This window comes from Paracoccus sp. NSM (assembly GCF_052379855.1).
Classification (GTDB): domain Bacteria; phylum Pseudomonadota; class Alphaproteobacteria; order Rhodobacterales; family Rhodobacteraceae; genus Paracoccus.
The window spans coordinates 1-54150 of record NZ_JBQTCG010000001.1 but is presented as its reverse complement, the minus strand read 5'-3'; the positions used below and the strand labels follow the sequence as shown (position 1 = coordinate 54150).

Below are 54150 nucleotides of genomic sequence, written 5' to 3'. Positions count from 1 at the left end.
CGCCGTGCCGGGCGCGATCGTGCGCCGTTCGGCCTATGTGGCCAAGGGCGCGGTGCTGATGCCATCCTTCGTGAACCTGGGCGCCCATGTGGGCGAAGGCACGATGGTGGACACCTGGGCCACGGTCGGTTCCTGCGCGCAGATCGGCCGCAACGTCCACCTGTCGGGCGGCGTGGGCATCGGCGGCGTGCTGGAGCCTCTGCAGGCCGGGCCGACGATCATCGAGGATGATTGCTTCATCGGCGCCCGTTCCGAGGTGGTCGAGGGATGCATCGTGCGCGAGGGCTCGGTTCTGGGGATGGGCGTCTATATCGGCCAATCGACCAAGATCGTGGACCGCGAAACGGGCGAGGTCATGTATGGCGAGGTTCCTGCCGGGTCGGTCGTCGTCTCGGGCTCGATGCCGTCGAAGAACGGCGTGAACCTTTATTGCGCGGTGATCGTCAAGCGGGTGGACGCCAAGACGCGGTCCAAGACCTCGGTCAACGAGCTGCTGCGCGACTGATGACCACGCTTTACGTCGATGCGGATGCCTGCCCGGTCAAGGCCGAGGCCGAACGGGTGGCCGTCCGCATGGGCGTTGAGATGGTGCTGGTCTGCAATGGCGGGCTGCGCCTGCCGACGCATCCGCTGGTGCGGTTGCAGATCGTCCCCGAGGGGCCGGACCTGGCCGATATCTGGATCGCCGACGCTTGCGGGCCGGGCGATGTGGTGGTGACGGGCGACCTGCCGCTGGCGGATCGCTGCATCAAGGCGGGCGCGCGGGTCGTCACCCATGCTGGCGAAGAATTGAGCGCCTCGAACATCGGTCCCCGCCTTGCCGCCCGCGACCTGATGGCCGATATCCGGGCGGCGAACCCGTTTCATCAGGGCAGTGGCAGCGCCTTCGGCAAGGCCGAGCGTGCGCGCTTTCTGGCCACGCTGGACCGTGTTCTGGGCGCGGCGCGCCGGACGGGGTGAACCTTCGGGGTGAACCTTTCGACCGGGGCCGCGTTCGCTGCATGGCCTTGGCGGAGGGATGATGGACGGCGACGAGACGATCACCGGGCTGATGGGCCGGGTTCAGGCCGTGGCGGAACGCGGCGATAGCACGCGCCTGCGCGACGTCATCGGCGCGCTTGGCCGCGACAGCTTCATCCCGCAGCTGATGATCCCGGCGCTGGCGGTGGTGTCGCCTCTGTCGGGCGTGCCGCTGTTCTCGTCGATCTGCGGGATCACCATCGCGCTGGTCTCGGCGCAGATGCTGGCGCAGCGCCATCGGATCTGGCTGCCGCGCTGGTTGCTGGACAAGCAGATCGACAGCAAGCGCCTGCTGTCGGCGACCGCCCGGATGAAGCGGCCTGCGGGCTGGCTGGACCGGATCACGCGCAACCGGATGCGGGTTCTGGTCTGGCCGCCGGTCCTGTGGGTCGCGCAGGCCCTGTGCCTGATCTGCGGGCTGATGATGCCGTTTCTGGAACTGGTGCCGTTCACCTCGTCCATCCTGGGCGCTGTCGTGCTGCTTTTGTCCTTCGGGATGCTGGCGCGGGACGGGCTGTTCACGCTGCTGGGTTTCACCACGATCGGGGGTCTGGCCATCGCGGTGACGATGTTCGTCAGCGGTGGCACGGTCTAGCGGCGTCGCGCCAAGCCGCGCCCGGTCGGGCCATCGAGGCCCGCCCGGCCGCCGCCCCTGCGCCTTGCGGCACAGGCGCGCGGCGCGTCCCGGAAATCAGGCGCCCGGTTTGATGCGCGGCCCGGTCCCGTCGGCAAAGGCGGCGAGGCGACCCTTGGCGGCCTCTTGCGTGTTCACGACGCCCGCAATCGCGGCCTCGGCATAGGCAGCGTCGAGCGCGCTCATGTTCTGCATGTGGCTGATGGCCGAGCAGATGGCGAAGTTCGACAGAGGCGGGTTCGCCGCCGCTGCCAGCGCGATCTGGCGCGCCTTGGCCGCCGGGTCATCGACCAGATATTGGCAGAGACCGACCGACACGGCCTCGTCCCCGCGATAGAGGCGGCCGGTCAGCATCATGTCGATCATGCGCGCCTTGCCGATCAGATCGCCCACGCGGATCGTCGCGCCGCCCCCGGTGAACAGGCCCCGCTGTCCCTCGGGCAGGCCGAAATAGGTATCGGGCCCCGCCACGCGGATATGCGCGGCCGAGGCCAGTTCCAGCCCGCCGCCCACGACCGCGCCCTGAAGCACCGCGATCACCGGGACGCCGCCATATTCCATCTTGTTGAAGGCCTCGTGCCAGCGCAGGCAGACATGCATGAAATCCGCCGCCGTCCGTTCGGCCTGATGATGTTCCACCAGATCCAGCCCCGCGCAGAAATGCGGCCCTGCGCCTGACAGGATCGCCGCCCGCGCGCCCGAGCGGGGCAGCGCCTGAAAGACGTCGATCAGCTCCTCGATCGTGGCCAGGTCCAGCGCGTTGCGCTTGGCCGGGCGGTTCAGCGTGACGCTGGCGATGCCGTCCGCGTCTAGATCGACGATGAGGTTGGTCAGGTCCAGCCGGTCGAGGGTTCTCATGGCGCTCCTTTCGGTCAGGGGGTCGTGATCAGCAGCATCACGACGGGAATGGTCAGGATCGAGGCTGCGGTCGAAATCAGGATCGCGGCCGAGACGCGCTGCGGCGCGATGCGGAAATGTTCGGCCAGCATGAAGACGTTGCCCGCGACGGGCAGGGCCGAGGCCGCGACCATCACCGCCGCCGCGACGGGCGGCACGCCGAAGGCCCAGGCGGTCAGCGCGACGGCCAGCGGATGCAGGACCAGCTTGGCCGCCGACAGCCAGCCCGCCGCCGCCACCCGGACCAGCCGCCGCCCGGCCAGCCCCGCGCCGATGGCGAAAAGCGCCCCCGGCGTCGCCGCCGCGCCCAGCAGCGTCAGGAATTCGTCCAGCGGGCGCGGCATGGTCCAGCCCGATTGCGCCCAGGCCAGACCGGCCAGCATCGACAGGATCATCGGATTGCCCGCCAGCCCCCGCAGCACCGGCAGGATCGCGGCCAGCCGCAGCCCGCCCTGCCGCGCGCCGTGGACGATCAGCGTGATCAGCGCCGAAAAGACCAGCATGTCGATGGTCAGCACCATCAACAGCGGCCCGACCGCCACCGGACCCATCAGCGCGACCAGCATCGGCACGCCCAGAAAGCCGGTATTGCCGGTCATGCAGCAATGCGCCTCCATCGCGGCCTCGGGCAGGGGCAGGCCGCGCGCGCGTGCGACCGCCATGCCGATGGCCCAGACCGCAAGCGAGCCGGTCAGGTAGGCCAGCACGAAGCGCGGATCGAAGATCGCCGCCAGATCCAGCCCCGCGGCAAAGCGGAACAGCATCGCCGAGAGTGCGAAATAGAAGACGAAGCGGGTCAGCCAGGCTGCGCCCTCGGGCGGAAAGATGCGGGATATGGCGGCCAGCCAGCCCAGACCGATCAATCCGAAAAAGGGCAGGGTCCGCAGAAAGACCTCAGCCATGGCGCGCGCTGGAATGGCTCATGCTGCCCCCGTGGGGCCTCAGCCGGACCCGATCAATATGCCTACGGCCAGCACCAAACCACCGCCGACCACGACTTGCAAGGTGGCCCGCCAGAAGGGGGTCTGCATCCAGCGGTTCTGGATCCAGGCAATGGCCCAGAGTTCCAGGAACACGACGAGGATGGCGATGGTGGTCGCGGTCCAGAAATCGGGGATCAGATAGGGCAGGGCATGGCCCAGACCGCCGATCGTGGTCATCACCCCCGCCGCGATGCCGCGCTTGATGGGCGAGCCGCGCCCCGAGACGACCCCGTCATCGGATGCGGCCTCGGTGAAGCCCATGCTGATCCCGGCGCCCAGGCTGGCGGCAAGCCCCACGATGAAGGTCGTCCAGGGGTCCTGCGTGGCGAAGGCCACCGCGAAGATCGGCGCAAGGGTCGAGACGGAACCGTCCATCAGCCCTGCCAGACCGGGCTGGACCCAGGTCAGCACGAAATTGCGATGCGCCACGGCGTCCTCGGCGGCGCGGGCGTCGCTGTCGAGATGCGCGCCCGTCAGCTCGTCGGCGCGGGTCTCGTGGTCGCGCTCGGCTGCGGCCAGATCGCCCAGCAGGGCGCGGATGCCGGCATCCTGGCTGAGTTGCGCGGCGCGGGCGTAGAAATTCGCGGCGTCACGCTCCATCCCGGCGGCCTCGTTGCGGATCTGGTCCAGCGAGAGATTCTGCATCATCCAGGCCGGGCGGCGCATCGGATAGCCCGCCACATGCTCGCGCCGGATCACCGGGATCGCATCGCCCCACCTTTCGCGATGCAGGTCCAGAAGCGCGCGGCGGTGGCCATCCTCTTCCAGCGCCATCGCGTCGAAGACGGCGGCGGTGGCCGGATAATCCCCGCGCAGGAAGCTGGCCCAGTTGCGGTAGATGCGGGCGTCGTCCTCTTCCGAGGCGATGGCCAGCGCGACGACCTCCTGTTGGGTCAGGTCGTCGAACCGCTTGCGATTGGACAGGAACGCCATGGTCATCTTGGGTCTTCAACCATTCCCGGGGGCGAGGCCCGTGGCGGTCTGGGCCGCCAGCGGCCCCCGTTCCACGATGAATTCATGCGCGCCGTCCCCGATCGGGCGCACTTGCACCATGACATGACCGGCCTGTCCGCAGAAATGCGGCACATCGACCACCGCCATCGGGTCGCTGGCCAGAAGCACCAGCCTTTCGCCCGGTGCGCGAGCCTCGAGCGCCTTGCGCAGCCGCAGCACCGGCAGGGGGCAGAGAAGCCCGCGCGCATCGACCCCCATCATCGGCGCAGCCCTGCGCACCATGCGGCCAGCCCGTCAGGCGGCAGGCATTCGCCCATCCCGCCCGCGAATGCTGCAAAAGCCGCGCGCTGCTGGCGGGGCACATGCATCAGGGCCGGGATACCGTCGGCCAGGGCCTGCCCGATGACATCGCGAAAGCCTGCGCCCGCGGCCTCTTGCCGGCCGAATTTGGGCAGGATCAGCAACTCGGCCCCGGAAAGCGTCGCCGCGACCCGGCCCGCGGCCCAGGCCAGCGCGTCCGTATCGAGGCGGCAGCCCGACGAGCCCGTTCCGAGCGATTGCGAGATGCGCAGCGGGCTGGCCGATCGGTCGAGGAGGTGCAACTCCATCTCGCAGGCGCAATCGGGGCCCTGGTCCAGGTTGCGCTGGACCGCCCCCGCCAGCCGCCAACCCTGCGCGGTCAGGTCATGGGCCAGCGTTTCGAGCATCCGGTCCGCCTGACCGGGCGAGGCTGTGTCATCCAGTTCGAACCATGCCAGCATGGGGTGCCTGTCCCCTGTTTCTGCGTGCCTGCGCGGGTTCGGGCGTCGCCGCGCGGGGTTTCTTTTGCCATGGTCGGCGCGCTTGTGCCAGAGCGGGCAGGGGGGCGCTGCCCCCCGTCCCCTTGCGGGGACTCCCCCCGGGATATTTTCGCCAAGGCAAAGCGGCGGGCTTTTCTGTTTCCGCGGCCGGGCGTATGCAATGGGAATGAGCGATTACGACGAGATCCGCGCCCGCATCCGGGCGCTTTGCGAGGGCGAGACCGATGAGGTCGCGCTGATGGCGACCGTGGCCTGCGAATTGCATCATTCGGACGCGCGATTCGACTGGACGGGTTTTTACCGCGTGGTGGCGCCGGATCTGCTGAAGATCGGGCCCTATCAGGGCGGGCATGGCTGTCTGGTCATTCCGTTCTCGCGCGGGGTCTGCGGCGCCTGTGCGCGGACGGGCGATGTGCAGCTGGTCGATGACGTCGATGCGTTTCCGGGGCATATCGCCTGTTCATCGTCCACCCGGTCCGAGATTGTCCTGCCGGTTTTCGGCGCGGGCGCGCGGCTGATCGGGGTTCTGGATATCGACAGCGACCGGCCCGCCGCCTTTGATGCGGGCGACGCCGAGGCGCTGACGGCCATTCTGGCCGACGTCTTCGGTCATCTTTGAAGCAGGAGTCCCGATGATCTGGGAAACGATCGCCGCCATCCCCTCGGCCCAGTTGCTGGCTTTCGTGCTGGGCGGGCTGGTCCTGAACTTCGCGCCGGGTCAGGACGTGTTCTTCGCCAGCGCCTGTGGCATCCAGGGCGGGCCGCGCGCCGGGGCCTGGGCCGGGTTCGGGGTGGGGCTGGGCGTGCTGATGCATGTGACGCTGGCCACGGTCGGTCTGGGCGCGCTGGTCGCAGCCCATCCCGAGGCCCTGCGCGCGATCAAGTATCTGGGCGCGGCCTACCTGCTGTGGCTGGCCTGGAAGAGCTGGAATGCGGGCGATGTCGATCCTGCGGCGCGGGGCAGCGTGCGAGTCTGGTCGATCATCCGGCGCGGGTTCCTGTCGAACGCGCTGAACCCCAAGCCCGTCCTGTTCATGCTGGCCTTTCTGCCGCAATTCACCAATCCGGCGTGGGGGCCGATCTGGCAGCAGATCCTGGGCCTGGGGCTGATCTTTGCGTTCACCGGCACGCTGGTGACGATGGGTTACGGCATTGTCGGCGGGGTGGCCGGGCAGGTCATCGGCAAGCGGCTGGGTCTGGTCAACCGGATCGCCGCCGTGATGTTCGCGGGGCTGGCGCTGCGCCTTGTCGCGCGATGAGCGATTTCGTCTATGCGCCTCCCGAGGGGGGCGTCACCGTGCTGCATGCCGATCACGAGATCCTGGTCGTGGACAAGCCCTCGGGGCTTTTGTCGGTGCCGGGGCGTGGCGAGGATCGGGCCGATTGCCTGATCGCGCGGCTGCGCGGCGCCTTTCCGACGGTTCTGCTGGTGCATCGGCTGGATCTGGACACGTCGGGGGTGATGGTTTTCGCGCTGACCCCTCATGCGCAGCGCCATCTGGGCCGCCAGTTCGAGGCGCGGCAGGTCAAGAAGGTCTATGTCGCGCGGCTGGCCGGGCGGCTTGAGCCGAAGACCGGGCGGGTGGATCTGCCGCTGATCGTGGATTGGCCGAACCGTCCGCGCCAGAAGGTCGATCACGATGCGGGGCGCCCCGCGCAGACCGATTGGCGCGTGATCCGGGCCGATGACCGCGAAACCCGCGTGCGGCTGATGCCGGTGACGGGCCGAAGTCACCAGTTGCGCGTCCACATGGCCGAGACGGGGCATCCGATCCTGGGCGATCCGCTTTACGCCAGCGGCGCGGCCGCCGATCACCCGCGCCTGATGCTGCACGCCGAGACCCTGCGCTTGCGCCATCCTGACAGCGGCGAGGTGATGGGCTTTTCCAGCCCCTCGCCTTTTTAGCGCGTCGATGCGCTGCGTCTGGCTTGTCGTAGCAGCCAGCGCGATCAGGGCGGCGATCAGCCGGGGGCGAAAATGTCCGAGACGTCCTCGATTTCGGACAGGCTGGTCCCGGCCGTCACTACCGGCAAGGGCAGCGTGCCCGCCGCCTGCCGGGTTGTGAGCCGCGCCGGGCTGACCTAAAGCTTGCAGAGCAATCGGGGAGTGACGGGATGACGCATCTGTGGGTCAGGGCCGAAAGCAGGCCGAACGAGGATCGCGTGGGCATCACGCCGGACGGCGTGCGCCGTCTGATCGCGCAGGGCTTCACCGTCACGGTCGAGGACAGCCCCCGCCGCGTGATTGCCGCGGATGCCTATGCCAAGGCGGGCGCGACCATCGCTCCCGAGGGCAGCTGGCCCGACGCGCCCGCCGATGCGATCATCTTTGGCCTGAAGGAACTGCCCGAGGACGGCACCCCCCTGCGTCACCGCCACATCATGTTTGGCCATGCCTACAAGGGCCAGCCCGCCGGACAGGTCCTGCTGCGCCGCTTTGCCGAGGGCGGCGGGATGCTTCTGGATCTGGAATACCTGACCGACGAGGACGGGCGCAGGCTGGCGGCCTTCGGCTATTGGGCGGGCTATGCGGGCGCGGCGGTGTCGCTGTCGGCCTGGGTGGCGCAGCAGGCGGGCGGGATCTGTCCGCCCGTGCAGGCCTGGCCGGGGCGCGACGCGCTGCTGGCCGATCTGCGGGCGCGGATGGATGCGACCGGGCGGCCCCGGCCGCGCGCCATCGTGATCGGCGCCAGGGGCCGGGTGGGCAGCGGCGCCTGCGATTTGCTGACCGCGATGGGCGTCACCGTCACAAGATGGGACTTGGCCGAGACCGCGCATGGCGGCCCTTTCCCCGAGGTGCTGATGCACGACATCTTCGTCAACGCGATCCTGGCCCAGCCCGGCGCGCCGGTCTTCGTGCCGCAATCCGCCCTGACGGCCCCGCGCGCGCTGTCGGTGATCGGCGATGTGGCCTGCGACCCGAGCAGCGCCTTTTCCCCGATCAAGGTCTATGACCGCGCGACCAGCTGGGACGAACCGGTCCTGCGTGTCGCGGACAGCCCGGTTCTGGACGTGATGGCGATCGACAACCTGCCCTCGATGCTGCCGCTGGAAAGCTCTGACGATTATGCCGCCCAGCTTCTGCCTGTGCTGGAAGGGCTGGACGCCTTCACCGCCCCCTGGGCGCGGGCCGAGGCGCTGTTCGTGCAGCACTCCGGTTCCCGCCCCTGACGCCATCGTGAAGCCATCGTCAGGCCTTGCGCGGAACGCAATCCGCGCAGGGTTGTTCGGTCCCCGACACAGCCAGACGGAATGGAGGACCATGATGACGACGAATGCGCGCCCCAAGGCTCCGGGCCTGATGATCAGCACGCTGGCACTTGCCGCAGGGACGGGGCTTTTGGCCGGCGCCGCCTTCGCGCAGGACTTCAACGATTCTCCGCCGCATGGCGCCCAGTTCGGCCAGACCCCCGCCTTCGAGGGCCAGACCCGCGCCCCGGTGATCGAGGACGACCTGACCCTGGCGCAAGAGGTGATCGCCGACGGGCTGGAACATCCCTGGGGTCTGGTCGAGATGCCCGACGGCAACTGGCTGGTGACCGAGCGTCCGGGCCGGATGCGCGTCATCACCCCCGATGGCGATGTCTCGGACCCGATCAAGGGCATGCCCGAGGTCGATGCCCGGGATCAGGGCGGCCTGCATGACGTCGCCATCGCCGACGACTTCGCGGAAACCCGCCGCGTCTGGTGGACCTATGCCGAACCGATGGAGGACGGCAAGAACAACACCGCCATCGCGACCGGCATCCTGTCCGAGGACGCCACCGCGCTGGAAGATGTGCAGCGCATCTGGCAGCAGGTGCCCGCCTGGGAATCGACCAAGCATTTCGGCGCCCGCATCCTGTTCGACTCCGAGGGCTATCTGGTCGTCGGTCTGGGCGAGCGTTCCGACCCCGAGCCGCGCGAATATGCGCAGGACCCGCAATCGACGCTTGGCAAGGTGATCCGCATCAATGGCGAGGATGGCAGCCCCGCCGGCGCCGAGATCGACGGCGCCCTGCCCGAGATCTGGTCGATGGGCCACCGCAACATCCAAGGCGGCGCCGTGGATGCCGAGGGCAACATCTGGTTCAACGAACACGGGCCCCGCGGCGGGGACGAGCTGAACCTGATCCAGCCCGGGGTGAATTACGGCTGGCCCACCGTCACCTATGGCGTCGAATATGCCGGCGGAGAGGTGAATGCGGGCGTCACCGAGATGGAGGGGACCGAGCAGCCCGTCTATTACTGGGACCCCTCGCCCGCGATCAGCGGCATGGCCTTCTATGACGGCGAGATGTTCGCGGACTGGCAGGGCGATGCCCTGATCGGCGGCCTGCAAAGCCGGGACGTCATCCGCCTGACGATCGAGGATGGCCGCGTCACCGGCGAACAGCGTTACGCCGAGGGCATCGGCCGCGTGCGCGAGATCGAGGTCGCCAGCGACGGTGCGCTGATGGTCATCACCGACCACGAGAACGGCGCCCTGATCCGCTTGACGCCCGAAGGCTGACCTGCTCGACAATGCCGGACCCCGCGCCCTCAGGGCGCGGGGTTTTCGCATCAGACGGGCTTTTGCAGCGCGTCCTCGGCATCTTCGGGCGAGATGCCAAGCGCCTCCAGCCCGGCCTCCAGCAGATCGGCCAGACGCGGCTCGCCCATCAGGTAATCGGCGGTCGGGGTGGTGCGCTCGGCGCGGGCGGTGGCGATGGCCTCGGCCAGTTCCTCGGGCTCGAAGCTGTCGCGTCCGATCCACATGACCGCGACCAGACTGGCCTGTTCGTCATCGTTCATCGAATCGATGAAATCGTGCAATTCGGTGCGGGTGCCGTGCTGGCGACGGCTGCCCTGATGGGCCCAGGCGTTGACCCCGCTGTCATAGTCGCGGGCGCGGATGATCACATGGGCGATCTTGTCGGTGGCGATTTGCAGCATGTCGCACCTCCCTTCGCGCCAGTGTCGCGCCGGGGGCGGCGCGGGTCAATCCTTCCGGCCGAAAAGACGCTCGATATCCGACAGGCCCAGCCTGACCCAGGTGGGGCGGCCATGGTTGCACTGGCCTGACCGGGGCGTTCGCTCCATCTCGCGCAGCAGGGCGTTCATCTCGTCCGCGCTCATCCGGCGGCCCGACCGCACCGAGCCGTGGCACGCCATCGAGGACAGGACCGCGTCGATCCGCCCCCGCAGCCGGTCGGACACGCCCTGATCGGCCAGATCATCCAGGATGTCGCGGATCAGCGCCGCCCCGTCCAGACGGCCCAGCAGCGCGGGCATTTCGCGGATGGCAATGGCGCCGGGGCCGAAAGGCTCGATAGCCAGCCCCAGTTCGGCCAGATCGGGGGCCAGCGACAGGATCAGGGTCGCGTCGGCCTCGGACAGGGTGACGATCTCGGGGATCAGCAGGGCCTGCGTGGTGATGCTGCGGCTGGCGGCCTGGGCCTTCAGGCGCTCATAGACCAGCCGTTCATGCGCGGCGTGCTGATCGACGATGATCATCCCGTCGGCGGTCTGGGCGATGATGTAATTCTCGTGGATCTGCGCACGCGCCGCACCCAGTGGCGCATCCGCCGGGGCCTCGCTGACCGGCTCCAGCCGGGCCGAGGCGCTGGCCTCGGCAAAGCCCGATGCCAGCAGCGGCGCCTGCGCCTCTTGCGCAGCCCGGATCGCCGGGGCCGAGGGCAGCGGCGCCTGCCATGTCGGGGGGGTGTGGGTCGCGGGCGTCTCGGGGCGGAACGCATCCGCCACCGCAGTCCCCAAGGTGGCCGAGGCGCGATGCCCCGCCCCCGCCATCGCATGCCGCAGCGCGCTGACCACCAGCCCGCGCGCGGCCTGTGGATCGCGGAACCGGACCTCGGCCTTGGCGGGGTGGACGTTCACATCGACCAGTTGCGGATCGCAGGCCAGATACAGCACCGCCGCCGGATGGCGCCCGGGCGCCAGAACATCCATGTAGCCCGCGCGCAAGGCCCCGGTCAGCATCTTGTCGCGGACCGGGCGGCCGTTCACATAGACATGCTGCGCCACCGCCGCGCCGCGTGAGTAGGTCGGCAGCGCGGCAAAGCCGGTCAGCGTGATCTCGTCCCGCGTGGCGTCCAGCGGCAGCGCGTTGTCGATGAAATCCGCGCCCATGATCCGGGTCAGCCGGGTGGTCAGCGCGCCGAACAGCTCGCCCTGTTCGGCATCGGCGCGAAAGACCTCGCGCCCGTCGGCGGTCAGGGTGAAGCCGACAAAGGGCTCGGCCATGGCCAAGCGGCGCACGGTCTCGGCCACGGCCTGCGTCTCGGCGCGGTCCGAACGCAGGAATTTCAGCCGTGCGGGCGTGGCAAAGAACAGGTCGCGCAATTCGACCACCGTGCCGGGATTGCCCGCCGCGGGCCGCACCGGCGCGACGCGCCCCCCGGTGACGGCGATCTGGGCCGCATCCGCCCCCCGCGCGCGCGAGGTGATGACCAGCCGCCCCACCGCGCCAAGCGAGGGCAGCGCCTCGCCGCGAAAGCCGAAGCTGTTGATCGCCAGAAGGTCGCTGCCGTCGATCTTGCTGGTCGCATGGCGCGACAGGGCCAGAGGCAGGTCGTCCGCCGTCATGCCGCAACCGTCATCGACGACGCGGATCAGGCGGCGCCCGCCTTCCTCGATGGTGATGTCGATGCGTGCAGCCCCGGCATCCAGCGCGTTCTCGACCAGTTCCTTGACAGCCGAGGCCGGACGTTCGACCACCTCGCCCGCCGCAATGCGGTTCGCCGTGGCCTCGTCCAGTTGACGGATGACGGGCCGGATATGGGGGGTGTGGGTGTTCATGCCCCCATATCTAGCATTTCCCCCGCCAGCCTGCCAGAGATTCGCCCCGCCCCCCGGGCGCAACCGCGCCGCGGTCGGCCGGCGTGCCGGCCGCGGCGCCACCGCCGGCCCGGAGGGCCGGCTATTCCGCCGCCAGCGGCAGGTCGTCGCCCTCGATCCCCTCGGGGCGCCCGACCAGCACGAAGCGCAGCCGGTCAGGGTCCAGCAATTCGCCCCCCACACGGCGCACATCCTCGGCAGTCACGGCCTCGACGCGGTCATTGCGGGTCTCGATGTAATCGACCGGCAGCCCGATCAGCTGCATCCCCGCCAGAATCGAGGCGATCCGCCCGTTCCCGTCGAAGCGCAGCGCGTATTCGCCCGTCAGATAGGTCTTGGCATTGGTCAGCTCGTCCTCGGTCACGCCCTCGGCCATGCGCGCCCATTCGGCGCGGATCAGCTCGACCGCCTCGGCCACGGTGGTATTGGCGCTGGCCATGCCGCCGCGCCAGGTCTGGCCGTAAAGCCCCGTCGAAAGCCCGGTGCCGACGCCATAGGTCAGGCCGCGCTTCTCGCGGATCTCCTCCATCAGGCGCGAGCTGAACCCGCCGCCGCCCAGGATGTGGTTGGCCAGAAAGGCCGCGAAGTAATCCGGGTCGTCAATGGCGATGCCCGGCCCGGCGAAACTGACGACCGTCTGCGGGCTGTCCCAATCGATCACGGTCACGCCGCTGGTCAGCGCCGGCTCGACCGGGTCGGGCAGGGGGGCGGTCGCCTGTTCGGGCAGGCCGGCCAGGATCTTGTCGATCAGCAGGCCCAGATCCTCGGACGAGATGTCGCCCGCCGCAGCCACGACCACCCGGTCGCGTGCCAGAACCCGGTTCTTGGCCGCCACCAGATCGGGCCGGGTCAGCGCCTGAACGCTGGAGGCCGTGCCATTGGCCGAACTGCCATAGGGATGATCGCCCCAGGCCTGCCGCGCCAGCTCCTGCGCTGCAAGGGCGTTGGGGTTGCTGGCCTCGGACCGGATCACCGCCAGAACCTGCGCGCGCACGCGTTCCACCGCGGCATCGTCGAAACGCGGCTGGCTCAGCGCCTCGGCCAGAAGCGAGGCCGCCTCGTCCCGCGTCTCGGTCAGGGCGCGCAGGCTGACATTCACCGTGTCGTCGCCCGCCGAAAAGGACAGGCTCGCGCCCAGATCCTCGACCGCCTGGGCAAAGGCCGTGGCGTCGCGGGGGCCGGCGCCCTCTTCCAGCAGCGCCGTCATCAGGTTGACCGCGCCGCGTTTGCCGGGCGCATCCATGCTGGCCCCGCCGCGAAACTGGAACTCGACCGCGACAAAGGGGATGCTGTCATCCTGCACCAGCCAGGCGTCGATCCCCTTGGGCGAGGTGACTTCCTGGATTTCGATCGCCTGGACGGGCAGGGCAAAGGCCGCGAACAGCGTGAAAAGGGCGGCGCGGATCATCCTTGCACCTCGGGTTCGATCGTTGCGGGGGGTTCCGGGGCGGGCAGCGCGGCAGGCAGGTCAGCCGCCAGGCTGTCCGGGTCGGGCGCCTCGGGCAGAAGCCAGCCGGTCACGCTGCCGGGGCGGTCCAGCACCAGTCGGGCGGCCTGCATCACGTCCTCTTCGATCACTTCGCCAAGGATGCGCGGCCAGTCCAGCACGTCCTGCACGCTCAGCCCGGTCGAGAGGCCCTGCCCGAAATCATAGGCGCGGGCATGGGCCGAATCGCGGCCATAGATTTCCGATGCCCTGATCCGCGTGCGGACCCGCTCCAGATCGGCGGGGTCGGGGCCATCCTCAAGGAAACGCGTCAGAACGGCGTCCAGCGCGGCCTCGGCCTCGGCCGGGGTCACGCCGTCGGCGGGGACCAGCGACAAGGCGAAATCGGTCGCATCCAGCGACAGGCCGTCATAGCGCGCACCGGCGAACAGCGCCTTGCCCGGCAGGACCAGTTCGCGCCCCAGAACCGAGGTCTGCGACGACCCGCCCAGCAGTTCCGCCAGCACCGTCAGCGCCGCCGCCTGCCGCTGGTCGCCCGCCTCGCGCGCGGGGGCCAGGATGCGCCGCGTCATCGACGGCTGCGGCACGCGGGGATCGGACATTTCCAGCCGCCTGTCGGCGCGCTTGGGCGGTTCCTGCGGGCGCAGGCGGGGGGCGATGTCGCCGCGCGCGGGTATGGGGCCGTAATGCTCCTCGGCCAGGGCGCGCACCTCGTCGGCCGAGACGTCGCCCGCCACGATCAGGATCGCCGCGTCGGGCGCGTAATGGGCGTCGTACCAGGCATTCGCGTCGTCTAGCGTCAGCGCCTCGATCTCGTCGCGCCAGCCGATGATGGGGCGGCCATAGGGGTGGTTGTCGTAGAGAACCGCGTTCAGTTCCTCGGCGAACAGCGCGCGAGGGTCGCTGTCCACCCGCTGCGCGCGCTCCTCCAGGACGACCTGGCGTTCTGCCAGCCAGTCATCATCCGAGATGCTGAGGTTCGCCATGCGGTCGGCCTCCATCTCCATCACCATCGGCAGGCGGTCGCTGGCGATGCGCTGGAAATAGGCGGTGAAATCCCACGAGGTGAAGGCATTGTCACTGCCGCCATTGGTCGTCACGATGCGCGAGAATTCCCCCGGCCCAAGGGTATCCGTGCCCTTGAACATCAGATGTTCCAGGTAATGCGCGATGCCGGACTTGCCCGGTTCCTCGTCGGCGGCGCCGATCCGGTACCAGACCATCTGCACGACGACCGGGGCGCGGCGATCCTCGATCACCACGGTTTCAAGGCCGTTGGGCAGGGTGAAATGGGTGACGCCTTCGGCCAGATCGGCCATGGCCGGGGCGGCGAACAGGGTCAGGCCGGCGATCAGCGGCAGGACGGGCACGGGGCGGGGCAGCATCGGGCGGGGCATCTGTGATCCAACCTCCTCTTTCCGGTTGGAAATCTGGACCCGTCGCGACCCGGGCGCAACCCGGTCTCAAGCGAATGTGTCGGCGCCTCGGCCTGATGGGCGCGGGGGCGAAGCCCGCGAAGGCCCGGCCCCTCGATGGGGGCGGGCTTTCGCCCCTGCCCGGGACGGCTTCAGGCGGTCAGGGTCAGTGGCAGGCTGCGCGGGCCGTGGGCCTGAAGGCCGGTCTTCCACAGGACCGGGCCTGCCGGTTCGATCGCCCGCGTCCGCGCCAGAAGGGCCGAGAACAGCACCTCCATGTTCAGCCGCGCCAGATTGTTGCCCAGACAGACATGCGCGCCCGCGCCAAAGGCCAGATGCACCTTCGGCCTGCGCCGGATGTCCAGCCGGTCGGGATCGGCAAAGGCCGCCGGATCGCGGTTCGCGCTGGCGTAAAGCAGCCCGAACTTCGTCCCCTTGGGCCAGTCCTGCCCGCAGATCGTCAGATCCTCGGACGCGTAGCGGTGGAAAAAGGGCAGGGGCGCGGAATGGCGGAACATCTCCTGCACGGCCTGCGGCATCAGCGCGGGCTCGGCGCGCAGGGCCTCCATCTGGTCGGGATGCCCGATCAGCGCGTTCAGCCCCGACCCGATCACGTCGATGGTCGAGCCATGCCCGGCATGCAGGATCTGCATGATCGTGGCGATCAGCTCGTCATGGGTCAGCAGGCCCTTGGCCTCGGCGCCGATCATCGCGCTCATCAGGTCGTCGCAGGGGGCGGCGCGGCGGGCGGCGTAAAGATCCTCCAGCAGTTCCGCGAAAAGGCGCGTGGCTTCCTCGGCGCGGGCCTTTTTGGCGGCGCTGCGGTCGATGTCGAAATAGCTGACGACATCCTCGGACCAGGTGGTCATCTGAGAGGCCAGCGCAGGGTCGGTGCCGATCAGATGGCCGATCACCTGCCCCGGCAGATGCGCGGCCAGCGATTCGATGAAATCCACCGGTCCCGCGCCGATCAGCGGCGTCAGTTCGCGGGCGACCCAGTCCGTGACGAAGCCGCGCAGGCTTTCCAGCCTTGTCTTGGTGAAGAACGGAAAGACCGCGCGGCGCAGGCGGTCATGATCGGGGCCGTCCACCTCCAGCATCGAGGTCTGAACGTAGCGTTCATGGAACGGCATGTCGTGGAAATTGCCCGCGACCTGAAGGCGGCGCACCTCGTCCGGGGGCAGGAAGGCCGCCGCCGAGCGCACCATCCGCCGGTCCAGCGCAATGGCGCGGACATCCTCCATCCGGCTGGCCAGATGCCCGTCAAAGGCTTGCCAATAGGGCAGGCCGGGCATCGCCCGCAGGCGGGCATAGGCGGGCCAGGGATCGGCGCCGAAATCCGGCGCCGCGGGATCGAGCGGCTGGTCCACGGGGGTCAGTCGGCTTGCGGCCGGGGCGATGTCGGCGTGACGGCGCCCGCGCGCTGCCAGCGCAGCAATTCGGCCCGCTGGTCCAGCGCCATCGGCGCATAGGACCGCTGATAGACGGTGGTGTTGAACAGCACCTCGAAGGGACGGCGCGCATTGCGCTCGCGCCAGCGCAGGTCCGCCGCCGCCAGCGTCGCCCGGATCGAGGGGTCGGTCCCCAGCCGCGAGGCATGGGCAACCAGCGCCTGATCGGCCGCGCCGATGCCCTGATCGGCCAGCCGCGCCGGGTTTCCGCCCAAGGCCGCCACGGCGTCGCCCTGGGGGTTCGGGTCGGTCAGGTTCGCGCCGCCCGGCGTGGGCGTCGGCAGCACGGCCAGATCGGTGGGCATCGACAGGGGCCGCGTGGGCAGGATCGCGAACTCATCCGGCGAGGTCTGCCCCGCGCGAATGTTCATCAGCCTGCCATCGCCCGAGCAGCCCGCAAGAATCGTCGCGGCCGCCAGTCCGATCATCAGCGCATATGCCCGCATGTCCTGCCCCTCTGGTCCTTTGCGCCCGTTCTAGCCGGATTTTCCGTCCCCGTCACGGGGCTGTTCGTCGGGCGCGCCCGTGGTCTGATCGGGCGCGACTGCGGGCTGGGTCCGGGGCGCGCGGGGTTTTCGCGGCTTCTTCGGCGGCTCGGGCTGCGGCTGCGGGATCAGGACCAGCCCGATTGCGCCCGCAAAGATCGAGATGTCCGCCACGTTGAAGCTGTAGGGGTTCTGCCAGTTCGGCAGCGACATGTTCAGGAAATCGGCCACCGCGCCATAAAGGATGCGGTCGATCACATTGCCAAGCGCCCCGCCGATCAGCAGCCCCGCCGAGATCCGCGCCAGCCGCCCCGAGGCGCTGCGGCGCACCCAGAACCAGACCCAGAGGCAGATCACCACGGCAATGCCGATCAGCACCCACCGCATCACCTCCTGATCCGAGGCGAAGAGCCCGAAATTCACGCCCTGATTCCACGCCATGCGCAGGTTCAGCCAGGGCGGAAAGACGTCGATGGCGCGCACCCGGTCCAGTTGCAGGACATGCACGACCCAGTATTTCAGCGCCTGATCCAGAACGAAGATCACCGCCGCGACCCAAGCGACCAGACGCATGTCGGCGCGCTGATGCCCCTTGGGCGCGCGTTTGCGCGGGGTGGCGGGCTTGCGCGCGGAGGCGCGCAGGGGTTTCGCCGGCGCGGCCATCAGTGGCGGAAATGCCGCTGGCCGGTCAGCACCATCGCCAGACCCAGCCTGTTCGCCGCCGCGATCACTTCGTCATCGCGCATCGAGCCGCCGGGCTGGATCACGGCCTTGGCGCCTGCTGCCGCCAGCGCCTCGATCCCGTCGGCAAAGGGGAAGAACGCGTCCGAGGCCACCGCCGCGCCATTGGTCAGGGGTTCGGCAAGGCCCAGCACTTCGGCCATGTCCTCGGATTTGCGGCGCCCGATGCGGGTGCTGTCCACGCGGCTCATCTGGCCCGCGCCGATGCCCACGGTCGCGCGGTCCTTGGCATAGACGATGGCGTTCGACTTGACGTGCTTGGCCACCGTCCAGGCGAACATCAGGTCGGCCAGTTCGGCCTCGGTCGGCTGACGCTCGGTCACGATCTTCAGATCGGCGCGCGCCACATGGCCGTTGTCGCGGCCCTGCACCAGCAGCCCGCCCGCGACCTGCCGCCAGGCCAGCCCGCCCGCCCGCGGATCGGGCAGCCCGCCCGTGGTCAGCAGGCGCAGGTTCTTCTTGGCGGCAAAGATGCGGCGCGCGTCCTCGTCGGCGTCCGGGGCGATGACGACCTCGGTGAAGATCTTGACGATCTCCTCGGCGGTCGCGCCGTCCAGCGGCTGGTTCAGCGCGATGATGCCCCCGAAGGCCGAGGTCCGGTCGCAGTCGAACGCCCGCTTGTAGGCCTCCAGCGCGGTCGCGCCTTGGGCCACGCCGCAGGGATTGGCGTGCTTGATGATCGCGCAGGCGGGGCCGTTCGCTGGATCGAACTCGGCCACCAGTTCAAAGGCGGCGTCGGTGTCGTTGATGTTGTTGTAGGACAGTTCCTTGCCCTGATGCTGCCGGGCGGTCGCCACGCCGGGGCGCGCATCGCCGGTCACATAGAAAGCCGCCTGCTGGTGCGGGTTCTCGCCATAGCGCAACCCTTGCGCCAGCGTGCCTGCAAAGGCGCGGCGGCGGGGCGTTCCCTCGCCGATGGCATCCGCCATCCAGGACGACACGGCCGCGTCATAGGCGGCGGTGCGCGCATAGGCGATCTGCGCCTGCCGCTGGCGGAAGGGCAGCGTCGTGCCGCCATTCGCGTCAAGTTCCGCCAGAACGGCGTCGTAATCCTGCACATCCACGATCACGGTGACGAAACCGTGGTTCTTGGCCGCCGCGCGGATCATCGCCGGGCCGCCGATGTCGATATTCTCGATGCAGTCGTCATAGCCCGCGCCCTTGGCGACGGTTTCCTCAAACGGATAGAGGTTCACCACCAGCAGGTCGATGGCGCCGATGCCGTGTTCCTCCATCGCGGCGACATGGCCGGGATTGTCGCGCAGCGCCAGCAGACCGCCATGCACCTTGGGGTGCAGCGTCTTGACGCGGCCGTCCATCATCTCGGGGAAGCCGGTGACATCGGCCACGTCGGTCACGGTCAGGCCCGCATCGCGCAGGGCTTTGGCGCTGCCGCCGGTGGACAGGATCTCGACGCCGCGCGCATCCAGCGCGCGGGCGAAATCGATCAGGCCGGTCTTGTCGGAAACGGAGATCAGCGCACGCTTGAGGGCGACGGGGTCGGTCATGAGGGCCTCGAGGATCTGGTTCCCCGCCCGATTAGCGAAAGCCTGCCCGAAGGTCCAGCGCCAGCCCGCGCCGTTCAGCGCGCCTTTCGCAGCCGCGCCATGTAGAAACCGTCCATCCCGCCCCGGTCGGCCCAGAAATCGGGACGCAGGCGCAGGCCGCCCTCTTCGGTGATCCAGGCGGGGTCGATGCCGGGCAATTCGGGACGCTCGACGATCAGGCCGGGGTGGCGGGCCAGCGCCTCGTCGATCTGGACCTCGCCCTCGTCCGGGATCAGCGAACAGGTGGCAAAGACCAGCCGACCGCCGGGCCGCAGTACCGACAGCGCGTGATCCAGCATCGCGGCCTGCAATTCGATCAGTTCCGCGATGCCGTGGCCGTCGCGGATATGGGGCAGGTCGGGATGGCGGCGGATGGTGCCGGTGGCCGAACAGGGCGCGTCCAGCAGGATCGCGTCGGGCGCGGTGGCAGGCCGCCAGTCCAGCGCGTCGCCCGCAACCAGATCGGCGGCAAGGCCGCAGCGCGACAGGTTCTCGGCCACGCGCTTCAGGCGCTGTTCGCTGATGTCCAGCCCGGTGACGCGGGCGCCGGCGGCGGCCAGCTGCATCGTCTTGCCGCCCGGCGCGGCGCAAAGGTCCGCGATGACCTCGCCCGGCTGCGGGTCCAGCAGGCGCACAGGCAGAGCGGCGGCGGCGTCCTGCACCCACCACGCGCCTTCGGCAAAGCCGGGCAGGGCGGTGACATGCACGGGACCGTGCAGGCGCCAAGACCCCGTCGGCAGTTCCTCGGCCCCCGGCGGAGGGGTCGCGCCGGGCTTCAGCGTCAGATCAAGGGGTGCGCCGCGTTGATGGGCGGCCTCGATCGCCAGCAGGGTTGTCGGGTCATAGGCGTCCGCCAGCGGCTCGCGCAGCCATTCGGGCAGGCGCTGCGGCGGCAGGTCGGCCCAACCCTGATGCGTGGATGCCTTGCGCAGCACCGCGTTCACCATCCCCGCCGCCGCCTGCCCGCGTTTGCCGAGGCCCCGCGTCAGATCGACAGCCGCGCCCACGACGCCATGGGCGGGCGCGCCCAGTTCCAGCATCTCGACCACGCCAAGGCGCAGCACATCCGCGATCTGGGGCGCCGGATTGCGCGCGACCAGACCGGCGATGACGGCATCGGCCCGGCCCTGATGGCGCAGCGTCTCGGCGGCCAGCCGCGCGGCGCGGGCCTGTTCGGCCACCGGCAGCGCGCGCAAGGCGCCCGACAGGTCAGAGAGCGAACGCCCCTCGCGCACGCCCTGGATCAATCGCAATGCGCCCTTGCGCGCCATATCGCCGCCCGGCTTTGCCAAAACGCTTTCCTTCACCTAGATCTTCGTCAAGACTGACCCAGACCCTTACGACCATTCCGAGGATCTTTCCATGAGCGATGACAGAACCGAGGTTCCGGCCCCTGACGCCAGCCACGCCATGCCCGATCTTCCCCCCGCCGCCCAACGCGCCCTGGCCGAGGCCGAGGAGCGCCGCAAGGCGCGCGCCGCCCAGATCCTGCCCAAGGAATATGGCGGCCGCGACGGTCCCGAGCCCGTGCGCTACGGCGATTACGAAAAGAACGGCATCGCGGTGGATTTCTGATCATGGATTGGCTTCGGGCCTCGGCCATGCAGCAGGGGCGCGCCATCATGGCGGGCCTGCTGGACCCGATCGACCAGACCGAGGCCTATCTGGCCGCCGCGAAGGACCATCCCGATTGCGCGCGCATCTATGCCCGCCTGACGCCCGCCCGTGCCCGGTCCGAGGCCGTCGCCGCCCATGACCGCGCCAAGCAGGAACGCCGCCACAGCCTGCTGGACGGCGTGGCGATCAGCTGGAAGGACAATATCGACAGCGGCGGCACCCTGACCGAGGCCGGATCGCGCCTGCTGGAGGGGCGCGTGCCGCGCAAGGATGCCATCGTGCTGGCGCGGCTGGCGCGGCGCGGGACGGTCTGTCTGGGCAAGACGCATCTGACCGAGCTGGCCTTTTCGGGGCTTGGCCTCAATCCCATGACCGCGACCCCGCCCAATGCGCTGGACCCGGATCTTGCGCCGGGGGGCAGCTCGTCCGGGGCGGCGGTTTCGGTCGCGCTTGGGCTCGCGGCGGCGGCAATCGGGTCGGATACCGGCGGCTCGATCCGGGTGCCTGCGGCCTGGAACGGGCTTGTGGGCTTCAAGCCGACGCCCGGCGCGGTTCCGGAAAAGGGCGTCGTGCCGCTTTGCCGCAAGTTCGACGTGACCGGCCCCATCGCCCGCAGCGTCGAGGATTGCGCCGAAATCTTCGCGCTGATGGCCGACCAGCCCGCGCCCGATCTGGCAGAGGCCTCGATTGCCGGGCGGCGCCTGCTGGTGCTGGAGGGCGCGCCCTTCGACGGGGCCGAGACCGCGCCCGTCACCGCCTTTGCCGATGCGCTGGACAGGCTGGGCCGCGCGGGCGCGCACATCACCCATATCACGACCGACTGGACCGACCGCGCACTGGCCCTGTCGCCGGTGCTGTTCGCCCCCGAGGCCTATGGCATCTGGCGCGCCCAGATCGAGGACGCGCCGGAACTGATGTGGAACCCGGTGCTGGAGCGTTTCCGGGGCGGGGCCGAAACCAGCGCGATGGAATACGTCGCCGGCTGGGAAAGCCTGACCCGCATCCGCCGCAAATGGGTCAAGGAGGTCGCGGGCGGCTTCGACGCCGTGCTGATCCCGACCGTGCCGATCCTGCCGCCTCCGGTCGAGCGACTGATGAACGATCAGGCCGAATTCGTGCGCGCCAACCTGCTGACGCTGCGCAATACCCGGATCGGCAACCTGCTGGGCCTGCCGGTCGTGACGCTGCCCACCGGGCACCCGGCCTGCGGGATTTCGCTGATGGGCCATGCCGGGCGCGACCGTCACCTGCTGCGCGTCGCCGCCGGGGCCGAGGCCGCGCTGGCGGTCTGAGGGGCGGGCGCCTCTTTGCTGGACGCAAGGCGGCGATCACGCTAAAGTTTCCTTCAGGAAAAACGGGGCGCAGACCCCGAAGCGAGGCAGAGATGGCATTCCCCGAGCGGTTCTCGAACCTGCCGGAATACGCATTCCCGCGTCTGCGGGCATTGCTTGCGGACCTGACGCCGGGGTTGGCGCCGGGCGCCGCCCCCACCGTGCTGACCATCGGAGAGCCGCGCCACGCGATGCCCGATTTCGTCGCTGAGGTGATGGCCGACAGCATCGGCAGCCTTGCGAAATACCCGGTGAACGAGGGCACGCCCGAATTGCTGGGCGCGATCAGCGGCTGGCTGGGGCGTCGCTATGATCTGGACGTGGCGCCCGACCGGCTGATGGTGCTGAACGGCACGCGCGAGGGGCTGTTCAACGCCGCCCTTGCCCTGTGCCCGGAACGCAAGAACGGCCAGCGCCCGGCGATTCTGGTGCCCAATCCCTTTTATCAGGTCTATGCGGTCGCGGCCGTGGCCGTGCAGGCCGAACCGGTCTTTGTCCCCGCCACGCCCGAAACCGGCAACCTGCCCGACTACGCGGGCCTCGATCCCGCGCTGCTGGACCGGGTGGCGGTGACCTATCTGTGCTCGCCCGCCAACCCTCAGGGCGCTGTGGCCGGGCGCGATTATCTGGAACAGCTGATCACGCTGGCCGAGCGGCACGATTTCCTGATCTTCGCCGATGAATGCTATTCCGAGATCTGGCGCGACACTCCCCCGCCCGGCGCCTTGCAGGTGGCGACCGCGATGGGCCTGCCCGACCGGGTGGTGATGTTCAACTCGCTGTCCAAACGCTCGAACCTGCCGGGGCTGCGGTCGGGATTCGCGGCGGGCGGCGTGGCCCAGATCCGCGAGATGCGCCGCCTTCGCAGCTATGCGGGCGCGCCCTTGCCCCTGCCGGTGCAGGCCGTCAGCGCCGCCGCCTGGGGCGACGAGGATCACGTCGCGGCCAGCCGCGCGCTTTATCAGCAGAAATACGCCATCGCGGACCGGGTTCTGGGCAACATGCCGGGCTATCTGCCGCCCGAGGCCGGGTTCTTCCTGTGGCTGCCGGTGGCTGACGGCGAGGCTGCTGCCCGCAAGCTCTGGGCCGAGGCGGGCATTCAGGTCCTGCCGGGCGCCTATCTTGCGCGCGAGGTCGGGGGCCACAATCCCGGCCAGGGTTTCGTCCGCGTGGCGCTGGTCGCCACCCCCGACGAGACCGAAACGGCCCTGCGCCGCATGGTCGACGTTCTGACGGATGAGAGGGGCTGAGCCATGGCAAGCTGGCACGCGAAACACCGTGATCCGCTGTTCGACCAGACCACCCGCGCCGCGCTGGAACGCCGCGGCAAGGAGCTGATGGGCGCAGGCCTGATCCTGCTGGCGGTGATCGTGGCGATGATCCTGGGCAGCTGGTCCTCGGACGATCCCAGCTTTCTGTCGGCGACGGACGAACCGGCGCAGAACCTTCTGGGCAGTTTCGGCGCCTATATCGCTTCGCCGCTGATGATGATCGCGGGCTACGGGGCATGGGTGCTGGTGCTGGCGGGTGTGGTCTGGGGCCTGCGGCTGATGCTGCACAAGGGCGAAGCCCGGCTGATGCGCGGCATCTTCACGCCGATCGCTGTCGCGCTGGCCGCGGTCTATTGCTCGACCCTGCTGCCGGGGCCCGAATGGCAGCAGACCTATGGTCTGGGCGGTCATTTCGGCGACATGGTGATGGGCGCCATGCTGAACCTGATGCCCGTCAAGGCGCAGATCGGCATCCGGCTGGCGGGTCTGCTGACGGCGGCGGGCGTCGTTGCGATCCTGGCCTTTGTGCTGGGCTTCGACCGTGCGGAATTGCGCGCCCTGTGGCGGCGCTTCGTGATGGGTCTGGCGCTGGCGGCGCAGATGGCGCTGGCGGCCTTTGCCGGGGCGCAGGCGCTGGTCACGGGCCTGCGCGAGCGTCGCGCCCGCCCCGAGGACGAGGCCCCGCAGCCCCGCGTCGAGCCCGCCGCGACGCGCAGCCGCCGCGCGCCCGAACCCTTCGAGCTGGAGGCCGAGATGCCCGAGCCCGAACTGATCGAGCCCGAGCTGATCGACCATGACGATCACGGCCCCGCCCCGACGCAGGACGAATTGCGCGGCCGCATCAGTGACGCGATCACCAAGCGGTCGGGCAAGCCCTCGGTTCTGGCGGCGGTCGCGGCGCGTCTGGCCCGCGACGGCGGTGCCCCCGCCGCCGTCCCGGAACACGAACCCGAGCCCGAGCCGCGCCCCTTCGGCGCCGAGACGCCGCGCCAGATCGTCGCCCCCGCCAAGCGCGCCGAACCCTCGCGCAGCGCCCAGGCCGAGGCCGAGCCGCGCCTGCGCTTTGACGAGAGCGGCCCGGATTACGAGGTGCCTCCGCTGGCGCTGCTGACCGCGCCTACGGCCAGCGACACGCATCAGATCTCGCAAGAGGCGCTGATGGAGAACGCCCGGATGCTGGAGGCCGTGCTGGACGATTACGGCGTGAAGGGCCAGATCACCGAGGTCCGCCCCGGCCCGGTCGTCACGCTTTACGAACTGGAACCCGCGCCGGGCCTCAAGGCCAGCCGGGTGATCGGTCTGGCCGATGACATCGCACGGTCGATGTCGGCCCTGTCGGCGCGTGTCTCGACCGTGCCGGGGCGCACGGTGATCGGGATCGAACTGCCCAATGCCCGGCGCGAAAAGGTGCTGCTGCGCGAGATTCTGGCCTCCCGCGCGTTCGGCGACGGCACGCAGCCCCTGCCGCTGGCGCTTGGCAAGGATATCGGCGGCGATCCGGTCGTGGCGAACCTGGCCAAGATGCCCCACCTGCTGATCGCGGGGACCACCGGGTCGGGGAAATCCGTGGCGATCAACACGATGATCCTGTCGCTGCTCTACAAGCTGACGCCGGACGAGTGCCGCCTGATCATGATCGACCCCAAGATGCTGGAACTCAGCGTCTATGACGGCATCCCGCATCTGCTGTCCCCGGTCGTCACCGACCCCAAGAAGGCGGTCGTCGCGCTGAAATGGGTCGTGGGCGAGATGGAGGACCGCTATCGCAAGATGTCCAAGATGGGCGTGCGCAACATCGAGGGCTACAATGGCCGCGTCCGCGAGGCGCTGTCCAAGGGCGAGATGTTCAAGCGCACCGTCCAGACCGGCTTTGACGAGGATACCGGCGAGCCGATCTTCGAGACGGAAGAGTTCCAGCCCGAGACCTTCCCCTATATCGTCGTGATTGTGGACGAGATGGCCGACCTGATGATGGTCGCGGGCAAGGAGATCGAGGCCTGCATCCAGCGTTTGGCGCAGATGGCGCGCGCCTCGGGCATCCACCTGATCATGGCGACGCAGCGGCCCTCGGTCGATGTGATCACCGGCACGATCAAGGCGAACTTCCCGACCCGGATCAGCTTTCAGGTCACATCGAAGATCGACAGCCGCACCATTCTGGGCGAGCAGGGCGCCGAGCAGCTGCTGGGTCAGGGCGACATGCTCTACATGGGCAACGGCGCGCGGATCACCCGCATCCACGGCCCCTTCGTCAGCGATGAAGAGGTCGAAGAGGTCGTGACGCATCTGAAATCCTTCGGTCCGCCCAGCTACAAGTCCGGCGTGGTCGAGGGCGTGGACGAGGAAAAGGCCGACGATATCGACGCGGTGCTGGGCCTTGGCGGCGGCGAAAGCGGCGACGAGGCGCTTTACGATCAGGCGGTGATGATCGTGGCGCGCGACCGGAAATGTTCGACCAGCTATATCCAGCGCAAGCTGGCCATCGGTTACAACAAGGCCGCCCGTCTGGTCGAGCAGATGGAGGAGCAGGGCGTCGTCAGCGCCGCGAACCATGTCGGCAAGCGCGAGGTTCTGGTTCCCGAGATCTGATCACGGGAACCGGCGCCCAGGGAGACTTCGATGACCGTCTGGCAGCTTCACATGCTGAACGCGCGGGGCGCGTTGACCCCGATCATGGCCGAGATCCGCGCCCATGCGCGCGAGGTCGTCGAAGTGGTCTCGGCGCGGCTGGACCTGCCGCGTTTCGATCTGGTGCTGCGGCGGGGCGATGCGGTAATCCCGGAATGGGGGATCGCGGGGCACGCCCCCGCGCCCGGCGTGATCGAGCTGGTCCTGGACCCCGACCGCGTCGAACCCGAGCATTTCCGGCGCATGCTGGTGCGGCAGATGTTCCATCTGGCCCGGCTGGAAACGGCCTCTGCCGACCGCTCCCTGGGTGAGGCGCTGGTGGGCGCGGGTCTGGCCGGGTATTTCGTGACCGAGCTGCTGGGTGGTGCCGACCCCTGGGATCAGGTGCGGCCCGGATCGGGGATGCTGAAACAGGCGGCCGCCCTGTGGGCGCGGCGCGATCAGGACATGGGCGAGTGGTTCCAGGGCCGCGGCAGGATGCGGAAATGGTCGGGCCACGGTCTGGGCTACCGGATCGTCGCCGAGCACCTGACCGAGGGCGGGGATGTCGCGGCTTTGGTCGATGCCCCCGCCGACGCATTCCGCCCCGCCTTGCGGCGGCTGATGGCGATGGAAGGGGTGGAGGAGCCGGAGGAGGTCGAGCCCTCTGAGGTCGAGGAGGCGCCCGGCGGAGAGGCCGGGGGCGCTTCGCCCCCCGGACCCCCCGAGGATATTTGAGCCAAGGCAAAGGGGCGGGGGTCAGGCGCTTTTGCGGCGGGCGGCGAAGGCGAGGGTCAGGGCGATTCCGGCCAGCGCGCCGCCCAGATGCGCCTGCCACGCGACCGAGGGCATGGCGAAGGACAGCGCGATGTTCAGCCCGAGGATCAGCCCCACCGCGCGGACCAGCGGCGCTGTCGAGCGCTGGCGTCGTCTGAGGGTCAGCGCCGTCTGCACGACCAGCGCGCCCGCGATCCCGAAGACCGCGCCCGAGGCGCCGATCATCGGGCCTGCGGCGGGTTCGAACCAGGCGAAGGCCAGCGCGCCCGCGATCTGCGATACCAGATAGATCAGCGCCATCCGGCCCGTGGGCATCATCCGCATCAATTCGCGCGACAGGGCGGCGAGGCCGATCATGTTCATGGCGAGGTGCAAGAGCCCCGCATGCAGGAGGCCGTAGCTGGCGAACATCACCCATTGCTGGAAGGGATAGAGGCCGATCCCCTGCCAGAAGACCGGCGACCAGAAGCCGCCCAGCATCACCGTCGCGTGGCGCGCGACCGGGTAGCCGAAGAGGCCGGCCGCGATCAGCGCGCCCTCGGCGAGGCAGCAGGCCAGGATGACCAACCGCACCCAGAGAGGCAGCGCCACCGGGCCCAGCCTGCGGGCCGAGACGCGGGGAAAGGCTGCCGGGCGCGTGTCGGGCAGGGGGTCAGTCATCGGCCTTGATCTGCCGCGCCTCGTCGATCAGCATGATCGGGATCCCCTCGCGGATCGGAAAGGCCAAGCCCGCGGTGTGCGAGACGAGTTCCTGGCGCGCCGCGTCGTAGGAAAGCGTCGTGTGGGTCACGGGGCAGACCAGCGCCTCGAGCATGTGGCGGTCGAAGCCGGGGGCGGTGTCGGTCATTGCAGTCGTTCCTCGTCCTGGCCGCCATGCAGCGCGAATTCGATCAGGCCGACCAGCAATTCGCGCCGGTCGGTCAGGCTGGGCGATTCCAGCAGCGCCTGCTTGTCGCCCGCCGAGAAGGGCAGCATCATCGACAGTGAGTTGATCAGCAGCTCGTCCTCGGCCTGGGCGGCGGCCTCCCAGTCGGTCGAGAGGCCCTCGCTTTCCATGTAGCGCGCCAAGAGCGCAAAGAGCGCCTGTCGGTCGAGGCCGTCATCCTGTTCCGGCGCGCCGAGATCGCGGCCGAACGAGGACCAGTCGATTCCGGCCTGAAGATAGGGGGTGAAGCCCTCGAAGGTTTCCAGCAGCCGGAAGCGCGACACCGCCCCGAGCGAGATCATCATCCGCCCGTCATCGGTTTCCGAGAAGGCCACGACGCGGCCCGCGCAGCCGATCGAGGCCAGCCCGTCGCCCTCGGGCTGGATCATGCCGATCAGGCGATGGGGCGTCTTGAGCGTGTCTTCCAGCATCTGCAGGTAGCGCGGCTCGAAGATGTGCAGCGGCATGCGCGCGCGCGGCATCAGCACGGCGCCCGTCAGCGGAAAGACGGGGATGCGGTCGGGAAGGTCGAAGCGGTGGCGCATCGGCTCAGGCGAAGATCAGCGAGGACAGCCGGCGGCGGCCCTTTTGCGCGATCGGATCGCCGGGCTTGAGGCTGTCGAAGATGGTGATGAGCTGGGCCTTGGCCGCGCCGTCGTTCCAGTCGCGGTCGCGGCGGAAGCTGTCCAGCAGGATCTCGACCGCGTCCTCGACACGGCCTGCCGCGTGCAAGGCGGTCGCATAATCCAGCCGCGCCTGCTGGTCGGCGGGGTCGGCCTCGACCCGGGCCTGAAGCTCGGTCAGGGGGCCTGCGTTTTCGGCCTGGCGGGCAAGGTCCAGTTGGGCGCGGGCGCCTTCGACCGGGGCCGTGCCCGCGATGGCGGGCGGCACCTGCGACAGCGTGGCCGAGGCGGCGGCCGCGTCGCCCGCCGCCAGATGGGCGCGGATCAGGCCGCCCCAGGCTTCGGGGCTGTCGGGCATCTCGCCGATGATGGCGGTGAAGGTCTCGATGGCGTCGGCGGTCTCGCCGGCCTCGATCATCTGCTCGGCGGCTTCCAGCGCGTCGGCCAGCCCGCCGTCATCGCCGCCCATCGCCACCAGCTTTTCGACGAATTGCTTGATCTGGCTGGCCGGGACTGCGCCCTGAAAGGCATCGACCGGGCGGCCCTGGAAGAAGGCATAGACGGTCGGGATTGACTGCACGCGCAGCTGGCCCGCGATCATCTGGTTCTCGTCCACATTCACCTTGGCCATCCGCACGCGGCCCTTGTGGCGGGCCACCTCGGCCTCGAGCGCGGGGCCGAGCGTCTTGCAGGGGCCGCACCAGGGTGCCCAGAAATCGACGATGACCGGCACCTGCATCGAGGCCTCGACGACTTCGGCCATGAAATCGGCCTCGGTCACGTCCTTGATGAAATCATCGGCCTTGGGCGCTGCGGCCCCGTCGAAAAGCATGCTCATGGCGTCCCCGGAGGTTCTGGTCGGTGTTTCGGGCAATATGGGGCCTTGGTCGCGCAAGCGAAAGGCCCCATCAGGTCACAGGTCGAAGCGGGCAAGGACCGGGACATGGTCGCTTGGACCCTCCCAGCCCCGGCAATCGCGCAGGATGCGGCTGCCATGGGCGGCATTGGCGATGTCGGGGCTGGCCCAGATGTGGTCCAGCCTGCGGCCCTTGTCGGCGGCGTTCCAGTCGGGTGCGCGATAGGACCACCAGCTGTAGAGCTTGCCTTCGGGGATGTCCTTGCGCGTCACATCGACCCAGTTCCCGGCATCCTGGGCCTGGGCCAGATGCTCGACCTCGATCGGGGTGTGGCTGACGACCTTCAGAAGCTGCTTGTGCGACCAGACGTCATCCTCGCCCGGGGCGATGTTCAGGTCGCCGACCAGGATGGATTTCTGCGGGCGGTCGGCATGGAAGACGTCGCGCATCTCGGTCAGGAAATCGAGCTTTTGCCCGAATTTCTGGTTCACCTCGCGGTCGGGAATGTCGCCGCCCGCAGGCACATACATGTTGTGGATCACCACACCGTTGTCCAGCCGGGCCGAGACATGGCGCGCATGGCCCAAGCTGGCGTAATCGCGGTCGCCCGCATCGGTGATCGGCAGGCGCGACAGGATGGCGACTCCGTTATAGCCCTTTTGCCCGCGCGCGACGATGTGGTGATAGCCCAGTTCGGCAAAGCGGGTCAGGGGGATCTTCTCGACCGGCGACTTGCATTCCTGAAGGCAGAGGATGTCGGGGCCTTCCTCGGCCAGAAACCGCGCGACCAGCCCCTCGCGCAGGCGGACCGAGTTGATGTTCCAGGTGGCGATGGTGAACATGGGGGTCTCCTTTGCGGCGGACCCTAGCGGCGGGGGCGCCGGGTGCCAAGCCGGGGTTGCGATATGGGACGCCTGCGCTATGGATTGGGGAAACGCGAAAGGGCCTGCCATGCGGCGCATGACCATCGACGATGCCCTGACGCAGGGCGGCACGGGCCGGTTCCAGTGGCGCCTGCTGGGGATCTTCGGGCTGGTCTGGGCGGCCGATGCGATGCAGGTCATCGCGGTGGGCTTCGCCGCGCCGTCGGTGGCCGTCACCTTCGGGCTGGACCGCGTGACCGCCTTGCAGATCGGGACGGTGTTCTTTCTGGGCATGTTCGCGGGCGCGTTCCTGTTCGGGCGGCTGGCCGACCGGATCGGGCGCAAATGGGTGCTGGTGGGCACGGTTGCGATGGACGCGGTCTTTGGTCTGGCCTCGGTCTGGGCGGGGGATTTCACTTGGCTTCTGGTGCTGCGCTTCCTGACCGGGGTGGCGGTGGGCGGCACGCTGCCCGTCGATTACGCCATGATGGCCGAGTTTCTGCCCCCCCGGAACCGGGGCCGCTGGCTGGTCTGGCTTGAGGGGTTCTGGGCCATCGGCACCATCGTCATCGCGCTGACCGCCTGGGCCGCCTTCAGCTTCGGGGCCGAGGCACCCTGGCGCTGGATCTTCTTTGTCGCCGCCGCGCCCGCGCTGATCGGGTTCTTCCTGCGCTTCTGGATCCCCGAAAGCCCGATGTATCTGGTCCGCACCGGCCGTCAGGCCGAGGCGCGGGCGGTCATCGAAAAGGTGCTGGCCGTGAACGGCGCCGCGCCCCTGCCGCCCCAGACCCATCTGGTCGCCGCCCCGGTCGAGGCCGGGGCCGCGCGCTCGATCTGGGCGGGGCCGCTGCGGCGGACCACGCTTGGCGTTCTGGCGGTGTGGTTTCTCGTCTCGCTGTCCTATTACGGCGTCTTTGTCTGGGTGCCGGGACAGCTTGCGACCGAAGGCTTCGGCTTTGTCCGGGGCTACGGTTTCCTCGTCGTGCTGGCACTGGCGCAGGTGCCGGGCTACGCGCTGGCCGCCTGGGGGGTCGAGGCCCTGGGCCGCCGCGCCACGCTGACGGGGTTCCTGATCCTCAGCGCGGCGGGGTGCGGGATGTTCGCCTTTGCGACCGCGCCGCTTCTGGTGGCCGCCGCGCTGATCGTGATGAGTTTCGCGCTGCTGGGCACTTGGGGCGCGCTTTATGCCTTTACGCCCGAGCTTTACCCGACCCATCTCCGGGGCACCGGCATGGGCACGGCCAGCGCCATGGCGCGGCTGGGGGGCATCCTTGCGCCCAGCCTGCTGGCCGTGGTCTTCGCCAAGGGCTTCGGCCTTGCCATTGGCAGTTTTGCCGCATTGCTGCTGCTGGCCGCGCTGGCCCTGATGCTGGTCAGGGCCGAGACACGCGACCGCGCCATCGCCTGACGGGGGAACGAGGCCCCACCACGGCCCGTTGCCCTGACGACAGAAAGCAAGGAGGAAGTCATGGGCCAATTGGTCAACGGCGTCTGGAAGGACGAATGGTATGACACCGACAGCACCGGCGGCGAGTTCAGGCGCGACACATCGAAGTTCCGCAACTGGGTGACGGCGGATGGCAGCGCGGGTCCGACCGGCGAGGGGGGCTTTCGCGCCGAAAGCGGGCGCTACCATCTCTATGTCAGCCATGCCTGCCCCTGGGCGCATCGGACGCTGATCTTCCGCGCGATCAAGGGGCTTGAGCCGCATATCGATGTCTCGGTCGTGCATCCCGACATGGGCTCTGACGGGTGGGAGTTCCGCACCGATTTCGACGGCGCCACCGGCGACCGGCAATTCGGGTTGCCCTATCTGCGCGAGCTTTATGTCAAGGCGCGGCCCGATGCCTCGGGGCGGGTCACGGTGCCGGTTCTTTGGGACAAGGAAACCGGGCAGATCGTGTCCAACGAAAGCGCCGACATCATCCGCATGTTCAACAGCGCCTTTGACGCGATCACCGGCAATGACGACGATTACTGGCCCGAGGATCTTCGCGCCGCGATCGAGCCGATCAACGACCGCATCTATGACAGCGTGAACAACGGCGTCTACAAGGCGGGTTTCGCCACCACCCAGGCCGCCTATGACAAGGCCGTGGGGCCGCTTTTCGACAGCCTCGACTGGATCGAGGGGCTGTTGTCGGAAAACCGCTATCTGACCGGCGACCGGATCACCGAAGCCGACTGGCGACTGTTCACGACCGTGCTGCGTTTCGACGCGGTCTATCACACGCATTTCAAATGCAACCGCCGCCGGATCGTCGATTACCCGAACCTGTGGGGCTGGGCGCGCGCGCTTTACCAATGGCCCGGCGTCGCGGACACGGTGCATTTCGACCATATCACGCGGCACTATTACTTCAGCCACGACATGATCAATCCGCACCGGATCATTCCCATCGGCCCCCGGCCCGACTGGACCGCGCCTCACCGCCGGGGATGAGAAAAAGCCCCGGCAGCCTGACTGCCGGGGCGAGGGAGAGGAGGGAGTGTGGCCGCATCCACCGACCACTGGGCTTCGGGTAGAAAACGCATTCCCCCCGCGCCGGTTCCCGCCCGGTTTCGCCCGGCGGGAATTTGCGCAAGGGCTCAGGCGACCAGCCGGTAGCCGCCCGATTCCGTCACCAGCAGACGCGCATTCGAGGGATCGGGTTCGATCTTCTGGCGCAGGCGGTAGATGTGGGTTTCCAGCGTATGCGTGGTCACGCCCGCATTGTAGCCCCAGACCTCGTGCAGCAGCACGTCGCGCGGCACGACACCATCCTGCGCCCGATAGAGGAACTTGAGGATGTTGGTCTCTTTCTCGGTCAGGCGGATCTTGCGGTCCTTCTGGTCGATCAGCATCTTCATCGAGGGCTTGAACGTGTATGGCCCAAGCTGGAAGATCGCGTCCTCGGATTGCTCATGCGTGCGCAGCTGGGCGCGCAGGCGGGCCAGCAGGACCGGGAACTTGAACGGCTTGGTGACGTAATCGTTGGCGCCCGCGTCCAGACCCAGGATCGTGTCTGCGTCGGTGTCATGGCCGGTCAGCATCACGATGGGGCATTTGACGTTCAGCTTGCGCAGCTTCTTGCACAGCTCGCGCCCGTCCGTGTCGGGCAGGCCGACATCCAGCACGACCAGATCGAAAATGGCGTTCTTGGTGGCCTCGACGGCCTCGGCGCCGCTGCCGGCTTCGGCCACGTCGAAATCTTCGGTAGCGACCAGTTGCTCGGCCAGCGCCTCGCGCAGGTCTTCTTCGTCATCGACCAGAAGGATTTTTTTCAGTCCGGGCATGTTGCCTCCTTTGGCTTCTCGGCACACATGAAGGATCACGCCCGCGTGTCGTCCAGCACCATGTCGGATTTCTCACATGGTTTTGTCGCAGCAGCGGGTTTTGTTTCGGATTGTTTCAGAAAGCGCCCGGATGAGCCTGATCCCGACCCTCGCCGAAATCGTGGCCCGCGCCCGCGCCGACTTGCGGATGGGGCTGCCCGTGATGGTGGGCGGCCATGTCGCCGCTGCGGCGGAAACCCTGTCGGCGGCGCGTCTGGCCGATCTGCGCGCGCTCGGCCCCGCCGTGCTGGCCCTGACCGAGCGGCGGGCGCAGACGCTGAAGGCGCGCGCCTATGATGCGGGGCTTGCGCGCGTGATCCTGCCGCCCGAGGCCGATCTGGCCTGGCTGCGCGCGCTGGCCGATCCGGCCGACGATCTGCGCCATCCGATGAAGGGGCCACTTTTCACCGCGCGCGATGGCGATGCCGCCGATCACCGCGCCGCGCTGGCGCTGGCGAAATCGGCGCAGCTTCTGCCCGCCGCGGTGATGGTGCCCGCAGCCCCGGTCGAGGGGCTGACCCGCCTGCCCGCCGCGCCTCTGATGGCGCAACTGACGCAAGAGGCCGCGCTGGCCCCCGTCGCGGCTGCGCGCGTGCCGATCATCGCCTCGGAACGGTCGCGCCTGCATGTGTTTCGCCCCGATAATGGCGGTGAGGAACATTACGCCGTCGAGATCGGCGATCCGCCCCGCGATGCGCCGGTTCTGGCGCGGCTGCATTCGGCCTGTTTCACCGGCGATGTTCTAGGCAGCCTGAAATGCGATTGCGGCCCCCAGCTTCACGCCGCGCTGGAGGCGATGGGGCAGGCCGGGGCGGGCATCCTGCTTTATCTCAATCAGGAAGGCCGGGGCATCGGTCTGGCCAACAAGATGCGCGCCTATGACCTGCAGGATCAGGGCTTCGACACGGTCGAGGCCAACCACCGGCTGGGCTTCGAGGATGACGAACGCGATTTCCGCATCGGCGCTGCGCTTCTGCGGCGGCTGGGCTTCGGGGCGGTGCGGTTGATGACGAACAACCCGCGCAAGGTGGCGATGATGCAGGGTCACGGCATCGAGGTGGCCGAACGTGTGCCGCTGATCGTGCCGCAGAACCCGCATAATCAGGGCTATCTGGCCGTCAAGGCGCAGAAATCGGGGCATCTGCTGTGATCGCGCAGGACATGGTGCTGACGCCCGTTGGTCTGCGTTTCCGCGGGCGGCTGTTTCCCTGCGCCATCGGCAAGACCGGCATCAGCGCCTCAAAGCGCGAGGGGGACGGCGCCACGCCCGCCGGAACGCATCGCATCACCGGGTTGTGGTATCGGCCCGACCGTCTGGCGCGCCCCGCGCCTTGGGCGAGGCCCATCGGGCCGGGGGATCTGTGGTGCGACGATCCGGGCCATCCGGCCTATAACCGGCATGTCCGCGCGCCGCTTTCGGCCAGCCATGAACGCCTGCGCCGGGCCGATCCGCTTTACGACCTGATCCTGACGACCGACTGGAATCAGGCGGGCGTGCCGGGCCGGGGCTCGGCCATCTTCCTGCATCAATGGCGCCGCCCGCGTTTTGGCACCGAGGGTTGCATCGCCTTTGCCCGCCCGCATCTGCTGTGGATCGCGGCCCGCGCGGCGCCGGGGACGAGGCTGATCGTCGCCCGGCCCTAGCCGTAATCGCGCGCCCCGAAGATCGCCGAGCCGACGCGCACATGGGTCGCGCCCTCGGCGATGGCGGTCTCGAAATCGGCGCTCATGCCCATCGACAGAAGGGCCATGCCGTTATCCTGTGCCAGTCGCTGCAGCAGGCGGAAATGGGGCAGCGGGTCCAGCCCCTCGGGGGGAATGCACATCAGCCCCTCGGGCGACAGGCCAAGTTCGCGGCACTGGCTCAGGAAGCCCGGCAATTCGTCGGCCAGGATCCCGGCTTTCTGCGGCTCGTCCCCGGTATTGACCTGCACGAACAATTGCGGATGGCGGCCCTGTTCGGCGCAATGCTGCGCCAGCTTGCGGGCCAAGGTCATGCGGTCCAGCGTGTGGATCGCGTCGAACAGCGTCACCGCCGCGCGCGCCTTGTTCGACTGCACCGGGCCGATCATGTGGACCGACACGTCAGGATAGCGGGCGCGCCAGTCCGGCCACTTGCCCTGTGTTTCCTGAACGTAATTCTCGCCAAAGACGCGGTGCCCCTGGTCCAGCACGGCCTGAACCCGCGGGGCGGGCTGCACCTTGCTGACGGCGATCAGCGTCACGCTGCCGGGCGCGCGCCCGGCTTTTTCCTCGGCCGCGGCGATGCGGCGTTTGATGTCATCCAGTCCCATGACCGCACAAGACAAAAAGAAAAGAGCGGGCGCAAGGCCCGCTCTTTCCGTAACCGCTGATCGTGGGATCAGAAGTTGAAGCGCACACCGAAGTCAGCAATGATGTCTTTGCTGTAGCTGCGGTGGATCGCGGTGGCCAGGTAGGCGCCGCCCAGGTCGTACTTGCCGCCGATGCCGTAAGCGACGTCGGTCGCGTTGCCGGCAGCGTCGTTGTTGGCGACATAGCCTTTGACGGTGGTCAGCGGAGCAACTTCAAACTCGCCGTACAGCGTGATCGTGGTGCTGTCGGCGACGTCACCGTTGTCGATCCAGTTCAGGCCCAGTTTGTTCGAGGTGCCCGGCAGGGTGTAGGCGGCGCCCAGGAAGTACTGGTCGTTGCCGTCGATGCCAGCGCCGTCCAGAACGGCAGCAGCCGACAGGGCGATCGCGTCCATCGAGTAGTCGACCGAGACGCCGATCTCTTCGTTGCTGTCGCTGACGGTCTGGTCGGTGTTCACATACGAGATGCGAGCGGTCAGAGCGTCAACCGCATAGGTCGCGGCGATGCCGACGCGGTTGTTGTTGGCGCCGTAGCCGCCGGTCGAGTAGGCGAAGAACGAGCCAGCCGGGTTGCCGAGCGAGCGGTCGAAGATACCGATTTCCGACGCGTACAGCAGGCCGGCGCTGTCGAAGGCGGTGCCGACGTTACCGACCGAGACGGTCAGGCCGCTGGCGGTCACGTAGATTTGGCCGGGAGCGAACTGGTCCAGCTCCGAAGCGCCCTGGTCCCACTGGAAGCGCAGGCGAGCGCCGAAGTCCACGCCCTGGTCGGTCGAGGTGGTGGCGAGAACGTTCATACGGACGCGCGACTGGATCTGCGTTTCCTGAGCGCCGCCAGCGCGGTTCTCGACGAAGTCCAGACCGGTGCGAGCGAAGCCCGAGAAAGTGACGTCGGCAGCGGCGACACCGGCCGACAGAACCAGCGCGGTGGAGGCGATAAGAGCCTTTTTCATGGTGTGTTCCCTCTTGTCTCTCTGGTGCCCAAGCCGGCGATCCCGCCCTGGGTATGCTGTTTGTTTCACCCTTTCGAACATGTGATGCAACGGAATCACGTTTGCGCTGATTTCTTTGCCAGTTTCTGTGATGCACAAGGGCCACACCTGCGCCCGCGCCCTTGCCTGCGCCTGGGTCACGTCAGACATGGCCCGCCCGTCAGCAGGGCAAGGCGCTTGTTTCGCACCGTTGATCCGGTCTAATGCTTGGCCCACAAGCAACAGCCGGGGGATGGCATGACACCTGCACGCATCGCGCGCCTGACGATGGCCACCATGCTGATGGCGGGTCTTGCGGCCTGCGGCGGCAATGGCGCCCGCAACGCCGCCACCACCGAGGCCGCGCTGAACGAGCCCGACATGCGCCCTGCCGTTCGCGGTACGCGCATTCAGGACGTGTTCGGCCTGTCCGAGGATGTGAACGCGACGATCGGCGTGAACAAGTATCTGTGGAATGCCAGCCTCGAGGTGCTGAACTTCCTGCCGGTGCAGACGGTCGATCCGTTCACCGGCGTGATCCAGACCGGGTTCGGCACGCCTCCGGGCGGGGGGCGCGCCTATCGCGCCACGATTCAGATCAGCGATCCGGCGCTGGACGCGCGCAGCCTGCGCCTGTCGCTGCAGGGTCAGGGCGGCGCAGCGGTTGAGCCCGGCACTGTTCGCGCGGTCGAGGATGCGATCCTGACCCGCGCAAGGCAGCTGCGTCTGCGCGACGGGCGGCTCTAGTCGCGGCTGCGGCCGCCCAAGGCCACGGGCGCATCTGGACCCGCTGCGGCGGCGCGTATAAACCCTGCGGGCAACGAATGACGCCCGAGGTTCCCGATGCCCTATGATCCCGCGACAAGCGAAGCCCGCTGGCAGAAGGCCTGGGCCGATGCCGGCAGCTTCACCGCCACCCGCGATGAGCGCCCGAAATACTATGTGCTCGAGATGTTCCCCTATCCCTCGGGGCGCATCCATATGGGCCATGTGCGCAATTACACGATGGGCGACGTGGTGGCGCGGTTCAAGCGCGCCCAAGGGTTCAGCGTGCTGCACCCGATGGGCTGGGACGCCTTCGGCATGCCCGCCGAGAATGCCGCGATGGAACAGGGCGGCCATCCGCGTGACTGGACTTATGCGAACATCGCCACGATGCGCGACCAGCTGAAGCCGCTCGGTCTTTCGATCGACTGGAGCCGCGAATTCGCCACCTGTGACGATTCCTATGTGGCGCAGCAGCAGGCGCTGTTTCTCGACATGCTGGAGGCCGGGCTGATCACGCGCAAGTCGGCGCAGGTGAACTGGGACCCGGTCGATATGACCGTGCTGGCCAATGAACAGGTGATCGACGGCAAGGGCTGGCGTTCCGGCGCCACGGTTGAGCGGCGAGAACTGACGCAGTGGTTCTTCAAGATCAGCGATTATTCCGACGAACTGCTGGAGGCGCTGGACGGTCTGACCGGCTGGCCGGAAAAGGTGCGCCTGATGCAGGCCAACTGGATCGGCCGGTCGCGCGGCTTGCAGTTCCGGTTCCGCACGGTCGATGCGCCTGCGGGCCATGAGGCGATCGAAGTCTACACGACCCGCCCCGACACGCTGATGGGCGCCAGCTTCGTCGCGCTGTCGCCGGATCATCCGCTGGTCAAGGAGCTGGCGGCCTCGCGCCCCGAGATCGAGGCCTTCCGCGAGGAATGCCGCAAGATCGGCACCACCGAGGAAGCCATCGAGACCGCGCCCAAGCTGGGTTTCGACACCGGCCTGACCGTCGCGCATCCGCTGGACGCGGATTGGCACCTGCCGATCTGGATCGCGAATTTCGTGCTGATGGATTACGGCACCGGCGCGATCTTCGGCAGCCCCGCGCATGACGAACGCGACCACGAATTCGCCACGAAATACGGGCTGCCGATCCGCGCCACCTTTGGCGAGCGCGGCATGGATCAGGCCGCGGCGGATGCGCTGGTCGCCAAGGCGCCTTTCGTCCCCGCCAAGACCGAGACCGTGACCTATGTGCGCGGCTTCGCGGGCGAGGCCGACCAGACCGGCGAGGCAGCCGTCGATGCCGCCATCGCCCATGCCGAGGCCGCGGGCTATGGCGAGGGCGTGACCAAGTTCCGCCTGCGCGACTGGGGCATCTCGCGCCAGCGCTATTGGGGCTGTCCGATCCCGGTCGTGCATTGCGACACCTGCGGCACGGTCCCCGAGGCGAAGGCGAACCTGCCCGTGCTGCTGCCCCAGGACGTCAGCTTCGACGTGCCGGGCAACCCGCTGGACCGCCACCCGACCTGGCGTCAGGCGACCTGTCCGAAATGCGGCGGCGCGGCGCGGCGCGAAACCGACACGATGGACACCTTCGTCGATTCGTCCTGGTATTACGCGCGCTTCACCTCGCCGGGGGCGGCGACGCCGACCGACCGGGCGGATGCCGATTACTGGATGAACGTGGACCAGTATATCGGCGGTATCGAACACGCGATCCTGCACCTGCTTTATTCGCGGTTCTTCGCGCGGGCTATGGTCAGGACGGGCCACCTGCCCGAGGCCGCGAAAGAGCCCTTTGACGCGCTGTTCACGCAGGGCATGGTCACGCATGAGATCTACAAGACCACCGACGAACGCGGCCGCCCGGTCTATCACCTGCCCGATGACGTGACCGACGGCAAACTGGCCGACGGCACCCCGGTCGAGATCATCCCCTCGGCCAAGATGTCGAAATCCAAGAAGAACGTCGTCGATCCGGTGAACATCGTAAGCAGTTTCGGCGCCGATACCGCGCGCTGGTTCATGCTGTCCGACAGCCCGCCCGAACGTGACGTGGAATGGACCGCCGCCGGGGCCGAGGCTGCCGCGAAGTTCCTTGCCCGCGTCTTCCGCCTGGCCGAGGAGGCCCCGGCGACGGGCGGCGACGACCCCGCGCTGACCCGCGCCGCGCATCGCGCGATTGCCGATGTCACCAAGGCCATCGAGGGTTTCGCCTTCAACAAGGCCGTCGCGAAACTCTATGAGCTGGCCAATGCGGTGGGCAAGTCGCAGGCCGGGGGCGAGGCGCGCCGCGCCGTCCTGCGGATCATGGCGCAGCTGATGGCGCCGATGGTGCCACATCTGGCCGAAGAGGTCTGGGCGATCTCGGGCGGGCAGGGGATGGTCGTGGACGCGCCCTGGCCCAAGGCCGACCCCGCGCTGCTGGAGGATGACAGCGTCATCCTGCCCATCCAGATCAACGGCAAGCGCCGGGCCGAGATCAGCGTGCCGAAGGACATGCCCAAGGATCAGATCGAGGCCTTGGTTCTGGCCGACGAGACCGTGCAGCGTTTCCTTGAAGGCGCGGCGCCCAAGAAGCTGATCGTGGTGCCGGGGCGGATCGTCAATGTGGTCGCCTGACCGCCGGGCGCTGATCCTTGGCCTTCTGGCCGTGGCCGGTTGCGGATTGCAGCCGGTCTATGGCCCGGGCGGGGGCGACAACCGGCTGTTCGGCAAGGTGCGCCCGCGCGACCCGGACACGCCGCTGGATTTCGTCTTCAACCGCCGTCTGGCCGAACGGCTGGGCCCCGAGGACGGCGCGATCTACGATCTGGATTACCGGGTCAGCGTCGGCGTCACCTCGCAGGCGATCACGCCGGACGAGATCACGACCCGCTATTCGCTGAACGGCACCGCCGATTTCGCGCTGACGGGGCCGGGGGGCGCGGTGATCACGCAGGGACGGGTCAGCAGCTTCACGTCGTATTCGACGACCGGGACGACGATCTCGACCCTGACGGCCGAGGGCGATGCCCGCCAGCGGCTGGCCCTGATGCTGGCCGATCAGGTCGTCACGCGGCTTCTGGCTGCCTCAACCCGCCTGCCGGGCTGAGCGATGCTGCTGAAAGGGGCCGAGATCGCGCGCTATCTGGCCCGGCCCGACCCCTCGCGGCCGGGCCTGCTGATCTATGGGCAGGACGCGATGCGCGTCGCCATGAAACGGGCCGAGGCCGTCAAGGCGCTGGTCGGCGAGCGCGCCGATGAAGAGATGCGCCTGACCCGCATGGCCGGGGCGGGGCTGAAGAAGGACCCCGCCCAGCTGATCGACGCGGTGCGCGAGGTGGGCTTTTTCCCCGGCCCGCGCGTGGTGCTGGTCGATGACGCGCCCGACAGCGCGGCGGATGCGGTGCGCGCGGCGCTGGACGGGTGGCGCGCGGGCGATGCTGTGATCGTGGTCGCGGCGGGGGCGCTGGCAAAATCCTCGGCGCTGCGCAAGCTGTTCGAGGCGCATGGTCAGGCGATCTGCGCGCCGATCTACGACGACCCCCCCGGCGAGGACGAGATCGCGCGCTGGCTGTCCGATGCCGGTCTGCGCGAAGTCCCGCGCGACGCCATGCGCGAGATGCTGGTTCTGGCCCGCGCGCTGGACCCCGGCGATCTGCGCCAGACGATCGAGAAGATCGGGCTTTACAAACATGGCGACCCCTCGCCCCTGACCCCGGCCGAGATCGCGCTGATGGCGCCCGCCACGATCGAGGCCGATCTGGATGAACTGATCCACGCCGTTGCCGAACGGCGCGAGGCCGAATTCGGCGCGCTGATGCGGCGGATCGCGGCGCAAGGGCTGGCGCCGGTCTCGATCTGCATTGCCGCTCTGCGCCATTTCCGCGCGCTGCATCTGGCGGCGGCGGACCCGGCGGGGCCTGCGGTCGCGTTGGCGCGGGCGCGGCCTCCGATCTACGGGCCGAGGCGCGACCGGATGGCGCGTCAGGCGCAGGGCTGGGGCCTCGGCCCGCTGGAAGAGGCCGTCCACGCGCTGCTCACGCTGGACCTGACGCTGCGATCCTCGACCCGCGCGCCGCAGATGCCGCTGGTCGAACGCGCCCTGCTGCGGCTGGCGATGCGGCCTCGGGGTCGGCGGTGATCATCGAGGTCGATGCGCTGGTCGTCGGCGCCGGTCCCGCCGGGCTGATGGCGGCCGAGATGCTGATGGCGCCCGGCCGCAGGGTGCTTGTGGCCGAGGCCATGCCCTCGCCCGCGCGCAAGTTCCTGATGGCGGGCAAGTCGGGGCTGAACCTGACCAAGGACGAGCCCGCCCCCGCCTTTCGCGCGGCCTTTTCCGGAAGCGCCTCGGCCGGGCTGGAGGACGGTTTCGGCCCCGATCAGGTGAAATCATGGGCCGAGGGTTTGGGCATCGCGCTGTTCACGGGATCGACGGGGCGGGTCTTTCCGGTCGGCATGAAAGCCTCACCGCTGCTGCGTGCATGGCTTGCGCGGCTGGAGGCAGGCGGCGTCACGCTGCGGCAGCGCTGGCGGCTGGAGGGGATCGGTGACGGCTTCCGCTTTGCCACCCCCGAGGGGCCGGTGCTGGTGCGCCCGCGTGTCGCCGTGCTGGCGATGGGCGGGGCAAGCTGGCCCAGGCTGGGTTCGGACGGCGCATGGCGGGGGCTGTTGCAGGACGCGGGCGTCCCGGTCGCGCCCTTCCGGCCCGCCAATATGGGGTTCCGGGTGGATTGGTCGCCCGCCATGGCGCGGCATTTCGGGGCCGCTGTCAAGGGCGTGGCGATCCATGCCGGGGCGCAGGTCAGCCGTGGCGAATGGGTGATCGCGCGGGCGGGGATCGAGGGCGGCGGCGTCTATGCCATCGCCGCCGCCATCCGCGACGGCGCCGCGCCGCTGCTGGATCTGGCGCCCGATCTGGACGAGGCCGCGTTGACGCGGCGCTTTGCCCGCTCGCGCGGGCGGCTGTCGGTCGGGAACTGGCTGCGCCGCGTTCTGGGCGATCCGGTGCGCGCCGCGCTGATGATGGAATGGGGCAGACCGCTGCCCCAGGATGCGCCCGGCTGGGCCACGCGGGCCAAGGCGCTGGCGATGCCCCTTGCAGGGCCGATGGGACTGGATCGCGCGATTTCCTCGGCCGGGGGCGTCACCGCCGAGGCACTGGCGCCGGGGCTTGCGCTGAAGGCCCTGCCCGGTGTTTTCGTCGCGGGCGAGATGCTGGATTGGGAGGCGCCGACCGGCGGCTATCTGCTGACCGGCTGTCTGGCCAGCGGACGCAGCGCGGGCCTTGCGGCGGCGGCGCGGCTTGCGGCGCCGCCTGCCTGACGATCACGCCCGGCGGCACGAGGCCAGCTGCTGGCGATACATCTCGGATCGTTGGCTGACCTGTCTGGCGACCCGGATCAGCCAGGGCTTCTGGTTGTAGCTGCCCCGCGCATAGCCGCCGCGCCCCTCGTGATAGGCCAGGTATTGCCGCCCGGCATCGTGCTTGGACAGGCCAAGGCGCTGCTGGCTGCCATGCATGTACCAGCCCATGAAGTCGGTCGCATCGCGGATGTTGTCGCGGCGGGCGCGGCGGTTGCCGGTGGCCTGCTGGTATTCCTCCCATGTGCCGTCCAAAGCCTGCGAATAGCCGAAGGCGCTGCTTTGCCGTCCGATGGGAATCACGCCAAGGGCATATTGGTGCGGGGTGCGCGCGTCGCCGATGAACTTCGATTCCTGATACATCGTGGCCATCTGGACATGGACCGGCACGCCCCATTTGCGTTCCGTCGCCCGCATCGCCCGCATATAGGCAGGCCGCTCGGCCGCGATGGCGCATGCATTGTCAAGCTGGCGTGGCGCGCTGAAATTGCCGCCGCCGCAAGACGCGACAAGCGCGACAATGGCCAGCTTCAGAAGCCTGTTCATCCTGCCCTCGTGCTGCTCTTGGGGTCGTTTTCCCGAAGTATTAGCGGAAAATACGCGGGTTTGAAATCACAAAGCCGGAATGGGCGGGCGCCCGCCGGTCGGCTCAGGCGGCGCCTTCGGGGCGCAGCAGAGCGTTCAGCGCGCGCAGGTTCTCGGCCCCCGCCTCGCGCAGCAGTGTCTCCAGCGCGCGGTAATGGCGCAGGACCTCCTGCCCGGTCGGCGTCACCCGCGCGCCGCCACCCCCCGCGCCGCCCCGCGCGCTGTCGATGACCGGATCGGCAAAGGCGGTGTTCATCTCTTCGACCAGCGTCCAGGCGCGCTTGTAGCTCATGCCCATCTCGCGCGCTGCGGCCGAGATCGAGCCCAGCCGGTCGATCCGGGCCAGAAGCTCGGCCTTGCCCGGCCCCAGGATCAGCGGGCTGTCATATTCGAGGCGCAGCTTGATGCGCAGGCGCGGGGTGGTTGCGGACATCGGAGCCTCGGCTGATCGCGTTATTCCCCGGGACCATAGCGACCCTTGGCGGGTGATGCAATTTGCGCCGGTTCCGTGACGGCACATCGGCTGCGACTTGCGGCACGATGCGGGGCTTCTATGCTGTTGCCACCCTGAGAGGAGGCCATCATGTCTGCATCCGAAATCGTGATCCTGTCCGGCGCGCGCACCGCCATCGGCGGCTTTGGCGGCAGCCTTGCCGGCACCCCGCCCATCGACCTGGCGACCACCGTCACCCGCGCCGCGCTGGAGCGTGCGGGTCTTGCCCCCGAAAAGGTCGGGCAGGTCGTCTTTGGCCATGTCATCAACACCGAGCCCCGCGACATGTATCTGAGCCGCGTGGCGATGCTGAACGCGGGCATCCCGCACACCGTCCCGGCGATGAACGTGAACCGGCTCTGCGGCTCGGGCGTGCAGGCCATCGTCTCGGCCACGCAATCGCTGCTGCTGGGCGATGCCGAATTCGCCGTCGCGGGCGGGGCCGAATGCATGAGCCGGTCGCCCTATGCCGTGCCCTCGGCGCGGTTCGGCGCCAAGATGGGCGATCAGGTGATGCTGGACATGATGACCGGTGCGCTGACCTGCCCGATGGGCACCGGCCATATGGGCGTCACCGCCGAGAATGTCGCCGCGGAGCATGACATCACCCGCGAGGCGCAGGACGAATTCGCGCTGGAATCACAGCGACGGGCGGCGGCGGCCATTGCGGCGGGCCATTTCCGCGACCAGATCGTCCCGGTCGAGATCAAGTCCCGCAAGGGCGTGATCGCCTTCGACACGGACGAGCATCCCAAGGAGACCACGCTGGAAAAGCTGGCCGCGCTCAAGCCGGTCTTTCAGAAGGGCGGCAGCGTGACCGCTGGCAATGCCAGCGGCATCAATGACGGCGCGGCGGCCTTGGTTCTGGCGCGCCGCGACGCCGCCGAGGCCGCGGGCCTGACGCCCCGTGCGCGCATCCTGGGCTATGCCGTGGCGGGCGTTCGCCCCGAGGTCATGGGCATCGGCCCCGTCCCCGCGGTCGAGCAATTGCTGGCGCGGACCGGTCTGAAGGCCGGTGATTTCGACGTGATCGAATCGAACGAGGCCTTTGCCGCGCAGGCCTTGGCCGTGACCAAGGGTCTGGGGCTGGACCCGGCGCGGGTGAACCCCAACGGCGGCGCCATCGCGCTTGGCCATCCGGTGGGCGCCACGGGCGCGATCATCACGATCAAGGCCCTGCACGAGCTGGAACGGACTGGCGGGCGGCGCGCGCTGATCACCATGTGCATCGGTGGCGGTCAGGGGATCGCGCTGGCGATCGAGCGTATCTGAGCCGGGTCTGCCGACAGGATGCCGGTCGGGCGGTCCGACCCTCGGACCGGCATCTTTCGGCTTGCAGCTGACTTGGGCTGGCGGATGGGGCGGGCCTGAATGGTCCGCCCCGCCCAAATAGAGACGGGCCGTCCGAGTGGGACGGCCCGCGAGTTCCACGGAGATGGTCCGGTTAGGGATGGAAGAAATCCGTCCGGTCCCAATCAGGGTTTACGACCCTTGGGGCTGCCCTCAGGCCACGGCCCCCCTGACTGTTCCGACACCTCTCTCCAATATCACTCTCGACACTGGACCACCTCCTTTCAAAAGATTGCCGTTAGAATTTCAGGGTGCCACAGATTCTCTGTCAGTCAATTGCCTTTATGTTTCAGACCGCAACAAATTGCGGACAAGGATACGAAACGGCACAAGGGCCAGTAGGGCCAGACCAAGCTTGACCAGCCAATCGGCACTTGCCAACGAAATCCACAGCGCGCTGACCGGTCCGTGACCAAGCAGCGGAACGGCCTCGTTCGCCCAGCCTGTATTGGCGTCTGCGGGCAGGAAGGCGGCAAAGGCGATGGTGAAGAACAGCGCCGTGTCCACCGCAGATCCGATGATCGTCGAGGCCAGCGGCGCCCGCCACCAGCGCCCTGCCCGCAGCGCGTCGAAGATCGCCACGTCCAGCAGTTGCGCCACCAGGAAGGCCGTCCCCGAAGCGATGGCGATTCGCAGCGTGGTCGCCTGGAACCCCGCGGCGACCAGCGAGCAGGCGACGCCGGTGACGAATCCCGCCAGCACGACGCGCCGCGCGGCCGAGGGGCCATAGACGCGGTTCATCACATCCGTGACCAGAAAGGCTAGCGGATAGGTGAAGGCACCCCAGGTCAGCCAGTCGCCGACCACGAATTGCACAAGGATGTTCGAGGCCACGACAATGGCGGCCATGGCAAGGATGCCGGGCAGGAAGCGGTTCATCTGGGGGTCCGTTTTACAAGGTGGCGGAGAACTCGGCCCCGCGCGGGCAGCGGCGGGGCAGGGCGCGCTTACGCCCAGCCTGCCCGGCCTGTCAATTCCCCTGCGCCTGCCGGTCGCTTCGGGTGATGCGGTATTCCACGATTTCGGTGCGTTGCAGGAACAGGAAATTGTCGTCCGAGATCATCGTGGCGCGCAGATCGTCCGGGCTGCCCCAGACCGAGATGCCCTCGAGATTGTCGAACTGCATCGGCGCGCTTTCGATCAGCACATGCTCGTCCTGCGGGCCGTCCGCGTCCAGCACCATGCTGCGCAGCCGCGACCGGAAGCCCAGAGGCCCCAGAAAATCGCGCTCCAGCAGGTAGAAGCGGCCGTCAGGTCCGTAATCGGCGCCCACTGGCAGCCAGTTCCCGTCGCGCCGGATCTGCGTCATTTCGGACCATGCGCCGTCCTGATAGGCCAGCACGGTAAAGGGCGTCGTCACGCTGGCCGATCGCTCGGGCAGCGTCACAAGCCCCCCGTCATCGCGCAGAGCCAGCGCCTCTAGCCCGGAATTGGCGCCCATGCCCGGCAGCGTCGGCGGGCGGGGCAGAGGGTCCGAGGGGCCATGCGGATCATCATAGCCCACGACCCGGTGAAGCCCCTCGAAGCTGACCCAGACACGCCCGTCTGGCGCGACGGCCAAGCCCTCGCTGTCGCCCAGATGCCCGGCGGGCAGGGGCGTGCCGTCGCGGTCGGACAGATGGGCGCGGTCCTCGATGTGCAGCGCGGTGATGCGGCCCGCCGCGTCGCGGTCGATCCGGCCCGTGAGCAGATGCGCGCGGTCGGTCAGCGCTTGAAAGCGGGTGCCGTCGCCGGTGATCTCGATGCCGGAAAAGCCGCCGAACTGCGGGTCGGCATGGCGCCAGACATGGGTTGCCAGATGCTGCGCGACCGGCTCGGCCCCGGCTGGGGCGGCCAGCGCGATCAGGATCAGGGCGAGTTGGCGACGATCTGGCATTGCTGGGGAAGCTCGCTCATCCGGAAGGTGCGGGGGTGGCGGTAATCGGGGTCCGGCCTGACGGCAGGTGCGCGCGAGGGATTGGCGCGGTTGTTGATCCATTCCTGCGCCTCGGCGCAGCCATCGCCGGGCGGGGGCGGGTCCTGCCTCCGGCAGATCGAGCCCTGTGGGCAGGACAGCCGGATGTGGAAATGGTAGTCGTGGTTGTTGATCGGGCGCACCTTGCGCAGCCACGACCGGTCGCCCGTTTCCATCTGGCACATGGCAACCTTGGCCACCGGATCGACCAGCAGCCGTTCCACCCGCGGATCGCGGGCGGCGGCGCGCATGATCTGGAAATGTCCGGTATTCCAGTGCTGCGACAGCCCCAGCCCGCCCTGTGCCACGACCGAGACCGACGAGATGTTCTCGCGCTGCTGGCGGCTCAGCGTCAGCGAAGGGGGCGGTAGCATCCAGACATCGGCATCCAGCCCGATCTGGTGGCTGGCATGGCCCGAGGTCATCGGCCCGCCGCGCGGCTGGCTGATGTCTCCGACATAAAGACCCTGCCAGCCTGCCTGCTGCGCGGCGCGCGACAGGCCCTGCAGGAAGTCGATCATCACCGGATGGCCCCAATGGCGGTCCCGCGACAGGCGCATCGACTGCCAGCTTGGCCCGCTTTCGGGCATCTGCACCATGCCCTGCGCGCAGCCCTGCGAATAATAGCCGATCGAGACGGCAGGCCCCTGCGAGGGGCCGCGGAACGCGCCGAACACGTCCTTGGCCAGCGGATCGGCGCTGGCGGGGGCGGCAAGGCCCAGCACCAGCGCGGCGGCTTTCAGCAAATGTTTCATGGGCGCGGTCCCTCTGCCTCTCCTTCGGGGTTCACCCACCTTAGCAGAAGCAGCGCCAGCAGAAAGATCACGATCAGCGGCAGGAAGCCCACGCGCTGGCTGCCGCTGATATCGGTCGTCACTGCGATCAGGAAGGGCGCCAGAAAGGCCGTGACCTTGCCCGACAGCGCATAGAGGCCAAAGCCCTCGGTCGCGCGTTCCTCGGTCGTGTGGCGCACCATCATCGTGCGGCTGGCGGCCTGCAGCGCCCCGCCCGCCCCACCAATCACCGCGCCGCAGGCGAAGAAGATCAGGTCGGGCAGGCGCAGCCCGGACAGGATCGGGTCGGGGGCGGGGATCCCGAAGACCGAGGTCCGATCCATCCCGATCAGCAGGGTGCAGACCGCCGACAGCGCAAGGATCGAGGCGATGATGACCGCGCGCGGGCCAAAGCGCCGGTCGGCTCGCCCGCCCAGCCAGCTGATGATCGCGGCCGAGATCGCGCTGATGACGCCGAAGACGCCCGCCAGAAAGACCGGCCAGCCCAGCACGGTGCCCGCATAGACGCCGCCAAAGCCGTAAAGCGCGTTCAGCGCATCGCGCGAGAACATCGACGAGGCCAGCCAGGCCGCAAGGCTGCGCCGGTGTCTGAGGCTGCGGATCAGCGCCCAAAGCTCGGCCAGCGCAACGCCGACGCGGACGGGCCGCCCCGACCCCGCCGGTTCGCGCACCCACAGGAAGAACGGGATCATGAAGACCGCATACCAGATCGCGGTGAAGGGGCCGACAAAGCGCGTGCCTTCTCGGGCGGCGGGGTCCAGCCCGAACAGGGGGCGGATCCCGGCCAGCGTGCGGCCTCCGGGCGTTTCGGCGAACAGCGCCAGCATCAGCGCCAACGCGACGACGCCGCCCAGATAGCCGAAGGCGTAGCCCGACCCGGATATGCGCCCGATCTCGGCCCTTGGCGCAAGGCCGGGCAGTTGGGCGTTGGTGAAGATCGTGGCGAACTCGACCCCGATCAGGCCGATGCCGAACAGCACCACCGCCTGGATCAGCGCGGGCTGCGTGGGCATCAGCCACCACAGACCCGCCGCGCCGATGACGTAAAGCCCGGAAAAGGCCCAGATCCACGGCATCCGCCGCCCGGACGTGTCCGCGATGGCGCCAAGGATCGGTGCGCAAAAGGCGATGATCGCGCCGGTGATGGCCAGCCCGTAGCCCCACAGCGCCTGCGCCTGCGCGCCCGCGATCGTCGCGCTTTCGCCCATGGCGATGAAATGGCGCTGCGCCACCTCGGCGAAGTAGATCGAGAAGATGAAGGTCAAGAGCAGCGTGTGGTAGGGCTGGCTGGCCCAGTCAAAGAACCACCAGCCCCAGATCCGCTTGCGATCAAGCCCTTGCCGCATCTTTTCCCCCCTGGACGACCGGCGCCATAAGGGCAGCACGCCGTCAGGCTGGCAAGTCTTTCGTTTGCGCGGGGCCAAAGGGGGGCCAGGGCCGCAGGGCGTCGGCCTCGATCCAGGCGGCGATCCAGTCGGGCAAGGGCGGGCTGTCGGCCGGGTGGCCAAGCGCGGCCATCACGTCGGCGGGGGCGACGATGCCCTGCTTTGAGGTCACCGCAGAGCGGATCAGCACCTGATTGCAGCATTCGCCGCCGCGCCACATGGATTGCTCCATATAGACGAAGCGGTGGTCCCACCCGATCATGCGCGAGACCATCGTAAAGCGGTCAAAGGCACGGATGCGCCGCCGGTAGCGGGTCGAGTTGCCCGCCACCGTGATCCCCCAGCCGCGTTCCTTCAGGATCGGGATCAGCCCGGTCCGGCTGGCCAGCGGAATGCGGCCCAGATCGAACAGGGTCAGGGTGCGGCCGTTGTTCAGCTCGATCCAGGGGTCCAGATCCCAGGGCCAGCAGAGATGGGTCGAAACATGCGCGTCCAGCGGGCCGAGGCGCGGCGCTTTACGGTATTTCAACATCTCCTTGGCAAAACGGATCAGAGGATACATCGGCGGCCCTTTCGCTGTTCGCGCCTGTGGTGGCCCCGGATCACGCGGGCGTCAACCCGGACGCGGCGGCAGCCGGTCGCATCGGGTTGCTCACCGGGTTGCGCCGGGCGAATCGCACGTCCATACAGGGGCAGGACCGGCCAGGGGGCCGCAGACAGGATGACGGGGAACGCGGATGGTCACGCTGTATCAAGCCTTACAACTGATCCTTCAGATCATGTGGTTCGTGATGATCGTCCATATCATCATGTCCTGGCTGATCAACTTCCAGGTCCTGAACCTGCGCCAGCCGCTGGTCGCGCAGATCTGGGACGGGCTGAACCGTCTGCTTGAGCCGATCTATCAGCCGATCCGCAACATCCTGCCCAATACAGGCGGGCTGGATCTGGCGCCGCTGGTCCTGTTCGTCATCATCATCATCGCCCGCAGCGCGCTGGCGAACAACGCGGCCTTCTTCTACGGGGTCTGATGGCACGCGACCTTTCCTCGGGCGATCTGCTGCGCCAGGTCTGGGGCTTCGACGGCTTCCGCCCCGGCCAGCAAGAGATTGTCGAGGCCGTGGCCGATGGCCGCGACGTGCTGGCCATCATGCCCACGGGTGGCGGCAAGTCGCTGTGCTACCAGCTGCCCGCGCTGATGCGCGACGGCGTGACGGTGGTGATCTCGCCGCTGATCGCGCTGATGCGGGACCAGGTGCGCGCCCTGCGCGAGGCCGGGGTCGAGGCCGGCGCGCTGACCAGCGGCAATACCGAGGCCGAGACCGATGCCGTCTTTCAGGCCATCACGGCGGGCCAGATCAAGATGCTCTACATGGCGCCCGAGCGGTTGGCCTCGGGCGGGACGGTCGCGCTGCTGCGCCGTGCGGGCGTGACCGCCATCGCGGTGGACGAGGCGCATTGCGTCAGCCAGTGGGGCCATGATTTCCGGCCCGATTACCTGCGGATCGGCGATCTGAAGCGGGCGCTGAACGTGCCTCTGGCCGCCTTCACCGCGACCGCCGATGCCGAGACGCGGGCCGAGATCGTCACACGCCTGTTCGAGGGGACCGACCCCCAGACCTTTCTGCGCGGCTTCGACCGGCCCAATATCCGGCTGGCCTTTCAGCCCAAGGACAGCCCCCGCAATCAGGTCCTGTCCTATGTCGCGGCCCGGCGCGGGCAGTCCGGCATCATCTATTGCGGCGCGCGGGCGCGCACGGAAACGCTGGCGCAGGCCCTGCGCGAGGCGGGCCACCCGGCCATCGCCTATCACGCCGGCCTCGAGGCCGAGGCCCGGCGCGAGGCCGAAGCGCGGTTCCAGCGCGAGGACGGGCTGATCGTCGTGGCGACCGTCGCCTTTGGCATGGGGATCGACAAGCCCGACATCCGGTGGGTGCTGCATGCCGACCTGCCCAAGTCGATCGAGGGCTATTACCAGGAAATCGGCCGCGCCGGCCGCGACGGCGATCCGGCCGACACGCTGACGCTTTACGGCCCCGACGACATCCGCCTGCGCCGCACCCAGATCGACGAGGGTCTGGCCGAACCCGCCCGCAAATCCGCCGATCACGCGCGGCTGAACGCGCTGCTGGGTCTGGCCGAGGCCACGGGTTGCCGCCGCCGCCGCCTGCTGGCCTATTTCGGCGAGGAACTGGCGCAGGATTGCGGCAATTGCGATCTGTGCCAGACCCCGCCCAAGCTGTTCGACGGCACGATGGCCGTCCGCAAGGCGCTGTCTGCGATGCTGCGGACCGGCGAATGGTTCGGCAGCGGTCATCTGATCGACGTGCTGACCGGCACCACGACCGACAAGGTGCGCGAACGCGGGCATGACCAGCTGCCGACCTTCGGCGTGGGGCGCGAACATGGGCGCGGCCAGTGGCAGGCGATCTTTCGGCAGATGATGGGGCTGGACCTCTGCCGCCCCGATCCCGAACGCCACGGCGCCCTGCACCTGACCGAGGCCGCCCATCCCGTGCTGCGCGGCGAGGCCAGCGTCACGCTGCGACAGGACACGACCCGCACCAAGGCCGCGAATGTCCTGCGCGCCCAAGTCTCGAAGGAGGACGAGCCGCTTCTGTCCGCGCTGAAGGCCCGCCGCCGCGCCCTGGCCGAGGCCGCGCGCGTGCCAGCCTATGTCATCTTTCCCGACCGCACCCTGATCGAGATGGCCGAAAAGCGCCCCCGCGATCTGGACCAGATGGCCCGGATCGGCGGTGTCGGCGCCAAGAAGCTGGAAAGCTACGGTCAGGCCTTCCTCGAAGTGATCGCGGGCGAACAGACGCAGATGCATCCCGCGCGCCGTGCCCTTGCGGGTCGCCCCGAAGGCGCGCTGTTCGACCGGCTGGTCGCCGTGCAGTCCCGTTTGCAACGGGGCGAGGACGGGACCGAGAAGCCGCTGACCTGTTCGACCGGCCAGATCCGCCGCATCGCCGAGACGCGCCCGGCCAGCCGCGACGCGCTGGCCCGGCATCTGGACGAGGCGCGGCTGGAACGCTTTGCGGAAGCCTTCCTCGACGAGATCGCCACCGCTGACTGACCGGCCCGTCAGGGTTCCCGTCAAGGGATCGTGATGCATCAATCCGGTAACGGCCTGCGTGTCTTGTGCGATAATGGGGCAACGGCCCCGCGCCGGCCCTGATCGGAGGATGCGATGAAACTGAACTGGTCTGACGTCACCCCGCACCGGATGTATCTCAATCGCCGCGCGTTCATGGCGGGCAGCGCTGCCGCGCTGGCGCTCGGCGGCCAGGCCCATGCGCTGACGGGCCGACCCTCGCCCTTCTCGACCGACGAGGCGCCGAACAGTTTCGAAGAGATCACGCAATACAACAATTTCTACGAATTCGGCACGGGCAAGGAGGACCCCGCCCGCAATGCCGGTGCGCTGACCATTGACCCCTGGTCGGTCGAGATCACCGGCCTTGTCGAACGCCCCGGCCGCTACGGCGTCGAGGATCTGGCCCCCGAGAATGCGCTGGAGGAACGCATCTACCGGCTGCGCTGCGTCGAGGCCTGGTCGATGGTCGTCCCCTGGATCGGTGTGCCGCTGGCCTCGGTCCTGAACCGGGCGGGGTTGCGGCCCTCGGCGAAATACGTCGAATTCGAGACGCTTCTGCGCCCCGAGGAAATGCCCGGCCAGAGACGCCCGATCCTCGACTGGCCCTATCGCGAGGGGCTGCGGATCGACGAGGCGATGCATCCGCTGACGATCGTGGCCACCGGGCTTTACGGTCAGGCGATGCCCAACCAGAACGGCGCCCCGATCCGGCTGGTCGTGCCCTGGAAATACGGCTTCAAGTCGATCAAGTCGATCGTGCGGATCAATCTGCGCGAGGATCAGCCCCTGAACACCTGGCAGCAGATGCAGCCAAGCGAGTACGGGTTCTACGCCAATGTGAACCCCGAGGTCGATCACCCTCGCTGGAGCCAGGCCACCCATCGCCGCATCGGCGCGGGCCTGTTCGCGGGCCGCGAGCCGACGCTGATGTTCAACGGCTATGCCGATCAGGTCGCCTCGCTTTATGCGGGCATGGACCTCAGGGTGAATTATTGATCCGCGCCCTGAATGACGGGCTGCGCCGGGTGCCGGTGCCGCTGATCTGGGCGCTCGGGGCGATTCCCTTCGCGCTGCTGGTGTTCGACATGGTCACGAACAATCTCGGCGTCGATCCCGTCCAGCAGATCGAGCATCGGCTGGGGCGCACGGCACTTTACCTTCTGGTGGCCGGGCTGGCGGTGACGCCGCTGCTGCGCCTGACCGGCTTGTCGCTGATGCGGTTCCGCCGTGCGATCGGCGTTCTGTGTTTCGGATACGCTCTGGCGCATGTGCTGACCTGGGTGGTCATGGATATGGGCCTGCTCTGGGGGCAGATGGGCCGCGACATCGTCAAGCGCCCCTATCTGCTGTTCGGCATGCTGTCCTTCATGGCGATCTTCGCGCTTGGCGTGACCTCGAACAACCTGTCGATCCGGCGCATGGGCGCGGGAGCTTGGCGGCGCCTGCACCGCCTGGTCTATCCGGCGGCTGTGCTGGCGGGGATGCACTGGCTCTGGGCGGTCAAGGTGAACGAGATCGCGCCCCTTGTCTGGGCCTCGCTGATCGTTGCGCTGCTGGCCCTGAGAATCGCGATTCCCCGGCCTTTGGGGCGGGGTACACGAAAGACGGAAGGAATAATCATTAAATAACAGTGCGTTGCAATTTTTATTCGTCGGGGCCGCATTTTTTTGCGCAAACCCGCTTGCGTCTCCCGACGCTGCG

The 54150-nt window shown here is 68.6% G+C and carries 56 protein-coding genes (1 of these 56 only partly in view); 27 read left to right on the top strand and 29 right to left on the bottom strand.

The window, feature by feature from the left end:
* The 3 genes from dapD to ACTZWU_RS00270 form a co-directional block, all read left to right on the top strand.
* Positions 1 to 505: the 3' portion of a 2,3,4,5-tetrahydropyridine-2,6-dicarboxylate N-succinyltransferase gene (gene dapD / locus ACTZWU_RS00280; protein WP_444735348.1), read on the top strand. The gene continues 323 nt to the left of window position 1, outside the view; 505 of the gene's 828 nt are visible here — the last part of the coding sequence; the start codon falls outside the window, past its left edge; its stop codon occupies positions 503 to 505.
* On the top strand, positions 505 to 960 hold the full coding sequence (locus ACTZWU_RS00275; RefSeq protein ID WP_444735347.1) for a YaiI/YqxD family protein: 456 nt from the start codon (positions 505 to 507) through the stop codon (positions 958 to 960). Before dapD ends, ACTZWU_RS00275 begins: the two co-directional genes overlap by 1 nt.
* A 61-nt stretch (positions 961 to 1021) precedes the next feature.
* Positions 1022 to 1615 carry an exopolysaccharide biosynthesis protein gene (locus ACTZWU_RS00270; RefSeq protein ID WP_444735346.1) on the top strand — a complete coding sequence of 198 codons (594 nt, stop codon included), beginning with the start codon at positions 1022 to 1024 and terminating at the stop codon, positions 1613 to 1615.
* Positions 1616 to 1711: 96 nt separating this feature from the next.
* Here the strand turns inward: ACTZWU_RS00270 and ACTZWU_RS00265 are convergent, their stop codons facing one another.
* Genes ACTZWU_RS00265 through ACTZWU_RS00245 form a run of 5 tightly spaced genes read right to left on the bottom strand, consistent with a single transcriptional unit; the run spans position 1712 to position 5249 of the window.
* Positions 1712 to 2512, bottom strand: a complete 801-nt coding sequence (locus ACTZWU_RS00265; protein WP_444735345.1) for a crotonase/enoyl-CoA hydratase family protein — start codon at positions 2510 to 2512, stop codon at positions 1712 to 1714.
* A 14-nt stretch (positions 2513 to 2526) separates the two neighbouring features.
* Complete coding sequence (locus tag ACTZWU_RS00260) at positions 2527 to 3453, bottom strand: AEC family transporter (protein WP_444735344.1); 927 nt, start codon at positions 3451 to 3453, stop codon at positions 2527 to 2529.
* A 39-nt stretch (positions 3454 to 3492) separates the two neighbouring features.
* Positions 3493 to 4467 carry an iron exporter MbfA gene (gene mbfA / locus ACTZWU_RS00255; protein ID WP_444735873.1) on the bottom strand — a complete coding sequence of 325 codons (975 nt, stop codon included), beginning with the start codon at positions 4465 to 4467 and terminating at the stop codon, positions 3493 to 3495.
* Positions 4468 to 4482: 15 nt separating this feature from the next.
* On the bottom strand, positions 4483 to 4749 hold the full coding sequence (locus tag ACTZWU_RS00250) for a sulfurtransferase TusA family protein (RefSeq protein WP_444735343.1): 267 nt from the start codon (positions 4747 to 4749) through the stop codon (positions 4483 to 4485).
* Entirely contained in the window at positions 4746 to 5249 is a 504-nt protein-coding gene (locus ACTZWU_RS00245; RefSeq protein ID WP_444735342.1) for a DUF2478 domain-containing protein, read from the bottom strand. The genes ACTZWU_RS00250 and ACTZWU_RS00245 overlap by 4 nt, the downstream gene beginning before the upstream one ends.
* A 205-nt stretch (positions 5250 to 5454) precedes the next feature.
* On the opposite strand from ACTZWU_RS00245, the gene ACTZWU_RS00240 reads away from it, so the two are divergent.
* The 5 genes from ACTZWU_RS00240 to ACTZWU_RS00220 all read left to right on the top strand — a co-directional run bounded on the left by ACTZWU_RS00240 (position 5455) and on the right by ACTZWU_RS00220 (position 9780).
* Positions 5455 to 5907: a GAF domain-containing protein gene (locus tag ACTZWU_RS00240; protein WP_444735341.1), complete on the top strand. Its 453-nt coding sequence runs from the start codon at positions 5455 to 5457 to the stop codon at positions 5905 to 5907.
* A gap of 13 nt (positions 5908 to 5920) precedes the next feature.
* Positions 5921 to 6547 (top strand): LysE family translocator, encoded by a 627-nt coding sequence (locus ACTZWU_RS00235; protein WP_444735340.1) that lies wholly within the window; start codon positions 5921 to 5923, stop codon positions 6545 to 6547.
* On the top strand, positions 6544 to 7194 hold the full coding sequence (locus tag ACTZWU_RS00230; RefSeq protein WP_444735339.1) for an RluA family pseudouridine synthase: 651 nt from the start codon (positions 6544 to 6546) through the stop codon (positions 7192 to 7194). The genes ACTZWU_RS00235 and ACTZWU_RS00230 overlap by 4 nt, the downstream gene beginning before the upstream one ends.
* Positions 7195 to 7403: 209 nt before the next feature.
* Positions 7404 to 8459, top strand: coding sequence for a saccharopine dehydrogenase (locus tag ACTZWU_RS00225; RefSeq protein ID WP_444735338.1), 1056 nt, complete (start codon positions 7404 to 7406; stop codon positions 8457 to 8459).
* Between the two features lie 94 nt (positions 8460 to 8553).
* Positions 8554 to 9780: a PQQ-dependent sugar dehydrogenase gene (locus ACTZWU_RS00220; protein ID WP_444735337.1), complete on the top strand. Its 1227-nt coding sequence runs from the start codon at positions 8554 to 8556 to the stop codon at positions 9778 to 9780.
* A gap of 50 nt (positions 9781 to 9830) precedes the next feature.
* Here the strand turns inward: ACTZWU_RS00220 and ACTZWU_RS00215 are convergent, their stop codons facing one another.
* The 9 genes from ACTZWU_RS00215 to ACTZWU_RS00175 all read right to left on the bottom strand — a co-directional run bounded on the left by ACTZWU_RS00215 (position 9831) and on the right by ACTZWU_RS00175 (position 20461).
* Positions 9831 to 10202 carry a DUF3775 domain-containing protein gene (locus ACTZWU_RS00215; RefSeq protein ID WP_444735336.1) on the bottom strand — a complete coding sequence of 124 codons (372 nt, stop codon included), beginning with the start codon at positions 10200 to 10202 and terminating at the stop codon, positions 9831 to 9833.
* 45 nt (positions 10203 to 10247) lie between these two features.
* Positions 10248 to 12065, bottom strand: a complete 1818-nt coding sequence (gene mutL / locus ACTZWU_RS00210) for a DNA mismatch repair endonuclease MutL (RefSeq protein WP_444735335.1) — start codon at positions 12063 to 12065, stop codon at positions 10248 to 10250.
* 121 nt (positions 12066 to 12186) lie between these two features.
* A complete protein-coding gene (locus tag ACTZWU_RS00205; RefSeq protein WP_444735334.1) occupies positions 12187 to 13512 on the bottom strand; it encodes a M16 family metallopeptidase in 1326 nt (441 codons plus the stop codon).
* Complete coding sequence (locus ACTZWU_RS00200; protein ID WP_444735333.1) at positions 13509 to 14948, bottom strand: M16 family metallopeptidase; 1440 nt, start codon at positions 14946 to 14948, stop codon at positions 13509 to 13511. Before ACTZWU_RS00200 ends, ACTZWU_RS00205 begins: the two co-directional genes overlap by 4 nt.
* 170 nt (positions 14949 to 15118) lie before the next feature.
* Positions 15119 to 16336 (bottom strand): cytochrome P450, encoded by a 1218-nt coding sequence (locus tag ACTZWU_RS00195; protein ID WP_444735332.1) that lies wholly within the window; start codon positions 16334 to 16336, stop codon positions 15119 to 15121.
* A 5-nt stretch (positions 16337 to 16341) separates the two neighbouring features.
* On the bottom strand, positions 16342 to 16863 hold the full coding sequence (locus ACTZWU_RS00190; RefSeq protein WP_444735331.1) for a DUF3035 domain-containing protein: 522 nt from the start codon (positions 16861 to 16863) through the stop codon (positions 16342 to 16344).
* 30 nt (positions 16864 to 16893) lie between these two features.
* On the bottom strand, positions 16894 to 17565 hold the full coding sequence (gene lspA / locus ACTZWU_RS00185; protein ID WP_444735330.1) for a signal peptidase II: 672 nt from the start codon (positions 17563 to 17565) through the stop codon (positions 16894 to 16896).
* Positions 17565 to 19151, bottom strand: a complete 1587-nt coding sequence (gene purH, locus ACTZWU_RS00180) for a bifunctional phosphoribosylaminoimidazolecarboxamide formyltransferase/IMP cyclohydrolase (RefSeq protein WP_444735329.1) — start codon at positions 19149 to 19151, stop codon at positions 17565 to 17567. Before purH ends, lspA begins: the two co-directional genes overlap by 1 nt.
* A gap of 74 nt (positions 19152 to 19225) precedes the next feature.
* A complete protein-coding gene (locus tag ACTZWU_RS00175) occupies positions 19226 to 20461 on the bottom strand; it encodes an RsmB/NOP family class I SAM-dependent RNA methyltransferase (RefSeq protein ID WP_444735872.1) in 1236 nt (411 codons plus the stop codon).
* Between the two features lie 91 nt (positions 20462 to 20552).
* Between ACTZWU_RS00175 and ACTZWU_RS00170 the strand changes: the two genes are divergently transcribed.
* From ACTZWU_RS00170 to ACTZWU_RS00150, 5 genes are all read left to right on the top strand, one after another.
* On the top strand, positions 20553 to 20765 hold the full coding sequence (locus ACTZWU_RS00170) for a DUF1674 domain-containing protein (RefSeq protein WP_444735328.1): 213 nt from the start codon (positions 20553 to 20555) through the stop codon (positions 20763 to 20765).
* 2 nt (positions 20766 to 20767) lie between these two features.
* Positions 20768 to 22099 (top strand): amidase, encoded by a 1332-nt coding sequence (locus ACTZWU_RS00165; protein ID WP_444735327.1) that lies wholly within the window; start codon positions 20768 to 20770, stop codon positions 22097 to 22099.
* Between the two features lie 92 nt (positions 22100 to 22191).
* Positions 22192 to 23388 carry an aminotransferase class I/II-fold pyridoxal phosphate-dependent enzyme gene (locus tag ACTZWU_RS00160; protein ID WP_444735326.1) on the top strand — a complete coding sequence of 399 codons (1197 nt, stop codon included), beginning with the start codon at positions 22192 to 22194 and terminating at the stop codon, positions 23386 to 23388.
* A 3-nt stretch (positions 23389 to 23391) separates the two neighbouring features.
* Positions 23392 to 25998, top strand: coding sequence for a DNA translocase FtsK (locus ACTZWU_RS00155; protein ID WP_444735325.1), 2607 nt, complete (start codon positions 23392 to 23394; stop codon positions 25996 to 25998).
* Between the two features lie 30 nt (positions 25999 to 26028).
* Positions 26029 to 26754, top strand: coding sequence for a DUF2268 domain-containing putative Zn-dependent protease (locus ACTZWU_RS00150; protein ID WP_444735324.1), 726 nt, complete (start codon positions 26029 to 26031; stop codon positions 26752 to 26754).
* Between the two features lie 21 nt (positions 26755 to 26775).
* On the opposite strand, the gene ACTZWU_RS00145 is transcribed toward ACTZWU_RS00150, so the two are convergent.
* The 5 genes from ACTZWU_RS00145 to ACTZWU_RS00125 all read right to left on the bottom strand — a co-directional run bounded on the left by ACTZWU_RS00145 (position 26776) and on the right by ACTZWU_RS00125 (position 30040).
* Positions 26776 to 27453 carry a rhomboid family intramembrane serine protease gene (locus ACTZWU_RS00145; protein WP_444735323.1) on the bottom strand — a complete coding sequence of 226 codons (678 nt, stop codon included), beginning with the start codon at positions 27451 to 27453 and terminating at the stop codon, positions 26776 to 26778.
* Entirely contained in the window at positions 27446 to 27640 is a 195-nt protein-coding gene (locus ACTZWU_RS00140; protein ID WP_444735322.1) for a Trm112 family protein, read from the bottom strand. Before ACTZWU_RS00140 ends, ACTZWU_RS00145 begins: the two co-directional genes overlap by 8 nt.
* A complete protein-coding gene (locus ACTZWU_RS00135; protein WP_444735321.1) occupies positions 27637 to 28263 on the bottom strand; it encodes an LON peptidase substrate-binding domain-containing protein in 627 nt (208 codons plus the stop codon). The genes ACTZWU_RS00140 and ACTZWU_RS00135 overlap by 4 nt, the downstream gene beginning before the upstream one ends.
* Positions 28264 to 28267: 4 nt before the next feature.
* Positions 28268 to 29173 carry a tetratricopeptide repeat protein gene (locus tag ACTZWU_RS00130; protein ID WP_444735871.1) on the bottom strand — a complete coding sequence of 302 codons (906 nt, stop codon included), beginning with the start codon at positions 29171 to 29173 and terminating at the stop codon, positions 28268 to 28270.
* An 81-nt stretch (positions 29174 to 29254) separates the two neighbouring features.
* On the bottom strand, positions 29255 to 30040 hold the full coding sequence (locus ACTZWU_RS00125) for an exodeoxyribonuclease III (RefSeq protein ID WP_444735320.1): 786 nt from the start codon (positions 30038 to 30040) through the stop codon (positions 29255 to 29257).
* 109 nt (positions 30041 to 30149) lie between these two features.
* Here ACTZWU_RS00125 and ACTZWU_RS00120 point away from each other — a divergent pair, with 109 nt between their 5' ends.
* On the top strand, positions 30150 to 31469 hold the full coding sequence (locus ACTZWU_RS00120; protein WP_444735319.1) for an MFS transporter: 1320 nt from the start codon (positions 30150 to 30152) through the stop codon (positions 31467 to 31469).
* A gap of 60 nt (positions 31470 to 31529) precedes the next feature.
* Positions 31530 to 32504 (top strand): glutathione S-transferase family protein, encoded by a 975-nt coding sequence (locus ACTZWU_RS00115; RefSeq protein ID WP_444735318.1) that lies wholly within the window; start codon positions 31530 to 31532, stop codon positions 32502 to 32504.
* Between the two features lie 146 nt (positions 32505 to 32650).
* Here the strand turns inward: ACTZWU_RS00115 and ACTZWU_RS00110 are convergent, their stop codons facing one another.
* Positions 32651 to 33337 (bottom strand): response regulator transcription factor, encoded by a 687-nt coding sequence (locus ACTZWU_RS00110; RefSeq protein WP_444735317.1) that lies wholly within the window; start codon positions 33335 to 33337, stop codon positions 32651 to 32653.
* Positions 33338 to 33467: 130 nt separating this feature from the next.
* Between ACTZWU_RS00110 and ribA the strand changes: the two genes are divergently transcribed.
* Positions 33468 to 34526, top strand: a complete 1059-nt coding sequence (gene ribA / locus ACTZWU_RS00105; RefSeq protein WP_444735316.1) for a GTP cyclohydrolase II — start codon at positions 33468 to 33470, stop codon at positions 34524 to 34526.
* A gap of 11 nt (positions 34527 to 34537) precedes the next feature.
* On the top strand, positions 34538 to 35020 hold the full coding sequence (locus ACTZWU_RS00100) for a L,D-transpeptidase family protein (RefSeq protein WP_444735870.1): 483 nt from the start codon (positions 34538 to 34540) through the stop codon (positions 35018 to 35020).
* Here the strand turns inward: ACTZWU_RS00100 and ACTZWU_RS00095 are convergent.
* Together ACTZWU_RS00095 and ACTZWU_RS00090 are read right to left on the bottom strand one after the other, a co-directional pair.
* Positions 35017 to 35670 carry a YggS family pyridoxal phosphate-dependent enzyme gene (locus tag ACTZWU_RS00095; protein ID WP_444735315.1) on the bottom strand — a complete coding sequence of 218 codons (654 nt, stop codon included), beginning with the start codon at positions 35668 to 35670 and terminating at the stop codon, positions 35017 to 35019. The genes ACTZWU_RS00100 and ACTZWU_RS00095 overlap by 4 nt on opposite strands.
* A 68-nt stretch (positions 35671 to 35738) precedes the next feature.
* Positions 35739 to 36662, bottom strand: coding sequence for a porin (locus ACTZWU_RS00090; protein WP_444735314.1), 924 nt, complete (start codon positions 36660 to 36662; stop codon positions 35739 to 35741).
* 276 nt (positions 36663 to 36938) lie between these two features.
* Here ACTZWU_RS00090 and ACTZWU_RS00085 point away from each other — a divergent pair, with 276 nt between their 5' ends.
* The 5 genes from ACTZWU_RS00085 to ACTZWU_RS00065 all read left to right on the top strand — a co-directional run bounded on the left by ACTZWU_RS00085 (position 36939) and on the right by ACTZWU_RS00065 (position 42749).
* Entirely contained in the window at positions 36939 to 37427 is a 489-nt protein-coding gene (locus ACTZWU_RS00085) for a DUF3576 domain-containing protein (protein WP_444735313.1), read from the top strand.
* Between the two features lie 96 nt (positions 37428 to 37523).
* A complete protein-coding gene (gene leuS, locus ACTZWU_RS00080; protein ID WP_444735312.1) occupies positions 37524 to 40064 on the top strand; it encodes a leucine--tRNA ligase in 2541 nt (846 codons plus the stop codon).
* Positions 40051 to 40536: an LPS assembly lipoprotein LptE gene (lptE, locus tag ACTZWU_RS00075; protein ID WP_444735311.1), complete on the top strand. Its 486-nt coding sequence runs from the start codon at positions 40051 to 40053 to the stop codon at positions 40534 to 40536. Before leuS ends, lptE begins: the two co-directional genes overlap by 14 nt.
* A gap of 3 nt (positions 40537 to 40539) precedes the next feature.
* Positions 40540 to 41568 (top strand): DNA polymerase III subunit delta, encoded by a 1029-nt coding sequence (holA, locus tag ACTZWU_RS00070; protein ID WP_444735310.1) that lies wholly within the window; start codon positions 40540 to 40542, stop codon positions 41566 to 41568.
* Positions 41565 to 42749, top strand: a complete 1185-nt coding sequence (locus ACTZWU_RS00065; protein ID WP_444735309.1) for an NAD(P)/FAD-dependent oxidoreductase — start codon at positions 41565 to 41567, stop codon at positions 42747 to 42749. The genes holA and ACTZWU_RS00065 overlap by 4 nt, the downstream gene beginning before the upstream one ends.
* Before the next feature lie 3 nt (positions 42750 to 42752).
* On the opposite strand, the gene ACTZWU_RS00060 is transcribed toward ACTZWU_RS00065, so the two are convergent.
* Both ACTZWU_RS00060 and ACTZWU_RS00055 read right to left on the bottom strand, forming a co-directional pair.
* A complete protein-coding gene (locus ACTZWU_RS00060; protein ID WP_444735308.1) occupies positions 42753 to 43334 on the bottom strand; it encodes a transglycosylase SLT domain-containing protein in 582 nt (193 codons plus the stop codon).
* Positions 43335 to 43437: 103 nt separating this feature from the next.
* The gene (locus ACTZWU_RS00055; RefSeq protein ID WP_444735307.1) at positions 43438 to 43806 is read right to left on the bottom strand and encodes a winged helix-turn-helix domain-containing protein; all 369 of its coding nucleotides are present in this window, start codon (positions 43804 to 43806) and stop codon (positions 43438 to 43440) included.
* Positions 43807 to 43956: 150 nt separating this feature from the next.
* On the opposite strand from ACTZWU_RS00055, the gene ACTZWU_RS00050 reads away from it, so the two are divergent.
* On the top strand, positions 43957 to 45138 hold the full coding sequence (locus ACTZWU_RS00050) for an acetyl-CoA C-acyltransferase family protein (protein ID WP_444735306.1): 1182 nt from the start codon (positions 43957 to 43959) through the stop codon (positions 45136 to 45138).
* A gap of 360 nt (positions 45139 to 45498) precedes the next feature.
* Here ACTZWU_RS00050 and ACTZWU_RS00045 read toward each other — a convergent pair whose 3' ends face one another.
* The 5 genes from ACTZWU_RS00045 to ACTZWU_RS00025 all read right to left on the bottom strand — a co-directional run bounded on the left by ACTZWU_RS00045 (position 45499) and on the right by ACTZWU_RS00025 (position 49911).
* A complete protein-coding gene (locus ACTZWU_RS00045; RefSeq protein WP_444735305.1) occupies positions 45499 to 46095 on the bottom strand; it encodes a queuosine precursor transporter in 597 nt (198 codons plus the stop codon).
* Between the two features lie 91 nt (positions 46096 to 46186).
* Positions 46187 to 47092 (bottom strand): esterase-like activity of phytase family protein, encoded by a 906-nt coding sequence (locus tag ACTZWU_RS00040; protein WP_444735304.1) that lies wholly within the window; start codon positions 47090 to 47092, stop codon positions 46187 to 46189.
* Positions 47065 to 47925 carry a penicillin-insensitive murein endopeptidase gene (mepA, locus tag ACTZWU_RS00035; RefSeq protein ID WP_444735303.1) on the bottom strand — a complete coding sequence of 287 codons (861 nt, stop codon included), beginning with the start codon at positions 47923 to 47925 and terminating at the stop codon, positions 47065 to 47067. Before mepA ends, ACTZWU_RS00040 begins: the two co-directional genes overlap by 28 nt.
* Entirely contained in the window at positions 47922 to 49310 is a 1389-nt protein-coding gene (locus ACTZWU_RS00030) for an MFS transporter (protein WP_444735302.1), read from the bottom strand. The genes mepA and ACTZWU_RS00030 overlap by 4 nt, the downstream gene beginning before the upstream one ends.
* A gap of 43 nt (positions 49311 to 49353) precedes the next feature.
* Complete coding sequence (locus ACTZWU_RS00025; protein ID WP_444735301.1) at positions 49354 to 49911, bottom strand: acyl-CoA thioesterase; 558 nt, start codon at positions 49909 to 49911, stop codon at positions 49354 to 49356.
* 175 nt (positions 49912 to 50086) lie between these two features.
* Between ACTZWU_RS00025 and ACTZWU_RS00020 the strand changes: the two genes are divergently transcribed.
* The 4 genes from ACTZWU_RS00020 (at position 50087) to ACTZWU_RS00005 (ending at position 54077) form a co-directional block, all read left to right on the top strand.
* A complete protein-coding gene (locus ACTZWU_RS00020) occupies positions 50087 to 50380 on the top strand; it encodes a YggT family protein (protein ID WP_444735300.1) in 294 nt (97 codons plus the stop codon).
* Positions 50380 to 52428: a DNA helicase RecQ gene (recQ, locus tag ACTZWU_RS00015; protein ID WP_444735299.1), complete on the top strand. Its 2049-nt coding sequence runs from the start codon at positions 50380 to 50382 to the stop codon at positions 52426 to 52428. The genes ACTZWU_RS00020 and recQ overlap by 1 nt, the downstream gene beginning before the upstream one ends.
* A 114-nt stretch (positions 52429 to 52542) precedes the next feature.
* Positions 52543 to 53445 (top strand): protein-methionine-sulfoxide reductase catalytic subunit MsrP, encoded by a 903-nt coding sequence (gene msrP / locus ACTZWU_RS00010; RefSeq protein ID WP_444735298.1) that lies wholly within the window; start codon positions 52543 to 52545, stop codon positions 53443 to 53445.
* Positions 53442 to 54077, top strand: a complete 636-nt coding sequence (locus tag ACTZWU_RS00005) for a sulfite oxidase heme-binding subunit YedZ (protein ID WP_444735297.1) — start codon at positions 53442 to 53444, stop codon at positions 54075 to 54077. The genes msrP and ACTZWU_RS00005 overlap by 4 nt, the downstream gene beginning before the upstream one ends.
* Positions 54078 to 54150: the final 73 nt, after the last annotated feature.

Coding starts and splice junctions, on each gene's coding strand:
- ACTZWU_RS00275 (WP_444735347.1), top strand. CDS start 505: ATGACCACGCTTTACGTCGATGCGGATGCCTGCCCGGTCAAGGCCGAG.
- ACTZWU_RS00270 (WP_444735346.1), top strand. CDS start 1,022: ATGGACGGCGACGAGACGATCACCGGGCTGATGGGCCGGGTTCAGGCC.
- ACTZWU_RS00265 (WP_444735345.1), bottom strand. CDS start 2,512: ATGAGAACCCTCGACCGGCTGGACCTGACCAACCTCATCGTCGATCTA.
- ACTZWU_RS00260 (WP_444735344.1), bottom strand. CDS start 3,453: ATGGCTGAGGTCTTTCTGCGGACCCTGCCCTTTTTCGGATTGATCGGT.
- mbfA (WP_444735873.1), bottom strand. CDS start 4,467: ATGGCGTTCCTGTCCAATCGCAAGCGGTTCGACGACCTGACCCAACAG.
- ACTZWU_RS00250 (WP_444735343.1), bottom strand. CDS start 4,749: ATGATGGGGGTCGATGCGCGCGGGCTTCTCTGCCCCCTGCCGGTGCTG.
- ACTZWU_RS00245 (WP_444735342.1), bottom strand. CDS start 5,249: ATGCTGGCATGGTTCGAACTGGATGACACAGCCTCGCCCGGTCAGGCG.
- ACTZWU_RS00240 (WP_444735341.1), top strand. CDS start 5,455: ATGAGCGATTACGACGAGATCCGCGCCCGCATCCGGGCGCTTTGCGAG.
- ACTZWU_RS00235 (WP_444735340.1), top strand. CDS start 5,921: ATGATCTGGGAAACGATCGCCGCCATCCCCTCGGCCCAGTTGCTGGCT.
- ACTZWU_RS00230 (WP_444735339.1), top strand. CDS start 6,544: ATGAGCGATTTCGTCTATGCGCCTCCCGAGGGGGGCGTCACCGTGCTG.
- ACTZWU_RS00225 (WP_444735338.1), top strand. CDS start 7,404: ATGACGCATCTGTGGGTCAGGGCCGAAAGCAGGCCGAACGAGGATCGC.
- ACTZWU_RS00220 (WP_444735337.1), top strand. CDS start 8,554: ATGACGACGAATGCGCGCCCCAAGGCTCCGGGCCTGATGATCAGCACG.
- ACTZWU_RS00215 (WP_444735336.1), bottom strand. CDS start 10,202: ATGCTGCAAATCGCCACCGACAAGATCGCCCATGTGATCATCCGCGCC.
- mutL (WP_444735335.1), bottom strand. CDS start 12,065: ATGAACACCCACACCCCCCATATCCGGCCCGTCATCCGTCAACTGGAC.
- ACTZWU_RS00205 (WP_444735334.1), bottom strand. CDS start 13,512: ATGATCCGCGCCGCCCTTTTCACGCTGTTCGCGGCCTTTGCCCTGCCC.
- ACTZWU_RS00200 (WP_444735333.1), bottom strand. CDS start 14,948: ATGCCCCGCCCGATGCTGCCCCGCCCCGTGCCCGTCCTGCCGCTGATC.
- ACTZWU_RS00190 (WP_444735331.1), bottom strand. CDS start 16,863: ATGCGGGCATATGCGCTGATGATCGGACTGGCGGCCGCGACGATTCTT.
- lspA (WP_444735330.1), bottom strand. CDS start 17,565: ATGGCCGCGCCGGCGAAACCCCTGCGCGCCTCCGCGCGCAAGCCCGCC.
- purH (WP_444735329.1), bottom strand. CDS start 19,151: ATGACCGACCCCGTCGCCCTCAAGCGTGCGCTGATCTCCGTTTCCGAC.
- ACTZWU_RS00175 (WP_444735872.1), bottom strand. CDS start 20,461: ATGGCGCGCAAGGGCGCATTGCGATTGATCCAGGGCGTGCGCGAGGGG.
- ACTZWU_RS00170 (WP_444735328.1), top strand. CDS start 20,553: ATGAGCGATGACAGAACCGAGGTTCCGGCCCCTGACGCCAGCCACGCC.
- ACTZWU_RS00165 (WP_444735327.1), top strand. CDS start 20,768: ATGGATTGGCTTCGGGCCTCGGCCATGCAGCAGGGGCGCGCCATCATG.
- ACTZWU_RS00160 (WP_444735326.1), top strand. CDS start 22,192: ATGGCATTCCCCGAGCGGTTCTCGAACCTGCCGGAATACGCATTCCCG.
- ACTZWU_RS00155 (WP_444735325.1), top strand. CDS start 23,392: ATGGCAAGCTGGCACGCGAAACACCGTGATCCGCTGTTCGACCAGACC.
- ACTZWU_RS00150 (WP_444735324.1), top strand. CDS start 26,029: ATGACCGTCTGGCAGCTTCACATGCTGAACGCGCGGGGCGCGTTGACC.
- ACTZWU_RS00145 (WP_444735323.1), bottom strand. CDS start 27,453: ATGACTGACCCCCTGCCCGACACGCGCCCGGCAGCCTTTCCCCGCGTC.
- ACTZWU_RS00140 (WP_444735322.1), bottom strand. CDS start 27,640: ATGACCGACACCGCCCCCGGCTTCGACCGCCACATGCTCGAGGCGCTG.
- ACTZWU_RS00135 (WP_444735321.1), bottom strand. CDS start 28,263: ATGCGCCACCGCTTCGACCTTCCCGACCGCATCCCCGTCTTTCCGCTG.
- ACTZWU_RS00130 (WP_444735871.1), bottom strand. CDS start 29,173: ATGCTTTTCGACGGGGCCGCAGCGCCCAAGGCCGATGATTTCATCAAG.
- ACTZWU_RS00125 (WP_444735320.1), bottom strand. CDS start 30,040: ATGTTCACCATCGCCACCTGGAACATCAACTCGGTCCGCCTGCGCGAG.
- ACTZWU_RS00120 (WP_444735319.1), top strand. CDS start 30,150: ATGCGGCGCATGACCATCGACGATGCCCTGACGCAGGGCGGCACGGGC.
- ACTZWU_RS00115 (WP_444735318.1), top strand. CDS start 31,530: ATGGGCCAATTGGTCAACGGCGTCTGGAAGGACGAATGGTATGACACC.
- ACTZWU_RS00110 (WP_444735317.1), bottom strand. CDS start 33,337: ATGCCCGGACTGAAAAAAATCCTTCTGGTCGATGACGAAGAAGACCTG.
- ribA (WP_444735316.1), top strand. CDS start 33,468: ATGAGCCTGATCCCGACCCTCGCCGAAATCGTGGCCCGCGCCCGCGCC.
- ACTZWU_RS00100 (WP_444735870.1), top strand. CDS start 34,538: ATGGTGCTGACGCCCGTTGGTCTGCGTTTCCGCGGGCGGCTGTTTCCC.
- ACTZWU_RS00095 (WP_444735315.1), bottom strand. CDS start 35,670: ATGGGACTGGATGACATCAAACGCCGCATCGCCGCGGCCGAGGAAAAA.
- ACTZWU_RS00090 (WP_444735314.1), bottom strand. CDS start 36,662: ATGAAAAAGGCTCTTATCGCCTCCACCGCGCTGGTTCTGTCGGCCGGT.
- ACTZWU_RS00085 (WP_444735313.1), top strand. CDS start 36,939: ATGACACCTGCACGCATCGCGCGCCTGACGATGGCCACCATGCTGATG.
- leuS (WP_444735312.1), top strand. CDS start 37,524: ATGCCCTATGATCCCGCGACAAGCGAAGCCCGCTGGCAGAAGGCCTGG.
- lptE (WP_444735311.1), top strand. CDS start 40,051: ATGTGGTCGCCTGACCGCCGGGCGCTGATCCTTGGCCTTCTGGCCGTG.
- holA (WP_444735310.1), top strand. CDS start 40,540: ATGCTGCTGAAAGGGGCCGAGATCGCGCGCTATCTGGCCCGGCCCGAC.
- ACTZWU_RS00060 (WP_444735308.1), bottom strand. CDS start 43,334: ATGAACAGGCTTCTGAAGCTGGCCATTGTCGCGCTTGTCGCGTCTTGC.
- ACTZWU_RS00055 (WP_444735307.1), bottom strand. CDS start 43,806: ATGTCCGCAACCACCCCGCGCCTGCGCATCAAGCTGCGCCTCGAATAT.
- ACTZWU_RS00050 (WP_444735306.1), top strand. CDS start 43,957: ATGTCTGCATCCGAAATCGTGATCCTGTCCGGCGCGCGCACCGCCATC.
- ACTZWU_RS00045 (WP_444735305.1), bottom strand. CDS start 46,095: ATGAACCGCTTCCTGCCCGGCATCCTTGCCATGGCCGCCATTGTCGTG.
- ACTZWU_RS00040 (WP_444735304.1), bottom strand. CDS start 47,092: ATGCCAGATCGTCGCCAACTCGCCCTGATCCTGATCGCGCTGGCCGCC.
- mepA (WP_444735303.1), bottom strand. CDS start 47,925: ATGAAACATTTGCTGAAAGCCGCCGCGCTGGTGCTGGGCCTTGCCGCC.
- ACTZWU_RS00030 (WP_444735302.1), bottom strand. CDS start 49,310: ATGCGGCAAGGGCTTGATCGCAAGCGGATCTGGGGCTGGTGGTTCTTT.
- ACTZWU_RS00025 (WP_444735301.1), bottom strand. CDS start 49,911: ATGTATCCTCTGATCCGTTTTGCCAAGGAGATGTTGAAATACCGTAAA.
- ACTZWU_RS00020 (WP_444735300.1), top strand. CDS start 50,087: ATGGTCACGCTGTATCAAGCCTTACAACTGATCCTTCAGATCATGTGG.
- recQ (WP_444735299.1), top strand. CDS start 50,380: ATGGCACGCGACCTTTCCTCGGGCGATCTGCTGCGCCAGGTCTGGGGC.
- msrP (WP_444735298.1), top strand. CDS start 52,543: ATGAAACTGAACTGGTCTGACGTCACCCCGCACCGGATGTATCTCAAT.